We start from the raw sequence: 56,840 nt of genomic DNA on the forward strand, positions 1-56,840 counted from the left end.
ACCATCAATATCGCCGAGGCCTTTCAGAGGCTTGGCATGGCGGGCGCCGGCGGGTGTCCGGCGCTCTCACGTCCATGTTGCTCAATGGAGGATATGGTGATGAGATCAGCTTTCGACTTTTCCCCTCTGTACCGCTCGACGGTCGGGTTCGACCGGCTGTTCGACATGCTCGATCAGTCCGCTCAGATCGAGCCCATGACCAATTGGCCGCCCTACAACATCGAGAAGCTGGGCGAAGACCAGTACGTCATCACGATGGCCATTGCGGGCTTCTCTCCCGATGAGATCGAACTCACGCAGAAAGAAAGCCAGCTTCTCGTGTCGGGCCAGAAGAAGGGTTCCGAGGAGGGCAAGCAATATCTGCACCGCGGCATCGCCACCCGCGCGTTCAAACAGACGTTCAACCTCGCCGATCACGTGAAGGTCACGGGCGCGAGCCTGGAGAACGGCCTCCTGACCGTCGGCCTCAAGCGCGAGGTTCCCGAAGCGCTCAAGCCGCGCCGGATCGAGATCGCGACCGGCACCGGAACGACGCCGCTGGGACGGTATCCGCAGCAGATCGAGCACGGCAAGGCCGCATAGGGCTTGGCCGGAACGACGAAGGGCGCCGGCCGGTGCCGGCGCCGCAACCATCGGCATTGAGTGAAGGAGGAAGATACCATGAATATGCGTGATCTTATTCCCTGGGCTCGCAACCAGCAGATGGCTCCGGGCCGCTACCGCGAGGAGAGCGATCCTTTCACGGCGCTCCATCGCGAGATGAACCGGCTCTTCGACGATGTCATGCGCGGTTTCGACATGGCGCCGCTCGGCGGCACGAACCGGCCTGTCGGCTGGCCGCAGGTGGAGGTCGTGGAGACCGACAAGGAGGTGCGGGTCTCGGCGGAACTGCCGGGCCTCGAAGACAAGGACGTCGAGGTGCTGATGCAGGATGGCGTCCTGACCATCCGCGGCGAGCGCAAGTCCGAGATCGACGACAAGGAGCGCGCCTTCAGCGAGCGTTATTACGGCCGCTTCGAACGCCGCATCCCGATGGCCTGGGACGTTGACGAGGACAAGATCGAGGCGACGTTCAGGAACGGCGTTCTCACCGTGACGCTGCCGAAATCACCTGAGAGCCGTCCGCAGGCGCGGCGCATTGCGATCAACCGCTCCACGGAGGAGACCAAGCACTAATTCCTGACCGGCAGGCACCCGGCCTGTCTGGGCGCCTGCCGGTCCACGCATGCGGCGTTCACGGCGAGGCGTGCATGAACAGGGCCGCCTTGACCAGATTGTCGGGGCCGAGGTCGTCCTTTGCATCGAGTTTCAGGATTTCCGACAGGCGATTGCGGGCGCGGTTGATCCGGCTCTTGATGGTTCCGATATTGGTGCCGCAGATTCGCGCCGCATCCTCATAGGACAAGCCCTCCGCGCCGACGAGCAGAAGGGCCTCGCGCTGGTCGACCGGGAGCTTACTCAAGGCCTTGAGCATGTCGGTGAAGTCGAGCCGTGCGCCCTGATCGGGCATCACCGCCACCTTCTCGGCCCAGGAGCCTTCCGGATCCTCGACCTCGCGCTTCCTCCGGCGGGTTTGGGTCAGAAAATCGTTGCGCAGGATGGTGAAGAGCCATGCCTGCATGCTGGTGCCGGGCTGGAATTTGTCGAGATTGCTCAGGCCCTTGAGCAATGTGCTCTGAACCAGGTCGTCCGCCCTGTCGACGCTCCCGGAAAGGGAAATGGCAAAGGCCCGCAGATGCGGGACGGCATTGAGCATCTGCTGTTTCAAGGAGTGTTCGACTGACAAACTGCACAACTCCTTCGTCGGGAGCACAGGATTCCGAAGCGGACCCTTTTGCGGGATCCATCCGATGTTCCACTCTTTGAAGGACACATGGTGCGGAAAGCCGGGTCCATTTCTCCGCAAGATGCGCCAGGACCCGCCAACAGACCCCAATTGGCCACGGGCTGCATTAACTTATGCGAAGCCTGACGCGATCTTTCATCGCTAAGCAGGGACGTCGATGAACAGATCGTGAGGGTATGGACCCGCTTTTGTGGTGTGTGATTTACATTCGTCAATGAAACGAGCGGCTGTTTCCGCTAACGGTCTTGGACCGATGGAAGCATTCCAGGTCGATAGTTCATCCATTCTGGATGTTTGCTCGCTCGGCTGGTGCACCGGGTTGGAATTCCGAACTTGGCTTCCTTGTCACGTCTGACGCTCCAACCCCGAGCGTGGCCGATCGAGCCACCGAGCATGATGGATATGATGGCACAAACCCGCTGCATGATCGTGGAGGACCAGGCGTTGCTCGGCATATCCCTGGAGGCGTTCCTCGAGGATGCCGGCTTCGCGGTGGCCGGAGTCTTCATGAGCAATGACCAAGCGCTGCAATGGCTCGAAAGCGACGCACCGGACGTTGCCATCCTCGACATCATGATCAAGGACGGAACGTCCCTGGAAATCGCCCGTGCCCTGAAGAGCCGGGGCGTCCCCTTCACGGTCTATTCCGGCCTTCCCCGGAAAGACGATTGCCCGCCGGAGCTGCGGGGCGTTCCCTGGCTGGAAAAGCCGGTCAGCCGGGAAACCCTTTTGAGCGTCCTCGATGAACTAACGAATACCGCTCAGGATGGACACGGGGCGCGTCCGACCCCGCCTTCGCCTCACGAATAGGAATATTCCGGCTTCGGGCAAGCCCGGCATCGGACAAAAAGCGGAACATCCCGCCTTGGCCATCCGTTGTCCCAAAAGTTCCGATTTTTGGAGGACGCCATGGGCGTTTCGTTCAAAACCTTGGCGGCTGCGGGGCTTGTCCTTGCCGGCGCGGTCGCCGTCGAGCCTGCTCCGGCCGAAGCCCAGCCCCGGTGGGGACGCTACCACGGAGACGGCTATGCTCCCCACGGATTGCGCCAACGCTACTATGCCCCGCGCTATTATGGCGGCGGCCGCTACTACGGGGCACGCGGCTATTACGGCTATGGACCCCGCCGGTATTACGGCTACGGCTATCCCTATGGCTATTACCGGCGTCCCAATTACGGCGGCGCCGTTGCGGCCGGGGTCATCGGCGGTCTCGCCCTGGGCGCCGCCGCGAGCGCGGCAGCCAACCCCTATTACGCGCCGGGCTATTATGCCCCTGCGAGATGCGTCGTCGAACGTCGCCGCGTTGTCGGTCCCTACGGTCGGGTGGTCGTGCGCCGGATCCGGACCTGCTATTGAGGCTTCCGTAAAGTCACCGCTGCGAAAGCCCCGCCCGACGCGGGGCTTTTCTCTTCCGTTGAAGCCGGCGCCGAGAAGAGTTAGAGGCAGTTTCTGACTTTTTGGATAGGCCATGACAGTACGCTTCCATCGCGGGGACCTGCCCGCCGGCTACAAGCCCGGCCCGGCGATCGCCATCGACACCGAGACCCTCGGTCTCAATCCGCATCGCGACCGCCTGTGCGTGGTGCAGATCTCGACCGGGGACGGTACGGCGGATGTGGTGCAGATCCTGAAGGACGGGCCCTTGCCGGAGAACCTGATCCGGGTGCTCTCCGACGAGAGCGTGCTCAAGATCTTCCATTATGCCCGCTTCGATCTCGCGGTCATCTTCCACACCTTCGGCATCATGCCGCGCCCGATCTATTGCACCAAGGTCGCCTCGCGGCTCGTGCGCACTTATACCGACCGCCATGGACTCAAGGAGCTGGTGCGCGAGCAGCTCGGGGTGGAGCTGTCGAAGCAGCAGCAATCCTCCGATTGGGGCGCCGACACCCTGACCGCCGCCCAGCTCGATTACGCGGCGTCCGACGTGCTGCACCTCCATGCCCTGAAGGACAAGCTCGACGTTCTGCTGGAGCGGGAGAACAGGCTCGGCATTGCTCATCAATGCTTCAGCTTCCTGCCGACCCGCGCCCAGCTGGACCTTCTCGGGTGGCCGGAGACGGATATTTTCGCCCATTCTTGACGCCGGCTTAAACTTTCCCGCATAAAACCCATATCCGTCATAACATCGCCATGTCTCCCCGGCATGGCGCCATGCCGACAATGTGGCGGAAGGGGTTGACGAAGTGACGGGAATTCAGGGCACCACGATGCGTGATGGCCCGGCCTTGAGGTCGGCTGTACGGTCGCGCGCCTTCAACAAGGCCCGTCGCCATTCCCGGTGGGTCCGCTTCGCCAAGGTGGCGATTCCCTTCGGCTCCCTGCTCGGCATGGCCGCCGTCGGCTTCGTGGCCTATTACAATCCCTTCAAGCAGATCGAGAACCTGAGCTTCGGCTCCATCGGGGTGAGCGGCACGAACGTCACCATGGAAAGCCCGAGGCTGACCGGGTTCAAGAACGACAACCGCCCCTACGAGGTGACGGCCAGTGCCGCCACGCAGGATGTGCGCAAGCCCGATCTCGTGCAGCTCAAGGATCTCAGGGCGCGCATCGTGACCGACGAGCGCGGCAGCGTCGCGAGGCTCCAAGCCGATTCCGGCATCCTCGACACCAAGAAAGAACAGATGAGGCTGCGCGAGAACATCGTGGTCACCACGGATGCCGGCCACGAGGTCAGGCTCCGCACCGCCTTCGTGAAGTTCAAGGCCGGTTCCGTTGTGTCAAATGACCCGGTCACCGTGTCCTTCGGCAGCGGCACCATCGAGGCGGAGGGGCTCGACGTCGCGGATAACGGCAAGGTCATGAGCTTCACGGGCCGCGTCCGCACCGTCATACAGCCCTCGGGCTCCACCCCATCCACCCCTGAAGCTGCCGGCACGGGCTCCACGGCGCCTGCACCCCAACAGACAAGTATTCGTCCATGATGAGTTTCACCCGCGCCGCCCTGGCCCTCGCGCTCCTCTCCCCGACTCCCATCGACGTGGCCTTTGCCCAGGCCGGCAAGGAGCGGGCCGTGGGATTCGGCAATTTCGGCTCGAGCAAGGAGCCCATCAAGATCGACGCCAACAAGCTCGACGTCTTCGACAAGGAAGGCCGCGCGGTCTTTACCGGTGAAGTGGTGGCGGTTCAGGGCGAGAGCACCATGAAGTGCACGATCATGACCGTGTTCTACGAGCAGCGGGACCAGAACGGCGCGCAGGCGGCGGCCGCGCAGGCGACCGACGACAGCGCCATCAAAAAGATCGACTGCAAGGGGCCGGTCACCATCGTGTCGCGCACCCAGGTCGCAACGGGCGAGCATGCCACCTTCGACCGGGGCTCCAACAAGATCATGCTGACCGGCAACGCGACCCTGAGCGACGGTCCGAACGTCACCAAGGGCGAGCGGGTGCTCTACGACATCAATACCGGCGTGGCGAATATCGAGACGACGCCCGGCGGCCGGGTGAGGGCGCTCTTCGTGCCCGGCCAGGGCGGGCCTGCACCGACCGGCGCCGGCGGAGCGCCTGCCGCGGGCGGGGCCAAGCCGAAGCCGCAGCAGAGGCCGGCCACGAACTAGGGCGGGAGGCGCTCTCCCGCTTTTTTCCTTTTTCATGATCGACGATGAGCCCGTGAAACCGCTTTTCAACCGTTCTCAATCCGGTCCTTCCGATGTGAGCCTCCTGGAACCCCGTTCCGTTGGGGCGAACCCGCATGTCTTTCACCGCCCGGACAGCGAGGCCGTATTCGGCGGCCCGGGAATCCTGGCCGTCAAAGGCCTGCAGAAGAGCTATCGCGGCCGCACCGTGGTGCAGGATGCGGGCCTGAACGTGCGCGCGGGCGAGGCGGTCGGCCTGCTCGGCCCCAACGGCGCGGGCAAGACCACCATCTTCTACATGATCACCGGGCTCGTGGCCGCCGATCGCGGCGTCATCAGCCTGGACGGCCATGAAGTGACCGGCCTGCCCATGTATCGCCGCGCCCGCCTGGGCATCGGATATCTCCCGCAGGAGGCCTCGATCTTCCGCGGCCTCAACGTGGAGGACAACATCCGGGCGGTGCTCGAGATCGTCGAGCCGAGCCGCAAGGAGCGCGAGCGCAAGCTCGATGCGCTCCTCGACGAGTTCAACATCACGCGCCTGCGCAAGTCGCCCTCCATCGCCCTCTCGGGCGGCGAGCGGCGGCGCTGCGAGATCGCTCGGGCGCTGGCGGGCGAGCCGACCTTCATGCTCCTCGACGAGCCCTTCGCGGGCATCGATCCCATCGCGGTGGGAGACATCCAGAACCTCGTGCGGCACCTGACCCGGCGCGGCATCGGCGTGCTCATCACGGACCACAATGTCCGCGAAACCCTCGGCCTCATCGACCGCGCCTACATCATCCATTCCGGCCGCGTTCTGACCGAGGGCACCCCCGACGCCATCGTGTCGAACGAAGAGGTGCGCCGCTTGTATCTGGGCGAGGATTTCCGCCTCTGAGGCGGATTCCTCTTTGACGTCAAGGGAACGCAAGCGGTAAAACCGTCAGGCATGCAAGAAGCATGCCTGACGGTTCCTCGGGTGCGTTCATGAACACGATGCAGCGGCTGGAGCTGCGCCAGGGCCAGTCCCTGACCATGACCCCCCAGCTCGTTCAATCCATCAAGCTGCTGCAGCTCTCCCATGCGGAGCTCGCGGCCTTTGTGGAAGCGGAACTCGAGCGCAATCCCCTCCTGCAGGAAGGGGAGGTTCCGGCCGATGCGCCGGTCCCGAGCCTTGCCGATTTCCTGCGCGCCAAGCAGAAGGCTGAAGCCGCCGGGCCCCGGGCGATCCCCGGTCCGCCTCCGTCCCGGACCGATCCGGGCCAAGCGGCGACCGGGCAGGCGGCGGGCGCTGGACACAGCGAGCTCAAGCCCGAGATGGGCGACAGGCTCGCCCAGGCGGTGAGCCTGAGCGAGCATCTGGAAGCGCAGCTCGATCTCGCTACCGCCGATCCGAAGCTGCGCCTGCTCGGCGAGCACCTGATCCATGCACTCGACGAGACGGGATACCTCGTGGAGGATCTGGCCGAGCTGGCGGCCCGGCTCGGGGTCACGCCCGGCGAGGCCGAGAGCGCCCTGAGACTGATCCAGGGCTTCGAACCGTCCGGCGTCGGTGCCCGCAATCTGGCCGAATGCCTCGCCATTCAGCTGCGCGAGCGCGATCGGCTCGATCCGGCCATGCAGGCCCTCCTGTCCCACCTCCACCTCGTCGCCCGACAGGATTTCGCAGCCCTGAGAAAGGTCTGCGGCGTCGATCAGGAGGATCTCGCCGACATGCTGGCCGAAATCCGCCGCCTTGAACCCAAGCCGGGGCTGGCCTTCACGCCCGCTTCCGTCGACGTGCTCGTGCCCGATATCCTGGTGCGCACCGCCCCGGACGGCAGTTTTCACGTCGAACTCAACCCGGACACCTTGCCTCGCATCCTGCTCAACCGCTCCTATTACACCGAGGTCGCCAAGGTGGTGCGCAGGGACGAGGACAGGAGCTTCCTGTCGGACTGCCTGCAGACCGCGAGCTGGCTGACCCGCAGCCTGGACCAGCGGGCCAGGACGATCCTGAAAGTCGCCGCCGAGATCGTCAGCCAGCAGGAGGAGTTCTTCCGGCGGGGTGTGTCGGCCCTGCGCCCCATGACGCTCAGGAGCGTGGCGGAGGCCATCGGCATGCACGAATCCACCGTTTCACGGGTGGCGGCGAACAAGGCGATCGGAACCGAGCGCGGCACTCATCCGATGAAGTTCTTCTTCAGTGCCGCCACCGGGGAGGGTGAGCATTCGGCCAAGGCGGTCAGTTATCGAATCAGGCAGCTGATCGCGGCGGAAAAACCCGACGATGTGCTCTCTGATGAGGCAATTGCCCAGAAGTTGAAATCGGATGGGGTCCAGGTAGCCCGGCGCACGGTCGCTAAATACCGGGAGGCCCTTCGCATCCCCTCTTCGGCGGATCGGCGCCGAAAGTACCGAATCAAGGCCTGACCTGTCGGTTTCCCGACATTTCAAGGCTTGCATTGGGGCCCATTCGGATCATCATCGGCTCCAAGCGCCACATAAAGGATCGCAGCGAAGCGACGGCGCAAGAGGAGGAGAACGCGATGACATTGAGGGTGTCGGGGAAAAATCTCGATATCGGCGAGGCCCTTCGATCTCAAGTCCTGGACCGGGTGGCCGGTGCGCTGTCGAAATATTTCGACGGCGGCTATTCCGGTCATGTGACCGTCACCCGCGATGGCACCGGCTACCGGACCGATTGCGTGCTCCACCTGACCTCGGGCATGACCCTGGAGGCCTCCGGGGCCGCCCAGGACGCCTATGCCAGCTTCGATCAGACGGCCGGCCGGCTCGAGAATCGCCTGCGCCGCTACAAGCAGCGGCTCAAGGGGCGCTCCGGCCCATCGACCGGACGGCCGGGCAACGGCCTCGAAATGGCCTATTCCGTCCTGGAGGCTCCCGGCGACGAGGCGATGGAAGAGGAAGCCTATCATCCGATCGTCGTGGCCGAGACCACGAAGCCCCTTCACAAGCTCTCTGTCAGCGACGCTGTGATGCAGCTCGATCTCACCGGGGCGGCCGCCCTCGTGTTCATCCATGCTAGCACCGGCCGCACGAACGTCGTATACCGCCGCGGCGACGGAGCGATCGGTTGGGTCGATCCGCCGCTCCCACAGCCTTGAGGAGAGCTACCTCTTCTTGGCCCGGTTCTTGCGTGGAACGGTGAGAGGCCTTCCAGGCTTCACATCATAATGCAGCGTGATCATGCCTTTGCTGGATTTTCTAGACCCTCGGGCCGTTCTGCCCGCCTTGCGCGTCAACGGCAAAAAGCAGGCCCTTCAGGAACTGGCCTCCCAGGCGGCCCTCCTCACGGGTCTCACTGACGACGCCATCTACGAAGCTCTCCTGCAGCGCGAGCGTCTCGGCTCGACCGGGATCGGCGAGGGCATCGCCATTCCGCACGGCAAGCTGCCGGGCCTGACCCGCATCTTCGGCCTAGTGGCGCGGCTTGAGAAACCTGTCGATTTCGAGGCTCTCGACGGCCAGCCGGTCGACGTGCTCTTCCTGCTCCTGGCTCCCGAAGGAGCTGGAGCCGACCACCTGAAGGCCCTGGCGCGAGTGGCCCGGGTCCTGCGCGAGCCCGGACTGATCGAACGGGTCAGGGCCACCCGGGACGCCACGGCGCTCTATGCCATCATGACGGAACTGCCGAAGGCCGCTTGAGGTGAGCCGCAAGCGGATTTCTAACCTAACGTAAATCTCTCTTTAACCCGTACGCCGCAATCCTGCCGCAAAGTCCTAAAGAGGGATTCGGGGGAATGTCGTCTCTTGCTCGTTTGAGGCGGCCGTCGGTGCGGGTGCGTGTCGCCACGTTGAGTGGCGTCATGGTGCTCGGCTTCGCGGTCATCGGCGCGGTGTTTCAGGCTGGCCGCCACGAGGTCGATCAGGCGCTCTCGGCGCAGCAGACCTATTCCGCCCTGGCCGAAAAGGCCAATCTGTTCCGGGGCAGGGCCGATGCCCTGAAGGTCACGGCCGGAGAATGGACGGCCAGCCGCCTTGGGCATCACGGCCAGGCTTTCATGGAGCAGCACAAGGCTCTTGCCGGTCAGCTCGACGAGATGAGCGCCGCCGCCGGAGCCGGTCTGATCGAGCCCGAGATCGCGGCCCTGAAGCGGCATTCGACGGCCCTGATCGGCCAGGGCACCGCCCTCAACAAGCTTTATGTGGCGATCGGCATCAAGCCGGACGAGGGGGCCCAGGGACGCCTTCTCAGGGCCGAGGCGAATCTGGAGAAGCTGGTGCGCCCCCTCACGGGCAGCGGCGAGACGATCACCTGGCGCATCTGGGCGGCCATGCTCGGCATGTTCAACCAGGAGGCCCGCGCCCGGATCCTGCTGGAGGAGAGCATCCTGGGGGCCTTCGAGGTGGAGCAGGGGCGGTTCACCCGCGCGCTGGCCCAGTTCTCCGGCGACCCGAAGGACAAGGCGGCGATCGAATCCGCCAGCGTCACGTTCCAGGAGGCCTTCCACGCCTGGAGCGAGCTGGAGCAGCAGGTGTCCGGCCAGGGTGAGAAGCTGATGGGCCAGTTCGACCTGCTCGTCCCGGTTCTCGACCAGCTCCTGACCAAGGTCCGGACCGAGGCGCACAAGACCGAGGAGCAGCTCACCGCCTCGCAGAGCCGCACCTTCACGTTGATTCTCTGGGCGATGGCCGCCACCCTGCTGTTCGGCCTCGTGCTCAATGTCCTCGTCGGCCGCTCGATCTCCCTGCCCCTGACCCGTCTTCAGCAGGCCATGCGGCGGCTGGCGGACGGCGACGCGGCGAGCGAGATTCCGTCCACCGACGCCACCGACGAGATCGGCGCCATGGCCCGCACGGTCCTGGTCTTCCGTGACAATGCCCGCGAACGCGAGCGGCTGACGCAGGAGCGCGAGGGCATGGCGGCCGTCGATGCCGAGCGGGCTCAGCGGATCTCCGATGCGGTCATGGCCTTCGACGCTTCGGTCGAGCAGATCCTCGCGGAGGTCCGGCAGGTCACGGGCGACCTCGCCAGGGCTTCCGGGCAGCTGGAGGGATCGGCCAATCACGTCACCCGGCAGGCCGAGATCGCGGGCGCCGCATCCACCCGCACGGCGCAGAACATGTCGGCCGTGGCGAGCGCGGCCGACGAGCTCGACGCGTCCCTCGCCGAGGTGGCGGCCCAAACCAATGCCTCCGCGCTGGCCTCCGAGCGTGCGGTGGCGGAAGCGCGCGGCGCGTCCGGCAGCATGTCGGTCCTGTCGACGGCGACCTCGCAGATCGGCGAGGTGGCGAACCTCATCCGCTCCATCGCGGCGCAGACCAACCTGCTGGCGCTGAACGCCACCATCGAGGCGGCCCGGGCCGGCGAGGCCGGCAAGGGCTTCGCCGTGGTGGCATCGGAGGTGAAGGACCTCGCCGGCCAGACGGCCCGGGCCACCGAGGAGATCGCCCGGCAGATCGAGGCCGTCCAGGCGGCCTCGCGCGAGACCCTGGTGGCGCTCGGCACCGTGCAGGCCTCCGTCGAGGATCTGGCCGGGGTCGTGTCCACGGTGGCCGGAACCGTCGGCCAGCAGACGGCGGCAGTGTCCGAGATCGCCCGATCCGTGGCCCAGGTGTCCACCGAAGCCCAGGCCGGCACCTCCGCCATCGAGACCACGCAGGGGGTCGCCTCCCAGTCGCTCGAAGCCGCCAGGGGCGTGGCCGACCTGTCGGTCCTGCTGGAGAGCCAGGCCCAGCGCCTCGGCGCCGAGATCGGCCAGTTCCTGCAGAGCGTCAGGGCGGCGTGAGCCTCCGGAGCGGCCGGGATCCTCAGGGCTTCCCGGCCATTTCCCAGACGAGCTGGACATTAGCCGTGTAGCGGATGGTCGCCGGCGGCACGATCGGGACCGATTCGGCGCCCTTGGCCATCGCCATGGACATGCGCATGTCGGGCTGCGGCTCGAAGGGCTGGGCGGAGCCGTCCCGGATCTCCAGCAGGCGGCCCAGCGAAACACCGGCGGCGGTGGCATAGACCTCCGCCTGGCGGCGGGCATCGCGCACGGCGGCTTCGCGGGCCTTGTCTCCGCCTTCTTCCTGCCTGTCGAGGCCGAAGGTGACGGCCTGGAAGGTCATGTCGCCGCTGGCCAGGATCTCGCCGGCGAGGCGCCCGACGCCGTCGAGATCGCGGGTGGTGATCCGCAGCTGATGGTTGGCCGAGAATTTCGGCGTCTTCGCCTCTTTGCCGTCCGGGCCGACCTGCTGCGGCGTCTGGAAGACCTGGAAGTTCGCGGTCCGGATGTCCTCCCGCTTGATGCCGAGCCCCTGGATGCGGGCGAGGACCCGCTCCGTCGCATTGTTGTTGGCGGAGGTGGCCTGCGCGACGGTGTCGGCCTGGGTTGCCACCGTCACGTGGATGCGGGCGAAGTCCGGCTTCAGCTCCGCCTCGCCCGTTCCCATGACGCTGATCGTCGGCTGGCGCGGCGTGGGCGTCTGGGCGAGCGCCGGGGCGGCGAGGCTCAAGGCCGCAAGGGCGGCGACGGCGGCAAGGCGCATGACGGAAAGTCCTTCTTCAATGGAAAAGCCCCGCCCATGGGCGAGGCTTCGAGGGCTGCGGGACAATGCCCGGGCGAACCTGAGCGGCGGATTAACGGCCGGTCTTCACCTTGGTCCAGAGGCGGGTGACGGTGCGCTGCGAGCGCTCGTCATAGGCCGTGTTGGTGAAGAGGCGCTTCATGGTGGCCTCGTCCGGATAGATGCCGGGATTGTCGAGGATCGCCTTGTCGATATGCTGCTTGGCCGCGAGGTTGCCGGACGCGTAGGACACGAAGTTCGAGTTCATGGCGGCGATCTCGGGCTTCATCATGAAATTGATGAATTCGTGCGCCTCGGCCACGTTCTTGGCATCCGCCGGGACCGCGAAGCTGTCGAACCACATCAGGGCGCCCTCGCGCGGGATGACGTAGCCGACCTCGACGCCGTTCTTGGCTTCCGCGGCGCGGTTCTTGGCCTGGATCATGTCGCCCGAATAGCCCACCGCCACGCAGATGTCGCCGTTGGCGAGCGCGTTGATGTATTCGGACGAGTGGAACTTCTGGATGTTGCCGCGGACGCGGAACAGGGCGTCGCCCGCCTTGTTCAGGTCCTCCGTGCGCTTGGAATCCGGATTGAGGCCGAGATAGGCCAGCACGCCGGGGAAGAGGTCCTCGGGGCTGTCGAGCATGTAGATGCCGCAGGCCTTCAGCTTGGAGGCGACCTCCGGCTTCAGCACCAGGTCCCAGGTGTTGAGCGGCATGTCGCCGAGGATCTCCTTCACCTTCTTCACGTTGAGGCCGATGCCGGTGGTGCCCCACATGTAGTTGACGGCATATTGGTTGCCCGGATCGAACACGGCGAGACGCTGCGTCACCTCCGGCCATTGATTGGCGAGGTTCGGCAGCTTCGCCTTGTCGAGCTTCTGGAACACCTTGGCGCCGATCAGCCGCTGCAGGAACGGGCCCGAGGGCACGACGATGTCGTAGCCAGACTTGCCGGCCAGAAGCTTGGTCTCGACGATCTCGTTGTTGTCGTAGGTGTCGTAGACCACCTTGATGCCGGTCTGTTTCGTAAACTCGTCCAGCGCCTTCGGGTCCACGTAATCGGACCAGTTATAGACGTTGACCACGCGCTCCTGGGCGGCGGCGGCGGTGACAAGGCCGAGGCCTAGGGCAACCGAAGCGAGAAGACGGAACATTTAGGGCGGCACTCCTCAAGTTAAGTGTGAACGGGGGCAGGCTAGGAAATTCTCGAGCAAGAAACAATGTCCAAGTTGTTGACAGGCCACATGGATTTTCAGGCCGCCTTTTTGATCGCCTTCGCGAGCCGCTCCAGCCCGGCATCGAGGGTCGAATCCTTCTTGGCGAAGCAGAAGCGCACCACGTTCTTCACCGCGCCCTCGGCATAGAAGGCCGAGACCGGGATCGCCGCGACGCCGTGCTCCATGACGAGGCGGCGGCAGAAGGCGACGTCGTCGGTCTCGCCTAGGGGCGCGATGTCGATGTTGACGAAATAGGTGCCCTGGCTCGGGATCACGTCGAAGCCCAGGGTCCGCAAACCTTCGGTGAAGCGGTCGCGGCTGCGGGCGAAATTCGTCCGCATGCCCTCGAAATAGCTGTCGTCCTTGGCGAGCCCATAGGCCACCGCGGCCTGCAGGTTCGGCGCCGTGGTGAAGGCGAGGAACTGGTGCGATTTCGCCAGCACCTTCATGATGTGCGGCGCGGCGGCCACGAATCCGACCTTCCAGCCCGTGAGGCTGAAGATCTTTCCGGCCGAGCCGATCTTCACAGAGCGGTCGCGCATGCCCTCCAGCCCCAGAACCGGCTGGTGCCTGCGGCCGTCGAAGACCACGTGCTCCCAGACCTCGTCCGAGATCGCGATGGCGTCGAACTTCCGGCAGAATTCCGCAAGCAGGTTCAGATCCTCGTTCGAGAACACGGTCGCGGTCGGGTTGAGCGGGTTGTTGAACACCACGGCCTTGGTCTTGGGCGAGAAGGCCTTCGCCAGCGCCTCTTCGGTCAGGCGGAAATGGGGCGGCTGCAGGGTGACGAATTTCGGCACGCCGCCGGCCAGCCGCACGAGCGGCAGATAGGCGTCGTACATGGGCTCGAACAGCACCACCTCGTCGCCCGGCTCCACGATACCGAGGATCGCGCCTGCGAGCGCCTCCGTCGCGCCGGACGTCACCATGACCTCGGAGTTCGCGTCGAGATCGACGCCCTGCCAATGCTTGTAATGGGCCGCGATGGCCGTGCGCAGCTCAGGGATGCCCATCATCGACGGGTACTGGTTGTAGCCGTTCAGCACCGCATCCGCCGCCGCCCGCCGCACGTCCTCGGGGCCGGGGTCGTCCGGAAAGCCCTGACCGAGATTGATCGCCCCGGTCTCCCGGGCAAGGCTCGACATGACTTCGAAAACGGTGGTGGGCAGGTTGGCGAACAGTCGATTCATGCCGCTCTCTCGTTGGTGGATTTCCCTAGCGTCGAGGTGTTTCGTATCACGGAGCGGGCGAAGATCGAACCGGCATTCTCTACCGACCAGCACCGTGGGGCCCGCAGCTTGCGCTGCGAGCCTTTCGGGTTCGAGGGTGGCGCGTCGGGCAGCCCGGCTCGCTCGTGTGTGTTGATGGAAGAGCCGAACTGCTCGTCACGCACGGTTCTTTTCAGGTGGACCAGCTGGGGAGCCCCCAAGGTCGACCTCCCGCGACCACAGGCGTGCGAGGCCTGCGGCGGGACCGTGCCTGCTCTCACTCTTGCGACGCCTCGCGAGCGCGCCCCTCGTCAGAGCAGATCTAGGGCAACGATATAGCCAAGGTTATCCGCCCTGTCAAGAACAAAATGAGAACATAACGTTGCCCCGATGACTTTCTCCGCCCTCATCCTGAGGAGCAGCGCAGCGGCGTCTCGAAGGATCAGGGCGCCTCCAGTGCTCTCTGGATCCTCCTTCGCGGCGCCACGGCGTGGCGCCTCAGGATGAGGCCGGAGGGTGTTGGCACGGAAAGACGGGGATGGCCGGCCTTGTGCCGGCCATGAGGGGGAGGGTGGCACAAGAACGGCCACCACGTGGAAAATGGCTCTTGCGATCCTGAAGCCACGGCTCGTCGCGCCGTCCATGGCCTACCCCCCGCCAGACGCTTCGAAACTTCCTATTTCAGGAGCCATGAACACGCTTCTCGCCCCCGCCACGCGCCTGTGGCTTCGCCTGCGCCTCAATGAAGTCGGCCCGCTTCTGTCGCTGTCCGCCTGCGGCTTCTTCGCCTGGGCGTTCATCGCGCTCGCCGACGAGGTGCGGGAAGGGGAAACCCATGCCCTCGACAGCCGCCTCCTGCTGGCCCTGCGCGATCCGCAGAACCCGGCCAATCCGCTCGGGCCCTCCTGGCTCGAGGAATCGGCCAGGGACTTCACCGGCCTCGGCGGCTATGCGATCCTGACGCTGATCACCCTGGCGGCGGTCATCTATCTGCTCATGGCCGGCAAACGTGGCGCGGCCCTCCTTGTCCTGGTCGCCATCGTCGGCGGCACGCTCCTGTCCACCGGCCTGAAAATCGGGTTCGAGCGCCCCCGACCGGATCTCGTGCCGCATGCCACGAGGGTTTACACCGCGAGCTTTCCGAGCGGCCATGCCATGATGTCGGCCATCACCTACCTGACCCTCGGCGCCCTGCTGGCCCGCGTGGAGAAGAGCCGGCGCGTCAGCACCTTCATCATGGGCCTGGCGATCATCACGACCCTCCTGGTCGGCGTCAGCCGGGTCTATCTCGGCGTGCACTGGCCGAGCGACGTTCTCGCCGGCTGGGCCGTCGGCGCCGCCTGGGCGTCCCTGTGCTGGTTCGTGGCGCTCCAGCTGCAACGGCGGGGGCAGGTCGAAAAGCCGGGCGAGATCACGCCGCCCTCCGATGCTAAGCCGGAATGACGGACGAGACCGGCAAGCCCCTCCGCAAGCCGCCGCGGCAGGTGACGCCCGCCTACCTGCAGCGGGCGGCGCTCGCCTATCTCGAACGCTATGCTTCCTCGGCCGAGAACCTGCGCCGCGTGCTGCGGCGCAAGGTGGACAAGCGCTGCCGCCTGCGCGGCGAGGATCCGGCCGGGTTCCGGGACATGATCGACGAAGTGGTGGAAAAGAGCATCCGCAGCGGCCTCATCGACGATGCCCGCTATGCGGAAGCCCGGGTCGCCACCCTGCGGCGCCGGGGCGGCTCGGCCCGCGCCATCCAGGCCAAGCTCTCCGCCAAGGGCGTCGACCGCACGGCCATCGCGGCCGCCCTGGAAGGGGAGGACGGGGACGAGGAGCAGGCCGCCCGCGCCTTCGCCCGTCGCCGCAAGCTCGGGCCGTTCCGGCCCGGTGAACGGGCGCCCTACCGCGACAAGGACCTGGCCGCGATGGCGCGGGCTGGCTTCCGCTTCGACGTGGCCCGGGACGTCATCGACCGGGATCCGGACGACGATCCCGACGGCTGACGGCCCGCGTTCGACGGAGGCAAGGCGTGACTTACGATTTCGCGTTGTCCCGCACGAACATGACCGTCGGGTTCCCCTTGTAGGTGGTGCGCCGGAACTCCCGGTAGCCGCATCGTTCCGCCACGCGGATCGAGGCTCCGTTCTCCGGCGCGATGATGCAGGCCGTGCGGACGGGGCCGAAGTGCTTCTCGCCCCACCGGATCGCCGCCTGGGCGGCTTCGGTGGCGTAGCCCTTGCCCTGGCATGCGGGCGCGATTACCCAGCCGATTTCCGGCATGCCGTCGAGGGAGGGATCGATCTCGCGCCTGAAATCGGCGAACCCGACCTCGCCCACGAAACGGCCGGTGTCCTTTTCCGTGATGACCCAGTAGCCGAAGCCGAGCATCGCCCAGTGGCCCACATAGCGCAGCAACCGTCCCCAGACCTCTTCCTGCGTGGAAGGCTTGCCGCCGATGAACCGCGTCACGTCCGGGTCGGTCCAAAGCGTGAAGCAATCGGCGAAATCCTCCGTCCGATGGCCCCGCAGGACGAGGCGCTCGGTTTCGACGATCGGGATGGAAGCGGCAATCGTGGAGATGGCGGTCATTGGCTCGTTCGGTGGGTCTTGTCACGCGCTGTGAGCGGTTCCGCCGGGCACGGTGAACTCCGCCCCCATCGCTGGCAGCACGCGCTTTCAGCGACGATTTCTGCATAACGGCCATGGTCATGCAAGGCCTGCGGGCCTGAAAACCACGGGGCTAAAGCAGTCCCGCCCCCACGTTCACCGCGAGCGCGAGAACCGTGGTGTTGAACAGGAAGGACAGGATCGTGTGGGCGAGCGCCAGGCGCCGCATGCGCTTGGACACGATAACCACGTCGGATGTCTGTGCGGCGGCCCCGAGATTGAACGAGAAATAGAAGAAGTCCCAGTAATCGGGCTTCTCCTTGTGCGGAAAGGCGAGGCCCTGCCGCTCGCCCTTGTCGCCGTAATACTCGTGGGCGTAATGGATGGCGTAGATCGTGTGCACGAAAAACCACGAACAGAGAATGGTGATGCCCGCGATGGCGAGGCGGAAGCCTTGTCCGCCGATCCCGCCGTCGCGGATGCCGGCGAGCTCCACCGCGATGGCGGCAAGGCTCGCGACGGACGCCGCGAGCATCAGGGCGAGCACGACGGCGGCGGCCTCGTCCTCCCGGGCGGCGCGGTTCTGCATCATGGCCGTCGAGGAGCGCGCCGCCATGGCGCCCGTCAGCGCGAGATAGAACACGACACCGAGATCCCAGGCCACGAGCACGCGCGAACTGACGGACCAGGAGGACGGCAGGACCGCGAAGACCAGAATGCCGACGAGAGTCGCTCCGAGGAGCCGTGGGCGCAGGCGGACCTGATTGATAATCGACATCACAAACTCGCAACTCGAAAGAGGCCGGGACTCTGGAGCCTGACGCCATCTGTCCTAGATCACTAGCGCATCGCGCGGAAAAGGTGGACCCGGTTTTCACTGACGTGGCCCTCCGGGTCCACCCCGAACGATGCGCTCGTCCAAGAGTGGAGCATCGGACCCAAAAGCGGATCCGCTTTTGGGTCCGATGCTCTGATCCGATCCGCAAAAGGAGATTACGATGAACCGCAAGGCAAGAGCCGTTTGGCAGGGTACCGGCAAGGATGGCACCGGCCATCTCACGTCGGATTCCGGCGTCCTGTCGTCGACGCCCTATTCCTTCAAGACCCGTTTCGAAAACGAGAAGGGCACGAACCCGGAGGAATTGATCGCCGCCGCCCATGCCGGCTGCTTCACCATGGCCCTTGCCTTCCAGCTCCAGGGTGCAGGCTTCACGCCCACCGAGCTCACCACCGAGGCGGTCGTCTCCCTCGAGCAGGAGGGCAGCGGCTTCGCGATCAGGAAGTCGGCCCTGACGCTCAACGCCAATGTGCCGGGCATCGACCGCGCCAAGTTCGAGGAACTGGCCCGCGCGGCGGAGAAGAACTGCCCGGTCTCCAAGGTGCTCAACGCCGAAATCACCATGGACTTTACCCTGGCTTAAAGCATCGGACCCAAAAGCGGATCCGCTTTTGGGTCCGATGCTTCCTTCTTTGATGAGAGCATCGTTCCGGGCGGACCCGGAGGGCCACGTCAGTGAAAACCGGATCCGCTTTTCCGCGCGATGCTCTAGAAATGCGTCATCCCGGGGCCGCAGAGCGGAACCCGGAATGAGAACGGCGCCTTTTTCTGGTGACGATCCCGGATCGGCTCATGCCGCCCGGGATGACGCCTCCCCGACAACATTCGGTCTTACATCACCGCCTTCTTGTAGCTGTCGATGATGGCCTGCCCGTCCGGGCCGGCCTTCTTCAGCCAGTCCTGCGTCAGCTGCTCGCCGACCTTCTGCAGGCCCGCCTTGAGCGCGGGGCTCGGCGGCTGGATCTTCATGCCCTTCGCGGCCATCTGGTCGACGTACCACTTGGTCTTCTCCTGGGCCGTCTTCCAGCCGCGCTCCTCGGCCGCCTTGGCGGCCTTCAGCACGGCCTCCTGGGTCGGCTTGTCGAGGGCGTCGAAGGCCGCCTTGTTGACGAAGGTCAGGTTCTTCGGGATCCAGGCCTGCGTGTCGTAGAAGTGAGACAGGGATTCCCACACCTTCGAGTCGTAGCCGGTGGCGCCCGAGGTCATGAAGGTGGTGACCACGCCCGTGGCGAGCGCCTGCGGCAGGTCCGCGGCCTGCACTGTTACGGGCTGCGCGCCGACGAGTTCGGCGATGCGGGCGGTGCCGGGATTGTAGGAGCGCCACTTGACGCCCTTCAGGTCCTCGACGGTGTTGATGTCCTTCTTGGCGAAGATCCCCTGCGGCGGCCACGGCACCGCGAACAGCAGCATCAGGCCCTGACTGGCGAACTTCTTCTCGATGGCCGGCTTCTGCACGTCCCAGAGCTTCTTCGCCTGGTCGAACGACGTGGCCAGGAAGGGCACCACGTCGAGGCCGTAGACCGGATCCTCGTTCTCGTGCAGCGACATCAGCACCTCGCCGGCCTGGGCCTGCCCGGTCTGCACGGCGCGCTTGATCTCCGGCGCCTTGAAGAGCGAGGCATTGCCGTGGACCGTGATCTGCAGCTTGCCGCCGGTCGCGTCGCCGACATCCTTGGCGAAGGCGTTCAGGTTCTCGGTATGGAAATTGTCCGCCGGATAGGCGGCGGGCAGGTTCCACTTGGTCTGCGCCACCGCGGGCGCCGCCAGGAGCAGGGCTCCCGCGAGGCTCAGTCCGAAGCGTGTCATGTGTTTCATCGTCGTTCTCCCTCTGGTTCTTATGGAAAGATCTATTCCGGGAAGGCCGTGCGCGGCAGCCACAGCGCAATGTCCGGAAAAGCCGTGATGATGGCAACGGCGGCAACGAGCAGGAAGAAGAACGGCACGGCCGCCCGGGCGATGGTGAAGCTGTCCCGTCCGCTCATGTTCTGCAGCACGAAGAGGTTGAATCCCACCGGCGGCGTGATCTGGGCCATCTCCACGAGGATGATGAGGAACACGCCGAACCAGACGAGGTCGAAGCCCGCCTGCTTCACCATGGGCAGCACGACCACCGTGGTGAGGACGATCATCGAGATGCCGTCGATGAGGCAGCCCAGGAGGATGTACATGACCGTGAGGGCCGCGATCAGCACGTAGGGCGACAGGTGCAGCGACTCGACCCAGGAGGCCAGAGCCACGGGGATGCCCGTATAGGCCATGGCCGCGGTGGTGAAGGCGGCGCCGGCCAGGATCAGCATGATCGTGACCGTCAGGCGTGTCGCGCTCAACAGGCTCTCGACGAAGGTCGTCCATGTCAGGGTGCCGGACCACCAGGCCAGGATGAGCGCGCCCGTCACGCCCCAGGCGGCGCATTCCGTCGCCGTGGCCCAGCCGAAGATCAGCGAGGAGAAGATGGCGGCGATCAGCAGGAGGACGGGCAAAAGCTTCGCCGAGCTCCGGAGCTTGAAGGCGAGACTCGTCCGGGGCTCGGGCGGCGGCGACTTGCCGGGGTTGAGCGCCGACCACAGGACGATGTAGCCCGAATAGAGCGCCATCACGACGAGACCCGGCAGGAAGCCCGCGAGGAAGACCTGGATGACGGACACGTTCGCCGCGATGGCGTAGACCACCATGGGAATGGAGGGCGGGATCAGGAGGCCGAGGGTGCCGGAACCGGCAAGGCTTCCCAGGCTCATCATGTCGTCGTAGCCGCGCTTCTTGAGTTCCGGCAGGGCGATCTTGCCCACGGTGGCGCAGGTCGCGGCCGACGATCCCGACACGGCCGCGAAGACGCCGCAGCCCACCACGTTCACGTGCAGCAGGCGGCCGGGAAGCCAGTTCAGCCAGGGCGCCAGTCCCATGAACATCTGTTCCGACAGGCGCGTGCGGAACAGGATCTCGCCCATCCAGATGAAGAGCGGCAGGGCCGCGAGCGTCCAGGACGCGGAACTCGCCCAGACGGTGGTTGCGAGGACCGGACCGACCGGCACGGTCGTGACCATGAGAATGGCCGCGAATCCGACGAGGATCAGCGCGACGCCGATCCATACGCCGAGCGCCAGGAGACCCAGGAGGAAGCCGAAGAGAACGGCCGCGGTGGCGACGAGGCTGAGATCCGAGACCATGGCCTAGAGCCCGCTCTCGGCTGCGCGATTGACGATCTCCTCGGGCGTGGCGGCCGGCGGCTTCTCGTAGCGCGGCGCTCCTCCCCTCAGCCCATGAACGAGCTCGTCCAGGAAGGCGATGGCGAGAATCGTCAGGCCGAGCGAGTATCCGAGCTGCGGGATCCAGAGCGGCACGGCCAGGACTCCTTGGGACATGTCGTTGAAGCGCCAGCTGTCATAGGTCATCTGCACGGCATGCCAGGCAAAGAACGCGATGATCGCGGATCCGGCGGCCAGGCAGACGATCTCGACCGCGCGCCTCCCGGCGGCGGGGAGGCGGTCGAGGATGAGCCCGATGCGAATCAGCTCCCCGGACCTGAAGGTGTAGGCGAGCCCCAGGAAGGCCATCGCGGCCATGGACCAGGCGGCGAAATCGTCACCGGCCGGGACGTTGACCCCGATCCCCCGTCCCAGGGACAGGCTCATCATCAGGAGGAAGATCGCGAGAAGGAAAACGCCCGCGAGATAGCCGGCGAAACGATAGAGGCCGTCGAGCAAGGTGCGGATCATGCGGTCCGTTTCGGATTCTCGGCGAGAAAGCTTGGCCGAGTTTAGGACCATTCTCCGAACGAGCAAGCGGTTCCTTGCCCAGTCGCTGCTCAGGCGGTGAGCAAAACATGAGAAACTGCCCAACGTCTCGACAGAACCAAACTCCCGCTCCGCCGTTGAGTGATGGAGACGTGACAGTGCGTCACGGATAGTCAGGAGGAATAAATGGCTTCAAAGCATCTCATGATGGCGCTTCTCGGAACGGCTCTTCTGTCGGCCCCGGCTCTCGCCCAGAACCAGCCCGCCGGTTCATCGACCAGCCCGAATGCCGCTTCATCGACCACCACGTCGGGCGGGTCCATGTCCAGCGGCAACTGGATGACTCAGGAGAAGGCCGGCCAGTGGCGCGCCTCGAAGATCGAAGGCCTGAACGTCTACAACAACAACAACGAGAAGATCGGCGACATCAGCGAGCTGCTCGTGGATCAGAGCGGCAAGATCGAAGCCGTTGTGATCGGCGTCGGCGGGTTCCTCGGCATGGGCGAGCATGACGTCGCCGTGCCTTTCGACCAGATCAAGTTCGTCAACGAGCCGCGCTCGAATGCGACCGCGTCGAACACCACGACCGGCACCGCCACCAATGCCCCGGCCACGACGGGTTCGACCGCCGGCTCGACGACCACCACCACGACCACGACGTCCGCCGGCAACAACATGAACCGGTCTGCTCCCGATCATGCCATGCTGGACATGACCAAGGATCAGCTGAAGGCCGCTCCGGAGTTCAAGTACGCCCGCTAATCCGTTTCAAGCGGAGCAGAAAAGGGGCCCGTCGGGCCCCTTTTTTGTGGCGGTTCACGATTTCTGGTGGGCGATGATCCGGTCCTTGATCGCATCGTAGGCGTTCTGCGGAATGATCTTCTTGTCGACGAGCTCGTTCTTGGCCCGATAGGGGCGGCCCTTGATGATCGCATCCGCCCGGGCCGCGCCGATCTGGGGCAGCTTGTCGAGTTCGTCCTTGGACGCGCTGTTGATGTCGATGAGCGCGCTGGTGGACGATGTGGTGCTCGGCATCGGCTTGGCGGCGCCGGTCGAAGGGGCCGCGCCGGTCATCGGCGGCTTCGCGGCCGTGCCCGGGGTGGCGGTGCCCGGAGCGGCGGTTTGCGCGAAAGCCGGCGAGGCGAGCAGGGAGCCGAGAGCGAGAACGGCCCCGAGATGAGATAAGCGCATCGTATCCTCCTTTGACGGCCGGGTTGTTCCCGAAATCCTTCACCCGGCATCATCAGAGGAGAGAATTAGAGCACAGTTAGGCCGGAGCGACCCGTTGTGAACCCTTTCGGACGCGGATCGCAAGGCCGGGTCGGGCCGCCCGCAAGCCTCTTCCCGGCGCCGGGATCCGATGCGACCTCCCGCCTCTGCTCCAGGCCTCGCCAACAGCCGATCCCCGTGCTAGAACAAATCAAGAACAATTCTGCGAAAGACCCATGGACGAGAAGCTTGCCAAGAAGCTGCGCATCCTGGCGGACGCGGCGAAATACGATGCCTCCTGCTCCTCGTCCGGTGCGCCCAGGCGCAAGGCCGACGCGGGAGGCCTGGGCTCGACGGACGGCAACGGCATCTGCCACGCCTACACGCCGGACGGGCGCTGCGTGTCGCTGCTGAAGATCCTGCTCACCAATTACTGCCTGTTCGACTGCGCCTATTGCGTGAACCGGCGCTCGTCCAACGTGAAGCGGGCGAAGTTCTCGGTCGACGAGGTGGTGACGCTCACGGTCGAGTTCTACAAGCGCAACTACATCGAGGGCCTGTTCCTCTCCTCCGGCATCATCCGCTCGCCGGACTACACCATGGAGCAGATGCTGCTCGTGGCCAAGAAGCTGCGCCGCGACCACGGCTTCCGCGGCTACATCCACCTGAAGACCATTCCCGAGGCGAGCCCCTGGCTCATCGAGGAGGCGGGCCTGTGGGCCGACCGGCTGTCGATCAATCTCGAGCTGCCGACGGAAAAGAGCCTGGAGCGGCTGGCGCCGGAGAAGGACGGCGCCTCCATCGAGACCGCCATGGCGCAGATGTTCGAGCGCATCGAGGAGGCGCGCGAGGAGCGCCGCCATTTCTCGCCGGCCGGGCAGACCACGCAGATGATTGTCGGCGCGGACGACACCACGGATGCGGACGTGCTGCGCACCTCCGCCAAGCTCTACGGCCATTACGCCATGAAGCGCGTCTATTACTCCGCCTTCAGCCCGATTCCGGATTCGAGCGCCATCCTGCCCCTGAAATCGCCGCCGCTGATGCGCGAGAGCAGGCTGTACCAGGCCGATTGGCTGCTGCGCTATTACGGCTTCGACGTGGACGAGATCGCGGTCGGGACCGACAAGGGCATGCTCGACCTCGAGGTCGACCCGAAGCTCGCCTGGGCGCTGAAGAACCGCCACCGCTTTCCCGTCGACGTGAACCGGGCCGAGCGCGAGATGCTGCTGCGCGTCCCGGGCCTGGGGGCGCGGGCCGTGGACAAGATCGTGGTGGCGCGAAAGCACACGACGCTGCGCCTGGAGGACGTCGCCCGCCTCACCTCGGGGCTGAAGCGCGCCAAGCCCTTCCTCATCACGGCCGACCACCACCCGAAAGCGAGACTCGATTCCCCCGGCCTGCGCGAGCGGCTGGTCGAGAAGCCGGAACAGTTGAGCCTGTTCGGGTGAGCGCGGCACTCCCGTCATGGCCGGCCCTGTGCCGGCCATCTCGATACGGAAAAGCGCGGCGCTTCAAGGATCGGGATCACCGGCACAAGGCCGGTGACGACGGCGGAAGATGCGCTCCATCAAGGATGACGAGAGCAAACCCATGAACCTCCATCGCATCACTCTTTCAGCCGGCGCCGATCTCGATGGTTTTCGCCAGGCGCTGCGGCGGCTGATCGCCGAGGAACTAGCACCGCAGCATGTGGTCTTCGCCGTCGATGACGCACCGGGTCTGTTCGGCGTGGAGGCGATGGGCGATGCGCCTCCGGTCACGATCCCGAAGGGCGTCGCGCGGCTGATCGAGCATGTGGTCTGCCACAGGGACCCGGAGCGCTATGCGCTGCTCTATCAACTGGTCTGGCGGGTGCTGAACGGCGAGCGGGACCTGCTCGACGTCGCGAGCGACCCGCTCGTTCACCGCATCGACCTGATGGCGCGGTCCGTGCGGCGCGACCTGCACAAGATGCATGCCTTCGTGCGCTTTCGGCGGATGCCGGGCGAAGACCTCGAGCGTTTCGCCGCCTGGTTCGAGCCCGAGCACTTCATCCTGGAGGCGGCGGCTTCCTTCTTCGTCGACCGGTTCCGCTCCATGGACTGGACGATCCTCACGCCCGTCGGCTCGATGCACTGGGATCGCCGCGCCCTGACCTTCGGTCCGCCGGGACAGCGCGACGAGGCTCCCGCCGAGGACAGTTTCGAGGAAGGCTGGCGCGGCTATTACGAAAGCGTGTTCAACCCGGCCCGGGTGAACCCCACCGCCATGCGGGCCGAGATGCCGAAGAAGTACTGGCGCAACATGCCCGAGACGGCGGCGATCCCCGGCTTGATCCAAACCGCCTCCCGGCGCGTTGAACGGATGATCGAACAGGAGGCGACGATGCCCGCCAAACGCACCCCCGAGCGTGCTCTTGAGGCCATGTGGGATCAGGAGCCGAAGAGCCTGGAGGACCTCAACGCCATCATCGCCAAGGCCGGTCCTCTCGTGCTGGGCGCGACCCAGGCGGTGTTCGGCGAGGGCCCGGCCCATGCCGAGATCGTCTTCGTCGGCGAGCAGCCGGGCGACCAGGAGGATCTGCAGGGCCGCCCCTTCGTCGGACCCGCCGGCAAGCTCCTGACCAAGGCCATGAAGGAGGCCGGCATCGACCGCGAGCAGGCCTATCTCACCAATGCGGTGAAGCATTTCAAGTTCGAGCAGCGCGGGCACCGGCGCATCCATTCCAAGCCCACGGCCGGCGAGGTGAAGCATTACCGGCCCTGGCTGATGAAGGAGCTCGAACTGGTGAAGCCCAAGCTTGTGGTGGCGCTCGGAGCGACGGCTCTTCTGGCGCTGACCGGAAAGGCGACGCCGATCACCCGCTCGCGCGGACGGGCCCGGTTCGGGCCTTATGAAGGCTACGTCACCGTGCACCCGTCCTATCTGCTGCGCCTGCCCGACGAGGCGACCAAGCGGGAGGCTTACGAGGCGTTCCTGAACGACCTGCGCCGCGTTCACGATCTCGCGAAGGCCGACCTGGAAACCGGAGAGCTGCCGTTCGCCGCGGAATAGAGCTCGTGGCACGAATACCACGCCCCGGCACATCCGGTGGTTAAGACGTTAATCCTCGTTAACCGCCCCTTAAACCGCCACATTTAGGGTGCTCCAGAGCATGAAAGGCCGGACGATATACCGGCCAGATCGATGCGGGGTTTAAGAGGTGGCGAACGGACGCGACCGGCGCGAGCCGGTCTTCGATGCGACCGCTGGGGAAGCGGGAGAGCTGGACTTTCGCCTCTCGCCCGAGGACCGGGCAGGGGGAACGATGGCGCGCAGGCGGGCTTCTTCAAACGGCAGCGGCGGGCCGCGCCGTCCGGCCAAGCTCAAGAAATCCAAGCGCAAGGGCGGCCGCTCCCTTTTCAGCAAGCTCGTCTATGCCGGTCTGGTGCTCTGCCTCTGGGGCGTCATCGGAATCGGCGGCGTGGTGGCCTATTACGCCTCGCAGCTGCCGCCCATCGACCAGCTCACGGTGCCGAAGCGCCCGCCGAACATCGCCATCATGGCGAGCGACGGCTCGCTCCTGGCCAATCGCGGCGAGACGGGCGGGCGCACGGTCTCGCTGAAAGAGCTCCCGCCCTACCTGCCCAAGGCCTTCGTGGCGATCGAGGACCGGCGCTTCTACGACCATTTCGGCATCGATCCCGTCGGCATCGCCCGCGCGGTCTACCGCAACCTCGCCCATAAGGGAGGCCTGCAGGGCGGCTCGACCCTGACCCAGCAGCTCGCCAAGAACCTCTTCCTGACCCAGGAGCGCACCGCCTCGCGCAAGATCCAGGAGGCGATCCTGGCGCTCTGGCTCGAGCGCAACTACTCGAAGGACCAGATCCTCGAGCTTTATCTCAACCGGGTCTATTTCGGCGCCGGCGCCTACGGCGTCGAGGCCGCCTCCCAGCGCTATTACGGCAAGTCCGCCCGCAACGTCTCGCTCTCGGAAGCGGCCGTGCTGGCAGGGCTCGTTCAGTCGCCCTCCCGCCTCGCCCCCAACCGCAATCCCGAGCGGGCGCAGGCCCGCGCGGAACTCGTGATCGCGGCTATGAACGAGCTCGGCTTCATCACGCCGGGCATGACCAAGACGGCGCTCGGCGCGCCCGCCGAACCCGTGCGCCCGAACGGCGCGGGCTCGGCCAATTACGCGGCCGATTACGTGATGGACGTGCTCGACGATTTCGTCGGCAACGTGGAATCCGACATCGTGGTCTCGACCACCATCGAGCCCACCATGCAGGCGACCGCCGAGCGCGTCCTCGTGGAGGAGCTCAACGCCAAGGGTCAGAAGTTCAACGTGAGCCAGGGCGCCTTCGTGGCCCTGCAGCCTGACGGCGCCGTCCGGGCGCTGGTCGGCGGCCGCAACTACGAGACGAGCCAGTTCAACCGGGCCACGACCGCCCGCCGCCAGCCCGGTTCGTCGTTCAAGCCCTTCGTCTATCTCACGGCCGTGGAGCGGGGCTACACGCCCGACATGGTCCTCGAGGACGGGCCGGTGAATTTCGGCGGCTGGGCCCCCAAGAACTACGACCGCAAGTACCGTGGGCCGATCGCCATGCGCGATGCCCTGGCGCTCTCGCTCAACACCATTGCGGTCAAGCTCAACATGGAGGTCGGGCCGAAGAACGTGGCGCAGACGGCGCAGCGGCTCGGCATCTCTTCGCCGCTCCAGGCCAACGGCTCACTCGCGCTGGGCACCTCGGAGGTCACGCCGCTCGAACTGGTGAGCGCCTACGCGCCCTTCGCCAACGGCGGCATGGGCGTCGTTCCCTACGTGATCGCCCAGGTGAAGACCACGGACGGCAAGCTGATCTACAAGCGCCCGAATTCGGGCGGGCTCGGTCGCGTCATCGATCCGAACGTGGTCGCCATGATGAACGACATGATGCACAACACCTTCGTGGTCGGCACGGCGCGGTCGGCGCAGGTTCCCGGCTGGCTCATGGCCGGCAAGACCGGGACCACCGACGACTACAAGGATGCCTGGTTCGTGGGCTTCACCGGAAGCCTCGTGGCGGGCGTCTGGCTCGGCAACGACGACGGCGCGCTCACCAAGCGGGTCAGCGGCGGCAATCTGCCGAGCGAGGTCTGGCACAACTTCATGAAGGTCGCCCTGAAGGACCAGCAGCCCGTGCCGCTGCCGGGCAGCGAGCGCTTCCGGAGCAACGATGTGCCGGTGGCCGGCGCGGGCCAGGATTCGCGCTATGCCACGGCGGGCGCGGGCGACAATGCCTGGATCGCGCCCCAGCCCGCTCCGCAGCGCCGCGCCAGCCGCGAGAAGAACTTCTTCGAGAAGCTGTTCGGGCTGTGAGGCGATGGAGTCCCCGTCTTCGCGACAGGTCATTCCGGGATGTCCCCGGAATGACGGGAAGCGTCCGAGAACCCTATAAACCATTACCTGCCACGTAATCGCCAACACTCTCTGGCCCCGGCATGCTCCCTTCACCACTCAGGAAGGAGCCTGCCATGACAACCTATGCCATCGGCCATCTGCACGACGTGAATGTCGGTCCCGATATCGTCGAATATCTGCGCCGCATCGACGAGACCCTCGCGCCGTTCGAGGGACGCTTCATCATTCACGGCGGACCCGCCACGGTGGTGGAGGGATCCTGGTCGGGGGACCTGATCGTGATCGCGTTCCCGGACGGGGACAGCGCCCGCGCCTGGTACGATTCCCCCGCCTACCGGCGGATCTTGCCGCTGCGGACCGGGAATTCGCGCGGCGACGTCTTCTTCATCGACGGCGTTTCCGCCGACCATCGGGCCGCCGACGTGATCGCGAAGCTCCCTCTGTCGGATCAGCCCTTGGGCTGATCGCCCCGGGCGCGTCCCGACGCCAGGAACAGGGCGAGCGCCAGCACGCCCGTCGTGGCGATGGTGGCGGGCAGGGGGATCGCCGAGGCGTCGAGGTTGCGTCCCAGCAGGATGCCCACGATGGCCGCGAAGGTCATCTGGCAGATGCCGAGCAGGGACGAGGCCGCGCCGGCGCGGTCCGGAAAGGGCATCAGTGCCGAGGCCATGGATTGCGGCATGGTGAGGCCGACGCCCACGCCGTAGAGCGCCATGGGGGCGCTGATGCTCAAGGACGACGGAACGCCCGCGAGCACCAGGGCCAGCATGATGACGCCGCCGAGCGCGAGGCATGTCACGCCGATCCGGATCGTGCCGTCGAGCCCGAAGCGGCCCACGAGGCGCTGCGCCAGCATGGTGCCGGTCATGAAGCCCGCCACCACGAAGGTGAAGGAGAAGGCGAAGGACAGCTCGTCCAGGCGATAGATCTTCTGCAGCACGAAGGACGAGCCGGAAATGAAGGCGAAGAGCCCGCCATAGGTGAGCATGGACAGGCCCACATAGGTCCGGTAGCCGGCATGGCCGAGCAGAAGCCGGAAGCCGCGCAGGATCGCCGGGAACGAGATCGGCACGTCCGATTTCTTGCGGATGCTCTCCGGCATGCGCCACAGGATGGTCGCGGCGAGCGCGATGCCGAACAGGATCATGACCCCGAAGGTCACGCGCCAACCGGTGAGGCGCTCGATCACGCCGCCGAGAATGGGCGCCGCCGCCGGCACCACGCCCATGATCGTGCCCATGCGCGACAGCTCGCGGCCTGCGCGCGGCCCCTCGTAGAAATCGCGCACGATGGCGCGTCCGAGCACGATGGGGCCGGAGGCGCCGAGCGCCTGCAGGAAGCGGGCGCCGATCAGCGTCTCGATATTGGGCGAGAGCGCGCAGATCAGGCTGGCCATCGTGAAGAGCCCGAGCCCGAAGAGCAGCACGGGCTTGCGCCCGATGCGGTCGGAAATCGGCCCGTAGAAGAACTGCCCGGCCGCAAAGCCGAGCAGGAAGGCCGACAGGGTCAGCTGCGTCTGTCCCGTACTGGCCTTGAGCCCTGCCGCGATCGCCGGGAGCGAAGGCAGGTACATATCCGTCGAAAGAGGCCCAAGCGCGGTGAGAAGCGCCAGAACGACGGTAAGAGCCAGCGTATCGGGTTTGAGCATGATATCGGGGCAGCCATAATGGGGAGGATCGACCTAACCCGGAACGAAGCCGCTGTCACGAAGTCATGCGAAGGGAAAGGATCCGTCGATCAGCCTGTCCGAGCGCATCCAGAGGTAGAGATCCGGATTGGACGAGGCGCAGCCGGGGATCGGGGCAAAACCTCCGAATCCCTTGTTATGACATGGCTTTTTCAAACATTGCCTTTTTGCAAGTGGACTTTGCGAAAAAGTAAAAAGCAATACTATATTGATTCATAAGAGATATTTCGTAATAAACGCAGAGATTGCACCATGCCGTTACCGAACCTGTTCGTTCGGATAGAACCTGCATCGCAACCGTTCACATATGATCCATCGAGAAAAAATTAACCGACAAGTCTTTTGAACAGGGGACTTCCGATGGATAAAATTGCTGATGATCTTATTGTTATCCAGACGGGAGATGTCTTGTCGGACATCACTCGGCCGCTTGAAGCCGACGAAGAGCCCGCGACGGAGAAGGTGACGACTTTCGGACTGGCCGCCGCCGGAAATCCGAGCGTCATCACCGGCGATGCCGGCAACAACGATCTCGGCAGCCATAGCACCACCACTGCGACGACGATTTATGGCGATCTCGGATATGACACGCTGCGAGGCGGCACCGGCAACGACAAGCTCTATGGCGGCGAGGATGACGATCTTCTGATCGGATGGCGCGGCAACGATATCCTGGACGGCGGCGACGGCTACAACGACACCGTTTCCTATGAGACGGAAACGGGTGGCGCGGGCATCGTGATCAATCTCACGACCGACATCTGGACCTATAATGGCCAGACCTATGCGTCCATGACGGGCAAGGACAGCTGGGGAGGGATCGACACCTACGCGAACATCGAGTCGTTCGTCGGCTCCCAGGGCAACGACATCATCAATGCGTCCGATACGCTGGACCAGTTCGTGCTCAACGGCGGCGCAGGGAACGATACCCTGATGGGCGCCGGAAGCAATGAATGGGACAAGGATTACCTCATCGGCGGCGCCGGCGACGACCTTTTGATCGGCGGCATCGCGTATTTCCAGGGCAACGCCGCCGTCCGGGTCGATCTCGCGACGGGCATCGCCACCGGGCAAGGGACCGATACGCTCCAATCCATCACCCATGTCATCGGCAGCAACAGCGGCGACGTTCTCAGGGCCGGCAATGAGGCGGCGACGCTGGACGGCGCCGCAGGCAACGACACGCTGTACGGCAGCGCCGGCAACGATGAGCTGTATGTGGGATCGGGCGTCGACGTGATCTACGGGTCGGCGGGAAGCGATCTCATTTATGCCAACGGGGCGACGACCCTGCGCTACGACCAGATCGTCCTGCTCAATGCCCAGGGGAAGAACATCGCCGGAGCCATCTCGGCAGACCTGGCTCAAGGATACGTTTCCAAATACGACAACGTCCCGAACTCGAGCTTCCCGAAATACGGAGAGGACCGTATTTATTCGTCGGCGGCCGATCTCGTCGGAACTCAGTACAGCGACACCGTCAGGGGCAACGCCCTGAACAATCACCTGTTTGGCCTTGGCGGAAACGACAGCATCAGCGGCTTCGACGGCAACGATATGCTCACGGGCGATTCCGGCAGCGACACGCTCGTCGGCGGCACCGGCGACGACACCCTGGACGGCGGCATCAACAACGATCTTCTCAAGGGCGAGGACGGTCACGATCATCTTCTCGCCGGCAGCGGGAGGGACACGTTGGACGGTGGGAACGGCAACGACACGCTGGATGGCGGCGTCGGTGCCGACAGCATGGTGGGCGGTGCAGGCAACGATGTCTATTATGTGGACAATCTCAGGGATTCCGTCACGGAGCTGGCCAATGGCGGCACCGATACCGTCTACATCTCGGTCAGCGGCTTCGATCATCTCAAGCTCGCCAATATCGAGAACGTGATCCTCGTCGGCGAAGGCAGCATCGATTACAGCAACCGCGCTCCGACCATTCTCGGCGCATCGGGCCCGACCAGGGTGACCGTGGCCGATACGGGAATCGTCAATCCCTTCGCGGGCCTCACGATCGACGACAATGGGTCCTGGGTCACCGTCACGGTGAAGATGAACCAGCTTCCCGGATACGCCCTCGGCACCTTCGGCAATCTGGGGACCGGCGTCTACGACCGGCTTTCCGGCACGTACACGGTGAGCGGCGACATCGCGACCGTGCAGGCTTCTCTACGGGGTCTGCAATTCAGCCCGAACGCTTCGCCCAACGCCACGTCAGCCGGCGCAGCCGGATCGATGACAAGCGATTCCTTCACGATCAGCGTGGTGGACGATCGCGGCATCGCCTCCGTGCCGAACAGCAATATCTCGGTTGATGTGGTGGCGCAGAACCGGGCGCCGATTCTAATCGCGCCGACGGCGGCCTATACGATGTCGGACACCGATAACGTGAACCTGGTGACGCCGTTCGCGAACATCGAGCTTATCGACCCGAATTTGAGCGACGTCGTTACGGCGAGGATCGCCTTGGACTCTCCCGCCAAGGGCGCCTTGATCTCCACTGGCGGAACATACGATGCCGCGACCGGCATCTACACCGTCACTGGATGGGCAGGCGATGTCCGGGCGACCTTACGGGCATTGAAATTCAACCCGACGGACCGGACCGCCGACGGCATCGAGACCACGCAGTTCACGATTACCGTCACCGATGCAGCGGGCGCGTCGAGTGGGCCGATCAGCACCATCAAAGTGAACTCCGTCCACGGCACGGCTCCTGCCAATTCGGCCCCTGTCGTCTCTGGATCGGATACGCTCTCGTATGGCGTCTCCGGTCCCATCGCGGCCTTCACCAAGCTGACGATCTCCGACAGCAGCCCGACCGTCACCGCGACGGTGGCCATGAATGACCGGAACTACGGAACGTTCGTGAATCTCGGCACCGGCGCCTACGATGCGGTGGCCGGGACATACACGGTCAGCGGCACTGCCGCTCAGGTTCAGGCGGCGATCCGGGCTTTGAAGTTCGACGCCCTGAAGACCGCAACGGTGAAGTTCACCATCACGGTGACGGACGGCTCCCTCACCACGACGAACACGAACTTCACCCTCAATCCGACGATGCCGAACCAAGCGCCGACCATTCAGGCGCAGCCCACGACGGTGAGGATCGCGGACAACGAGGAGGACGACCTCGCGACCCCCTTTGCCGGCGTGGTTCTCGACGATCCGGAAGCGACCGCGAACAACTCGTATGTCCAGCTGAGAGTCTATCTCGATGATCCGTCCAAGGGCGTTTTCGTCCCCGGCAAGGGCGGCACCATCATGTCCAACACCGATCCGGTGAACGGTTACTATTACTATACCATCTCGGGAAAGGTGCAGGATGTCCAAGCGGCCTTAAGGGCGCTGGAATACAATCCGAGAACGCGCCAGGGTGCGGAGAACGGCAGCGTCGAGGTCAGCACCTTCACCATCAAGCTCTACGATGCATCCCTTCTCACGGCCACGAACACCAATGTTCGCGTCGAGTCGGTCCACGGCGCGCTCCCGAATGCGGCGCCGATCATCGAAGGCGCTGAAGCCCCTGTGGCCGTGACCATTGCGGATACGGACATCGCGTCTCCCTTCGCAAACGTGACGATCACGGACGACAGCGCGACAGTGACGGTGACCATCACGATGGACACCGCGTCCAAGGGCGAGTTCACCAATTGGGTCATCGGAACCTATAACCGGATTGCGGGCACCTATACGGTCAGCGGCACGATCGCTGAGGTCCAGGCCGCCATTCAGGCGCTCCAGTTCAATCCGGCCGATCGCCCGGACGCGCAGGTCGGGTCTGTCGAGACGACGAACTTCACGATCTCCGTCTGGGACGGAGCCTATGCCACGACGAACGCCAACGTTTCGGTGAGCGCAACGGCGACGAACCGCGCTCCCACCCTGGAGGCGCCGGTTCATGTCGCGACCATCGCCGACGACGAGGAAACCAATCTTGCTGCGCCGTTCTCGGGCGTAACGATCGGGGACACGAACGCGAACGATATCGTCACGGTGACGATCACACTGGACAGTGCCGACAAGGGTGTTCTGGTTCCGGTCAATGGCGGTGTCTACGACGAGGTGACCGGAATCTTCACGATCACCGGTTCGGTGGCGGACGTTCAGGCGGCCGTGCACGCCCTGCTTTACAATCCGGCCCTTCGCTCCGGCGCAGAGAACGGCAGCGTCGAGACCTCGCACTTCACCATCGTGGTGACGGATGCGGGGGGGCTCTCGACCGCTCCGAGCACCACTATCAGTGTCGACTCGGTTCATCGCGAAATCCAGCAAAACCAAGCGCCGGTCATCGGCGGCGTCGATACTCCCGTGGCAGTGACGATCGCCGATACGGACCTCGCGTCGCCCTTCGGCAACGTGACGATCACGGACGACGGCGCGTGGGTGACGGTTACCGTCTCCATGGATCTTGCCTCCAAGGGCGAGTTCACCAATTGGGTCATCGGCAGCTACGACCGGAACGCCGGCACCTATACGGTCAGCGGAACGGCCGCTGAAGTGCAGGCTGCCATCCAAGCGCTCAAGTTCAATCCGGCCGATCGCATCGCGCCCGTCGGTTCAGCGCAGACGACGAACTTCACGATCTCCATCGTCGATGATCAAGAGACAGCCGGTCAGCCGGTCAGCAACATCTCCGTCACGTCTCTTGCCGGGAACATTGCGCCGGCCGCGCCCCTGTTGACGGGCGGGTCGATCAGCGACATGGCGATTGCCGGCAGTCAGGTCGGCACTCTTTCGGCCGCTGATCCGAACGGCGATGCCATCACCTACATCTTCAGCCAGGCCCTGGACGGCTCCAATGGCCTGATCAGTGCGGATGGCCGGTTCGAAATCGTCAACAACCTGGTCGTCGTTCGCGATCCCAAGCTCATCCAGGTCTCGCAGAACACCACCTTCACATACAGCGTGATCGCCGAAGACGGGCATGGCGGCCAGGCCTCCGGCACCATTTCCATCGCAGTAGCCGACATCAACAAGGCTCCGACGGACCCCCAGCTCTCCAAGACTATCGTTCAGGAGAATGTCGCCGAAGGGTATGTCATCGGCTTGGTCTCGGCCACCGACCCGAATGGGACGACGCTGACCTACACCCTGCTGAATGATGCGGGCGGCAGCGTCGAGCTCGTGGGCGATCAGCTGCGGGTCAAGGATGCGACAAAGATCGACTTCGAGCAGAACTCCCAGTTCGCGATCACGATCGCCGTGAGCGACGGATTGGAGACCGTGAACAAGACTTTCACCATCACTGTCGAGGACCAGCGGCGAGAGGATGTGGTCGGCAACGGCGGGGATAACGTGATCCGCGGCGGCGCCGGAAACGACACCCTCAGCGGTGCCGGTGGAAACGACACGCTGCACGGCGGCGAAGGGCGCGATCTGCTCACGGGCGGCACAGGAGCGGACACCTTCGTCTTCGACACGGCCGTGATGAAGACGGCGGCCGATTCGATCCTGGACTTCAGCCTCGCGGATGGAGACCGCATCTGTCTATCGCAGAAGATCTTCAACAGCGTTGGGCTCGGCCAGCTCACCGCCAACGCCTTCGCGCTCGGGACCGAAGCCCGCGATCAGGACGATCGGATCATCTACGACCAGACGACCGGGCGTCTCTTCTATGACGTGGACGGCACTGGAAGCGCGTCGAAAGACATCAAGCCGATCCTGTTCGCCATCATCAACGAGAACGGCGTGAAACCGGCTTTGACGCACGCGAGCTTCTACATCATCTGACGTGGGATGGACCGGCAAGAATTGGGCGGCTCTTCCTTGAAGAGCCGCCCTTCGCGTTCACGGCCGACGTCGTTGCCTTGAGAGGATTCGTCGCTCGTGCAGGCCTTCGGCCGGCATGAGCGACAGGTCTCAAGCCGCGCGCACGGTCGCCAGGAAGTTGTTGACCTGGTTGCGCAGGTGCTCGGCCTGGTTCACGAGAGCCGACGACGATGTCAGTACCTGATGGGCCGCCACTTCCGTCTCCTCGGCCACTTCGGCCACCTTGTTGATGTTGGCGGTCACTTCCCCCGTGCCGGCCGATGCCTGGTTCACCGAGGAGACGATCTCCTGCGTGGCCGCCCCCTGCTGGTCCACCGCCATGGCGATGCTGCTCGATACGTCGCTCATGGCCTGGATGCGCTGGGTGATGCCGTTGATCGCCTCCACGGCCTGGGACGTCGAGGCCTGGATCGCGGCGATCTGGCTCGAGATGTCGGCGGTGGCCCTGGAGGTCTGGTCGGCGGGCGACTTCCCCTCGGTGGCGACCACGGCGAAGCCCCGTCCCGCCTCGCCGGCGCGGGCCGCCTCGATGGTGGCGTTCAGCGCCAGCAGGTTGGTCTGGCCGGCAATGGCCGAGATCATGTCGATCACCGCCCCGACCCGGTCGGCGGCGGCGCTCAGCTGCGAGACGATCTCGGTCGTCAGGGTCGCGGCCTGCACGGCTTCGCGGGACATGACGGCGGATTGCTCGACCTGACGGCTGATCTCGCTTACGGAGGCGCCGAGCTCTTCCGTGGCGCTCGACATGGCCAGCACGTTGGCCGAGGTCTGCTCGGCCGCCGCCGCGACGGCGGTGGACCGCGAGGAGGTCGCCTGAGCGGAACTCGTCAGCTGCTCGGCCGTCGCCTGCATGCGACCGGCGGCTGTCGAGACGGACAGGATGATCTCGCCGATGGCGCCGTCGAAGGTCTCTGCCAGCTCGACCATCATCCGCTTGCGCTCGACTTCGGAGGCCTCGTGGGCCTGAACCGCCTCGAGTTCGAGGGCCTTGTTCCGGACCATACGGTCCTTGAAGACCTGCACGGCCTCGATCATCTGGCCGATGTCGCGGCTGCGGTTGCCGGAGGGGAGCGCGACCGCGAGATCGTCATTCGCCAGACGCCGCATGACCGAAGTCAGGTTGCGCAGGGGCGATACGATGCTGAACCGCGTCATCAGGAGGCTGATCAGAAGCCCGAAGAGGATGCCGATGGCGGCCACGCCGATCTGGAGCCTGATGGCCGCGTTCGCCCCTTCCTCGGAAGCCGAGCGCATCGCGGCGAGCTTCTTGGCCGTATAAGCGCTGTAGGCCTTCACATTGTCGGTCACATTACGCTGTGCGGCCAAACCCTTTTCGACCTCGGCATTCATGAGGGCCCGATCGCTCCCCTTGTCGGAGGCCGCCACCTTGATCATGGAGCGGATGACGTCGAAATAGGCGTCCAGGGCCACGCGCATCTGGTCGAGCAGGGCCTTCTCCTGCGCGTCTGCGACCCCTTCGAGGATCCTGAGCCGCTCGAGCATCTCTTTCGTGCGGCGGTCGGCCTCCTGGCTGAAATCGGACGCCTTGTTCGGCTGCTGCGCGACCTGGTAGGTCATCCGGCTGATGGCGATGATGTCGACCCGCAGGTCCATCGCCTCGCGCGCGGCCTCCTCGCGCAGGCCGACGATCGCCATCGCGTCCCTGAGCTTGGACGTCTCGCGCCAGCCCACCACGGCGATCACGGCCGCGACGAGGCCCATGAGAGAAACGACCGCAATCACCTTCTGCGGAATCGAGAAATTCTTGAGTGCCATTGAAAACCTGCCCCTGCAGACCTGCCTTGGCGTCCGGCTCTGAAATGGCCGGATCGGCGAGTGTCAGGTCTATTGCCCTAACGTAAAATCTGCGGGGCGCCGGTTAAAAAACCGATAAATTGTCCAATGAAAACAAGGTAATTGGAGGTGATGGAACCCGTCCGCTAGCAACGCCCCTCACCCGATCCGGTGCAAGGCGCTGCCGTAGGTCTTGAGCCAGGCTTCCGCCTCGTCGGTGCGCGGGCAGAGCTGGTAGGTGAGCTTCCAGAACCGGTTGGAATGGTTCAGTTCGCGCAGGTGGGCCACCTCGTGGGCGGCGAGGTAATCGAGCACGAAGGGCGGCGCCATGATCAGGCGCCAGGAGAAGTTCAGGGCACCGTTGGCCGAGCAGGAACCCCAGCGGCTCTTGGTGTCGCGCACGGTGATGCGCTTGGCCGGCTGCCCGAGCTGGGCCGTATGCTTCTTGACCGCGATGGCGAAATCCTTCCGGGCCTCGGCCTCGAGGAAGTCCCGCACCCGCCGGGCCACATGGGACGCCTCGCCGGACACGGCGATGATCGGCTCGCCCGCGCCGCCCCTGGTGGCCTGGGTCACGCCCCGGATCGATGACCAATGGACGATCCGGTGCGGCACGCCGCGAAAGGGCACGAGGGCGCCCGGCTCGAAGAGCACCCGCTCCGGCACCTTGGCGAGACGGGTGGCGATCCACTGGCTGTGGCTGTCGGCGAATTTCTGGGCAAGGCCCACATCGGTGCGCTCGGGGATGCTGAGCACGACCTCGCCGGTCGCGTTGGAGACGCGCAGCGTGATTCGCTTGGCCGTGGGACGGCGTTTGAGGGCCACCTTGAAGGTTTGGCCCTCATGGAAAACTTTGAGGTGAGGCGGGTCCGCAGGAACGCGGCGAAACAGGGCGGATTTCATGTCCGCAATCTGCCCCGACAGGTCGATTCTGTCAGCGCAGCCGTTTGCCGCTCCTAAGAACGCATCAAGAACAGAATCAGGCCCTTGACGAGGCTTTCCGGGCTGGTTCTCGGCTGTGATTCTCAATGAATTCAACGATTCGAGGAGCGATCTGAGCCCTGAAACGAGAACCGTTGAAGACGCCATAGTGACCGACCCCGGCCTGCAGATGATACAGTTTCTTGTCGGAGGAGAGGTTGGGGGTCAAGTCCAGGGCGGCCAGGGTCTGGCCCACGCCCGAGATGTCGTCCCGCTCGCCCTCGACCGCCATGATGGCGCAGCGCCGGATGGCCATGAGATCCACCGGCTCGTCCCGGTGCATCATCTCGCCTTTCGGCAGCTCGTGATTGACGAACACCGTCTCGATCGTCTGCAGGTAGAATTCCGCGGTCAGGTCCATGACGGCGAGGTACTCGTCATAGAACTCCCGGTGCTTCTCGGCCGAATCACCGTCGCCGTCCACGAGATGGTTGAACATCTCGTAATGGGCGGTCAGGTGCCGGTCGATGTTCATGGCCATGAAGCCGGAGAGCTGCTGGAAGCCCGGATAGACATCGCGCCAGAAACCCGGATGGGACGGCGGCACCTTGGTGATGCAGTGCTGCCGGAACCACTCGATGCCGCGCTCCTCCGCCAGCCGGTTGACGGCGGTGGGCGAACGGCGGGTGTCGATGGGACCGCCCATCAGGATCATGGAACGCGGGACGGCCGGGTCGTTCTCGGCCTCGAGACGGGCGATGGCCGCGATCACGGGGACCGCCGGCTGGCATACGGCCATGACGCTGAGGTCCGGGCCGAAGGTCCGGAACATGTCCTTGAGGTAATCGATGTAATCGTCGAGATCGAAGGCGCCTTCCGCCAGGGGCACCATGCGGGCATCGATCCAGTCGGTGATCATCACCTGATGGGTCGGCAGGAAGGTCTCCACCGTGCCGCGCAGCAGCGTGGCGTAGTGGCCCGACATGGGGGCGACGATCAGGAGCTTCGGCTGCTCCTTGGCGCCGGCATGGTCGCGCTCGAAGGAGATGACGCGGCAGAAGGGACGATCCCAGACGATGCGCTCGGTGACTGCCACCTCCTCGTTGCCGATCACGGTGGTCGGCAGGTTGAAGGCGGGCTTGCCGTAGCGCCGCGTGGTGCGCTCGAACAATTCGCAGGCCGCCGAGACGGTCCGGCCATAGGGCGTGTTGGTCAAGGGGTTGTCGGGATTGTCGAAAAAATGCTTCGTGAAATCGGACGCGGCACGAGCGGGACTCAAAAGCCAATGCGCCGTATCGTACCAAACATAAGAAAAGTTCATCACTGTCCCCAAAAAAGGCCGGGCGCCTGATTCTCGCATAATGCGGTAGGCTTTATCCTCAACCGTAATTTTAAGATTAAAGTTCCTTCAGATTATTGCAACAGACTATCTGTTCCACAGCGAAAACGAGCTACATACTTTGGTTCCAGGGAAGAGCCTAAGCACATTGTAGGAAAATAGGCCGGAACCGTGTGCTTGGCGAACACAATCACGGCCCTATTCTGTCCGGTGATGTCCAAGATCGACCAGAAAAGCCTGACTCACCATGCCCGGCACCTGCGCCTCGACACGCTCGTCCGCCTGCGCTGGCTCGCCATCGCCGGTCAGGCGGCGGCGGTCGCGGGGGTCCGATTCGGCCTGGGCTTCTCTCTTCCCTTCGCCCTCTGCTTCCTGGTCATCGGTGCCTCGGTCTGGGTCAATCTGCTCCTGCGCATTCAATATCCGGCAAGCCACCGGCTCAGCGACAACATCGCTACGGCGCTCCTCGCCTTCGACATCCTGCAGCTGACGGGACTTCTTTATCTGACGGGCGGTCTGGAGAACCCGTTCGCCATGCTGTTCCTGGCGCCCGTGCTGATCTCGGCCACGGCTCTGACCCCGGAACGGACCCTGGGGCTCGGCCTGCTCGCCATAGGCTGCGCGACGCTCCTGGTGCTCACCCATCGGCCCCTGCCGTGGTTTCCCGGGCAGGACCTCAGCCTTCCCTTCCTCTACGTGACCGGGATCTGGGCGGCGATCGCGCTCGGCACGGCCTTTACGGGCATTTATGCCTGGCGGGTCGCCGAGGAGGCGCGGCAGCTCGCCCAGGCGCTGGCGGCCACCGAGCTGGTGCTCGCCCGTGAGCAGCATCTCTCCCAGCTCGACGGCCTGGCTGCGGCCGCGGCCCATGAGCTCGGCACGCCCCTCGCCACCATCGCCCTGGTGACGAAGGAGCTGAGCCATTCCATGCCCAAGGATGGCCCCGAGGGGGAGGATTTGAAGCTCCTGCAGGAGCAGGTGGAACGCTGCCGCACCATCCTGACCAAGCTCACCTCCATGGGCCAGGAGGAGGAAGCCGAGTTCCTGGAGACCATCTCCCTCAGCCATCTGGTGGAGGAGATCGTCGAGCCGCAGCGCGCCGTGGGCTTCGACGTCAAGGTCGAGGCGCGGGGCGAGGGACCGGAGCCCATGGGGCGGCGCAACCCGGGCGTCGTCTATGGCCTGTCGAACATCCTCGACAACGCCACGGACTTCGCCGAGAGCCGTGTGACCATCGCGGCCTGCTGGTCTCCTCACGAGGTTTTCATCGAGATCAGGGATGACGGCCCCGGTTACGCGCCCGATATTCTGCTCAGGGTGGGCGAGCCCTATGTGACCACCCGCAGCGCCGCAGAGCGGACGGAGGACAGCGAGGAGGGCGGAGGCCTGGGTTTGGGATTGTTCATCGCCAAGACCCTGATCGAGCGGTCGGGCGCAGAACTGACTCTGACGAATGCCGCGCCGCCGGGCTCCGGGGCCATCGCACGGATCGTTTGGCCCCGTCATGCGTTTGAACGAGGTGCGGCAATTTCGCCGCAGGGAGACGCGCCGCCGTCTCTCAAAGGTTAGGGGAAGAATTCCCATATGAGAGAGGAGCCGGAAAGGCTCGCTCATGAAGGGATTTCATCCTCAGATGCAAGGAGAATTTCTGATGGCCGATGCGCCTGCCGCGTTCGAAGATCGCGCCGACAAGAGTCTCTTGATCGTCGACGACGACCGGCCGTTCTCGACCCGTCTCGCCCGCGCCATGGAGGGCCGCGGCTATCAGGTTCGCGTGGCCGAGAGCGTGACCGACGGCCTGGCCGCCATCGAGACCGAACCGCCGGCCTTCGCGGTGATCGACATGCGCCTCGGCGACGGCAACGGGCTCGATGTGATCGAGCGCCTGAAGAGCCGTCGCCCCGATGCCCGCGGGGTCATCCTCACCGGGTACGGCAACATCGCCACTGCGGTGACGGCGGTGAAGATGGGAGCCTTCGATTACTTGGCGAAGCCCGCCGATGCGGACGAGATCCATGCCGCCCTCATGGCCCAACCCGGCGAGCGCGCCCTGCCGCCGGAGAACCCCATGTCGGCCGACCGGGTGCGCTGGGAGCACATCCAGCGCGTCTACGAACTCTGCGGCCGCAACGTCTCGGAAACGGCCCGGCGCCTCAACATGCACCGCCGAACCCTCCAGCGGATCCTCGCCAAGCGCGCCCCGCGCTGATGCTCACTGCCTTGAAGGCCAGGGCGGAGAAGCTGCGGTCCGCAGGTTCGTCCCCGTGATCGTTCCGGTCCGTTTCTGCATCCGGAGCAGGGCAAGCCCGAACAGCGGCAGCAGGATATCCGTGTAGAAGATCACGCCGGCATTGCCGGGCGCGAAGTTGTGCGCCGCGATCATCTGCTGCACGTGACCGGCCGCGGCTCCCCAAAGGAAGCAGGCCGGGCCAATGAGGGCGGCGAGGCGCATCCCGTGACCGCCTTTGAACGCCATGAATCCCACTGCGGAGAACCCGAGGCTGGCGAAGCCGACTTCCTTCTGGAACGGGCTGGTCTGCCACCCGATGAACGCGGCAGCCATCTCGGAGAAGAAGACGTGCATGACGAAGTTATAGAAGAAGCTCACTCCGAGCGAAAAGAACAGGAACCACGACAGCAGGGCCTCGACGATCGTCCCGCGATCCCAGGGACGCGGGCGCCGCAGCAGGGCGATGAGCGATGCCATGAGCCCGACGACGAAGAGCGTCAGCGTGAAATTGCTGAGCAGAAACCTGATCGCCTGTTCCATGATCGTCCCGCAATCCCCGCCGCCTGCGCGTGAAGCGGATTATGGCCGAGCATGATCCGGCGTAAATCCCCGATTGTCATTGCGGGGCCGCAATGACCGCATCGCCGTCCTAAATCCTCAAAGCCGCCCGTCCGCGATCCGGTCCGGATCGGCCAGAGTATGCAGCAGGGAAGCGGCCGAATGGGCAAACCGCAGGGTCACGGCCTTGCGGCGCGCCCCGGCCAGCGGATGATGCGCCGCCTCGCGCATGATGGCCGCACCGAAGCTGTCGGCGACGATCAGGCCGCGATCTTCGGGCAGGATGTCGAAAGGGAGCGTCTCCGGCACGGCGAAATAGAACCGGTCGCAGAAATCCTCGTAATCCGGCCATTTCCGGTCGGCCCGGAAATCCGCCACGCTCGACTTGATCTCGATGATCGTCAGCGCGCCGTCGGGTGCGAGCGCGATGAGATCCGCGCGCCTGCCGTTGGCAAGCGTGAATTCCGGCAAGGTCACATGGCCGAGCTGCGAGAACAGGCGGCGCACGCCGCGCTGAATGCCGGCGGCGACGGACGACTGACGGCCGTCGACGGGCAGGACGATGGGGCGGGACAGAATGGCAGGCGAATCGGACATGGCGCCTAAGGTACGCTCTCGCCGGCAGGCCGCAACGGCTCCATTGTCGCGCTTGCGGCGCGCCTTAATGCAGCATCAGATGGTGCGGCGACAGGTTCTCCAGCATGTCGCGCAGATCGTCCATATGCGGGTTGATCGACAGGGCGATCTGGAAGGCGGCGCGGGCCTCGTTGAGATGGCCGTTGCGCAGGCAGATATTGCCGAAGCCCGCGATGGCGCCGAAATGGCGTGGCTCCAGCTGCAGGGTCCGGGCGATGTCGAGCAGGCTGTCCGCGTCGCGCTTCTCGATGGAGGCCAGGGTCGCCCGCTTGTTCCAGGCTTCCGCCCATTCCGGATGCTTGCCGACCAGATGGTCGAGCAGGGGCCTTGCGGTCTTGAGCGAGCCCGAGCCGATGGCCTCCACGGCGGCCATCAGGGTCTCCTCGGCCAGGCGATCCTCGTGCGATCCCCACAGCGCCCAGATCTGGTCCTCGATGTCTTCGACCGGACGCGTGGGTTCGGGCAGGGCCAGCTCCTTGAAGAGCCCCGTGAGGCGGCGCGGCAGATCCGGGCTCGGTGTTCTGTTCGGAACATCGAGGACAGTTTGGAAGACCGAATCGAGCGGCAGAGGAGACGTCATGGAAAGCCTTACGATCCTCCTTGGAAGGCAGCAGAGCGGGATTCCAAGGGGGGTGACATAGCGTTGAAGCGCGGCGCGGCGAGAGGGCCGACCGGCAAAGTTTGAAGCGACTGGCCGACGTCGTCGCCTTCCGCCTGTCTCGTGGGATCACCGGCTTAAAGCCCGTGCTCTCGATGGCCTGAAACGCCGCGCTTTTCCGCATCGCGATGGCCGGCACAAGGCCGGCCACGACGCGGCGGGGATGTCGTCTTATGTGCCTGTTGCAAGCACAGTTCCGGAGCCCCTTCGTCGACCGCATCCGGCCACCATGTGCCGCAGCGCACTTTTTAACCGCCAGGCTCGTCCCATTCGCCGAAAAATGCTTTAGGTTCCACCTACGTTACGTGAAACCCGTTCGTTGGAGTCGTCCTTGGGAGTTGTCGTGGAGCGCGATCCGCTGCGCCTGGCGTGGAAAACATCTCCTTTTCGCCATCTCGTCGGATTTGGTCTTCTGGCCCTGGCCGGCCTTCTGATCCTCGTGGGATTCCACCTCGTGCACGACGTCGTCGACCGTGCGACCGGGGGAGCGGGCGGCTGGGACGCACCGGCATCCTTCCTGCGGATAGCCATCGCGCCGCCGGCCGGTCTCCGGCCCGATCCCATCGTCCTGTTCCCCGGCATCCTGCTGGGCCCCGAGGCCTTCGCGGTGGCCTCGATCGCCGGCATCCTGCTCGTTCCCCTTCTCCTCGGCCTCATCCTGGTCGGCTTCGAATGGCTGGTGGTCGGTATCGGCCTGAGGATGCTCATGAAAACCCAGTCGGCCGCCCTCGACGTGATTCTCAAGGTGCCGTCCGCTTCCCATGACGAGATCGCCATGGTGACTGCGCTGGCGGGCCGTGGACTGGCGCGGGAAAGCGGCGTCCTGGGCGCGAGCCTGCTCATGCCGGTGAAGCTGGGTGGCATGATCGGGCTTGCCTGCGCCTATGTGTTCGTCATGGACTGGCATTTGGGCGCCACCCTGGCGGTGGTCCTGGCATTGGGCGCCATCGCGAGCGCCCGCCGTTCCCTGCTGCGGTTCGATGCCACCGCCGCCCGGCACCGGGAGGGCGACGAGGCCGAGACCGTGTTCGAGGATCTGGAGCACCGCATCCCGGCGCTGCGCGCCCACGGCACGACCCCCTACGAGCGGAACCGGGTGCGCGAGGCGCTGGCGCTGAGCCATCGGCCGGTGATGCGGTGGGAATACCGCCTGGCGCTGGCCGAGGCGGCCTCCGCGGCCGTGCTCATGGTCGCCCCCCTGTCGATCCTGGCTCTCGGTGCGTGGTTCTCGCAGGAGCGCCCCATCACGGCCGGAACGGTGGCCGCCTGCGTCCTCGCGGCGGCGCTGGCCGCCTACGGGACGCGGGAGGTGGTCCAGTGGCACCGGCTCACCTTGCGGGCGCGGGCGCTGCTCATCGATCTCGGCAAGGGCCTGGGGCCGCTGAAGCTGCGCGCGGCCCTGAAGGGCAAGGCCGTCCTGCCCGACAGCGGCGCACTCGTGGCCAAAGGAGTCTCGGCCTACGATCCCGCCAGCGGCGCGCGGGTGACTTCGGTCAACCTGAACATCGCCTTCCCGTCCCACGTGGCCCTGGTCGGCGACGGGGATGCGGGGCCACGGCTGCTCGCGGCGCTCATGAGCGGCCAGATTCCGCCCTCCTTCGGCCATCTCACCTATGGCGGCGTCGAGCTCTCGGCCGCCGATCCGGTCGAACGCAGCCGGCGCATCGCCTTCACGGGCAACACGGTGCTGATCGAGGGCAGCTTGCGGGACAACCTGCTCTACGGCGCCTCGGGCCCGGAGAGCGAACTCAAGCACCGTCTCTCCGAAGCCATCGGGGTCGCGGGCCTCGACCGCCTGACTCATGCCCGCGGCCTGTCCGGAACCATCGATCCGGGACAGGAGCCGAAACTGGCCGCCGCCATCGTGGAAGCGCGCCGCGCCGTGCAGGCGGCGCTCGCCGCCGATGCGCTCGACCGCTTCGTCGATCCCTTCAGCGCCACGCGCTACAACCGCTATGCGACGATCGGCGAGAACCTGTTGTTCGGAAAGCCCATCGGCGATTCCTTCCAGGAGGACCGCCTGTCGAGCCACCCCTTCGTCCGGGCGATCCTGGAAGCCAACGAGCTGACCAAGCCGCTGGCCCGAATGGGGCTGTCGATCGCCACGAGCATGATCGAGATCTTCTCCGACATCCCGGACGGGTCGCCGCTCTTCGAGCGCTTCTCGTTCTTTTCGGCGGCGGATCGCCCTTATTTCCAGGACCTCGTCGACCGCAGGAACGAGCAGCGGCGCAGCGACCAGACCTCGCGGGACCGGGAGCGCCTGATCGGCCTTGCCCTGCGCTACAACGAGAGCCGGCATCGCTTGGGTCTGCTCGAATCCTCCATGGAAGAGCAGATTCTCGTCGCCCGGGCGGATTTCGCCCGGATGCTGCCGGTGAGCCTGAAATCCTCGATCGAGTTCTACGACGAGGAGCGCTTCTGTGCGGCGGCCAGCATCCAGGACAACCTGCTCTTCGGGCGCATCGCGGCCGATCAGGCCGGCGCCCTCGCGTCCGTGCAGGAGGTGACGCGCCGCGTGCTGACGCAGCGGGGCCTCGACGGCGAGGTCTCGCGCATCGGGCTCGACACGCCGGTGGATCCGCAGGGCGACGACCTCACCTTGAGCGAAGTGGCCGCCGTCGATCTGGTGCGGGGCCTCGTGCGCCGGCCGAGCATCCTGGTGGTGCAGCGCGCGCTCGACGGCCTGTCGGGTCCCGCCGCCGACCGGCTCGTCACCAACCTGCGCCGCGCCTTCGTCGGGCGCGGGCTCATCCTCGTCACCCCGTCGATCTCACCGTCGATGGATCAACCGCCCTTCGACGCGGTTATCCATTTCGAGCGGGGCGAGCCGGTGGTGGATCGCCGCACCAGGCCTCTCGAGGCGCTGAGTGCGTGATATATTTACCTTGACCTGCCGTCCCGCTCGGGGGCAGCTTGTCGATGTGCGCTAGCGCACATAAGCAGGGTTTTCGATTGGTCATGATCCTGAAATGGTAAGGCGTGTTGCATCCTCTGACGCGTTGCGGGTCCGGTTTTGGGGCATACGCGGCTCCACCTGCGCATCCGGCCCCCAATTCGTCGAGTTCGGCTCGCACACGCCGTGCGTCGAGGTTCGATGCGGAGACCGCCTGTTCATCCTCGATGCGGGAACCGGTCTCTCCGCTCTCGGCACCGAAATCGGCGCCGCCGCGCCCGAGAAGATCGACATTCTCCTCAGCCATCTTCATCTCGACCACATCAGCGGCCTTCCCTTCTTCAAGCCTGCGCTTCTCTCAAAGGAGCGGGTGATCCGCACTTATTGCGGCCATCTGGAAGGGGAGAGCGCGATGGAGCCCCTGAACCGCATCTTCGCCCCGCCGCTCTTTCCCGTGCGCCTCGGCCAGCTTCCCGCCCGGTTCGAGCACCACGGCTTCAGAGCGGGCGAGCCCCTCGTCCTCGACGACGGAACACGGATCGACACTCACCTCCTGAACCATCCCGGCGGAGCCACGGGCTTCCGCATCAGCCACCGGGGCCGCAGCATCTGCTACATCAGCGACGTGGAGCACAGCGACCCCTGGCCCGATCCGAGCCTCGCTGATTTCGTGCGCGGCACCGACCTGATGGTCTTCGACGGCATGTTCTCCGACGCCGAATATTCCTATTGCCGCGGCTGGGGCCATTCCACCTGGCAGAAGGGCGTCGAGCTGGCGCAGAGCGCCGGTGTGAAGGCGCTGGCGATCTTCCACCTCTATCCCGGTCACGACGACGCCTTCCTGAAAGCCGCCGAGGCCGAGATGAAGGCCGTCATGCCCACGGCCTTCATGGCCCGCGAGCGCCAGTGCTTCGCTTTCGAGCCGCTGGAAGACGACCTGGACGCGACCTGCCCGGAACCTCCGGCGAAAGCCGAAGAGACACGTCCCGCTTCCCTGAAGGATTTCGCGACCTGAAGCCCGCGCCCGGCGCGGTTTCCCTGAACGGGTCTCCCCTTTCACGAAAAATGTTTTAAGGTGCCGGCCACTTCATCAGGCAGGCCTTTTCATGTCAGCTCCCATCCTTGTCACCGGTGCGGCCGGCTTCATCGGCTTCCACGTGGCGCAGCGGCTTCTGGCCGACGGCCATCAGGTGGTCGGGGTCGACAGCTTCACGCCCTATTACGACGTGAGCCTGAAGGAAGCCCGCTTCGGCAAGCTGACCCCGCACAACACCTTTCTAGGCGAGCGCCTGGATCTCGCGGACGCCGAGGCGACCCGCGACCTGTTTCAGCGCCATCGCTTCGGGCGGGTGATCCATCTCGCGGCCCAGCCGGGCGTACGCTTCGTCGATCCGCACCCCTATGCGGCGTCGAACCTCGTCGGCTTCATGAACATGCTGGAAGCCTGCCGCCACGGCGGTATCGGGCACCTCGTCTATGCCTCGTCGAGCTCGGTCTACGGGGCCAACCGCAAGCTGCCCTTCTCCGAGCACGACAGCGCCGACCATCCGATCAGTCTCTATGCCGCCACGAAGAAGGCCAACGAGATGATGGCGCATTCCTATGCCTATCTCTTCGGGCTGCCCTGCACGGCCCTGCGCTTCTTCACCGTCTACGGCCCCTGGGGCCGGCCCGACATGGCGGTCTACAAGTTCACCCATGCCATCGCCGAGGGCCAGGAGATCCAGGTCGCCCACGCGGGACGGGTCTGGCGCGACTTCACTTACGTGGACGATATCGTGGAGGGGATCGTGCGGCTGGTCGACCGGGTGCCCGCGCCCGATCCGGCCTGGAATTCCGTGAATCCCGATCCGGCCACAGGCCCCGCGCCGCACCGGGTCTACAACATCGGCAACGACAGCCCGGAAGAGGTGAACCGCCTGATCGCGATCATCGAGGATGCGCTCGGCAGGAAAGCGAAGCGCGTGGACGTGCCGCTTCCACCCGGCGACGTGCTGGAGACGCGCGCGGACGTGACGGATCTGCGCCGCGACGTGGGCTTCGCGCCCGCGACGTCGCTGGAGGAAGGTATCAGGCGCTTCGTGGCCTGGTACCGCGACTATCACGGGGCGTAGGATGATTGTCGTCTTCGCCCTCGTTGCCGCGACGTTTCTGTCGACCGTTCTCATCCTTGCTTTGAAACCCCTGCTCATCCGTTATGCGCTGGCGCGGCCGAATGCGCGGTCGAGCCATAAGGCACCGACACCTCAGGGTGGAGGCATCGCGGTTCTGGCTGCGACTCTTTCCGTCGTGGGTTTCTCGTCGCTCTGGCTTGTGTTTCCCGTCACCTATTTCCTGCTCGTCGCAGCTGCAGCCATCGCATTCGCTGTTCTGGGAACGGCTGACGACATCCGGCCGCTGCCGGCATGGATCCGTCTCGTTCTGCAATTCATCGTTGTCGCCGCGGTCATTTTTGAACCAGGGATCCGGATTCTTCCGGAGCCCGTTCCATTAGCTGTCGAACGGATTCTCCTCATCATAGGCGGCGTCTGGTTCGTCAACCTCGTCAACTTCATGGACGGGCTGGACTGGATCTCTGTCGCAGAAATGGTCCCGATCACCGCGTTCATCGCAGGTTTGGGGCTGATCGGCGTCCTGCCCATGTGGATCGCGGTTCTTGCAGCGGCGCTTTGCGGCGCACTGCTCGGCTTCGCGCCCTTCAACAAGCCCGTCGCCCGGCTCTTCCTCGGCGATGTCGGCTCGCTTTCGATCGGCCTCCTCGTCGGCTGGATGCTGCTGCAGCTCGCCGGAACCGGGGCACTCGCGGCGGCGCTCCTGCTGCCGCTCTATTACCTCATGGACGCGACCATCACCCTGCTGCGCCGCCTCGCGCGGCGTGAAAAGGTGTGGGAGGCGCATCGCAGCCATTTCTACCAGAAGGCCACGGACAACGGCTTCTCCGTCCTCCAGGTCAACGCCCATGTTTTCGGCCTCAACCTTGTTTTGGCCGGTCTCGCCGCTATGACCCTTGTCTGGCCCTCGGGCGTGGCGCAGGTCGCGGCGCTTAGCCTCGGCGCCATTCTCGTCGGCCTGGTTCTCAGGCGTTTCTCGCGTCCCCGCGTGTCAGTATCCTTGGAGGTTTCCCGATGAATGCACCCTTGATTGCCCTGACCGGCGCCACGGGTTTCATCGGACGACATCTCCTGAACGAACTGCCCCGGCGCGGCTACCGGGTCCGGGTGCTGCTGCGCCGGCCGTCCGAGGTGCCCGCCGGCGCGTCGAGCGCGGTGATCGGCGACATCGCCTCCCCGCACAACATGGCGGCGGCGTTGCGCGACGTGGACATGGTGATCCACTCGGCGGGGCTCGCCCATGCCATGTCGGGGCGGCCGGAGGACGATTACCGGACCATCAACACCGAGGCGACCGTGAAGCTCGCCCAGGCGGCCGAGCGGGCAGGCGTCAAGCGCTTCGTGTTCCTCTCCTCGATCCGGGCCCAGACCGGCCCGACCGCCGAGGGCGTCCTGACCGAGGAGCGGGAGCCGCGCCCCACCGATCCTTACGGCCGCTCGAAGCTCGAAGCCGAGCGGGGCCTCTCCGCCCTCGGGCTCGACTGGACGGCCCTTCGCCCCGCGCTCGTCTACGGCCCCGGCGTGAAGGGCAACATGGCGGCGCTCCTGCGGCTGGCGCAATCGCCCTGGCCCCTACCGCTGGGCGGCCTGAGCGCCAAACGGTCCCTTCTCGCCCTCGACAATCTCACCGAGGCCGTGGACACGGTCCTGCGCGCGCAGGGCTCCTTAAGGCGCCCCTTCATCGTGGCCGATCCGGAGCCGGTGACGATCCCCGAGATCGTCGCGGCTCTGCGCAGCGGGTTCGGACGTGGGCCCGGGCTCGTCCCGGTGCCGTCGTTCATCCTGCGGGGGGCGGCCGCCCTCACGGGCCGGAACGAGGCCTATGAGCGGCTGGCGGGGGCGCTGATCGCGAGCCCCGAAGCCTTGCGGCAACTTGGGTGGCGGCCGGTCAGCTCGACGCGAGACGCGCTTGCTGAACTGGCACGGCAGGCTGGGGCGCAGGCTTCCGGCGCTTGAACTCCGGGATCGCATCCTCGAACACCTGCTCGGCCAGGGCGCGGTCGCCGTCCGCGATGGAACGCATCAGGACCTGCAGCCACTGATCGACCCGGGCCCGGTCGGCGAAGATGGGTTTCGCCGCCATGACGCCATCGATGCCGATTTCCGTGCGGGGTTCCTCGCGGGCAAAAAGGATCTCGTGCAGCCGCTCGCCGGGACGCGTGCCGGTGACCTGGATCTCGATATCCTCGCCCGGCTCGTATCCGGCGAGCCGGATCATCCGTTCGGCCAGTTCGTAGATCTTCACCGGCTGGCCCATCTTGAGCACGTAGACCGAGGCGCGCTCGTCGCCCTTGGTGCGCTCCGTCAGGGCGCGGCTCTCTTCCGCGTGGGACGCGGAGGTGAGCACGAGATCCGCCGCCTCGCGGGTGGTCATGAAATAGCGCACCATGTCCGGATGGGTGACCGTGAGCGGCCCGCCACGGGCGATCTGCGCCTTGAATTTCGGCACCACGGAACCGACCGAACCCAGCACGTTGCCGAAGCGCACCGCGATGATGCGGGTGGCGCCGTTGCGGCCCATGAACTCGGCGTCCAGCGCCTGTCCGTACATCTCGGCGAAGCGCTTGGTGGCGCCGAGCATGGAGACCGGGTCGATGGCCTTGTCGGTGGAGATCATCACGATGGTGTCGGCCCCGGCCTCCACCGCCGCATCGGCGACGTTCACCGAGCCGAACACGTTGGTCTTGACCCCCTCGGTCCAGTTCTTCTCGAGATAGGGAACATGCTTGAGGGCGGCGGCGTGGAAGACCACCTCGGGCTGGAACCCGTTCATCACCTCGCGCACCCGCTCCCGGTCGCGTACGTCGGCGATGACCCCGTCAACGTTGGTGTCGCTCGAGAGCAGGGTCGGGTTCTCCAGGATGTGGTGCAGGGACGGCTCCGAGCTTTCGAGGATCATGAGGTCGCTCGCCCCGAAAGCGACCACGCGGGTGCAGATCTCGGACCCGATGGAGCCGCCGCCGCCCGTCACGAGCACGCGCTTGCCGCGAATGAAGTTCTCGAGCCGCTTCCGGTCGATCTGCACGGTCGGGCGCAGGAGCAGGTCCTCGATCTCCAGCGGCGCGAGCTCGGCGTCGCGCATGCCTTCGCCCAGGCTCGTGACCCGCACCAGCGGCAGGCCGAGGCGGCGGGCGCGGGCGAGCAGCATGTCCGGGTGCGCTTCCGGCATGAGGGCGCTCGGCGTCGCCAGGAGGCGGCGGATCGGCGTGCCCCGCTCATGAAAGTCCTGAATGACCTGATCGAGATCGGCAAAGGTGCCCAGCACGGGCACGCCGCGCATGGATTGCCCGACATCGTCGGGGCGCCAGGACAGGATGCCCTTGGGCTGCGTCTTCTTGACCGTGCCGGCCTCGATGGCGCGCAGGATCACCTCGATGTCGCTGCCGCGCCCGAGCAGCAGGGTCGGCGTGCTGGCATCGCGCTGCAGGGTGTGGCGCGAGCGGGCATACTTCATGTAGCGGAACGCCAGCCGCGGACCGCCCAGCAGGAACATCTGGATCAGCCAGTAGAGCGCGATCGTGATCTTGCCGAAGAAGAACGTGCCGCGAAGCTGCGGCGAGACGAGAAGGTAATCGACCACCAGCAGGGCGACCGCCAGGATGGTCGCGGCCCGGAAGATGTTGAACAGGTCGGGCAGGGACGCGAAGCGCCATTTGGACTTGTAGAGCTGGGAGAACCAGTAGACCACGCCCGCGAAGGCGATGAAGGGCGGAAGGAAAAGCGGCAGATGGGCGAGCCGGTCGTGAAGGACCGAACCGTCGAAGCGCACGTAGAAGGTCGCGAGGACGGCCACGCCCGTCATCACGAGATCATGCACAACGATGAGCGCTTTCTTGAGACCCTGCCGATTCATAGCCCTGCCGTACCGTAGCGCATCGTGCGGCCCCGATGGGCCGCGTGAGCGAACAATGGACCCCGTTTTCTGCGAAGAACGATGCGCCAGCAACGAGAAGAAGCACCGAATGGATCCCAAAATGTAAAATCACTTCGGGTCCGGCGCTCTGAACCAAGGGGTATCCGTCGGGCTTAGGGCTTTGTCAATGTAAGTCCGTAACAGACGGCCCATGCGCGGAATTCATTGCCGGAGGTCCGGCAGGGGGCTTTCGGCCACCACCAGGAAACCGCCCGCCTGCCTCAGAACCTGCGCCCTGATGCCGAAGGTCGCGGCGAGCCGTTCGCCGGTCAGAACCGTCTCAGGCGGGCCGGAGGCTTCGACTTTGCCCCCGTGGAGCAGCACGATCTCGTCCGCGAAGCGGGCCGCCAGCGTCAGGTCGTGCATGATGGCGACCACGGTGGCACCGGCCCGGGCACGGGCCTTCAGGACATCGAGCACGACGAGCTGATGGCGCGGGTCGAGGGCCGCGACGGGCTCGTCGGCCAGCAGCACCGGCGCCTGCGTGGCGAGAGCGCGGGCGAGCAGCGCCCGGGCCCGCTCGCCGCCGGACAGGGCCGTGGCGGGCCTCCGGCCGAGATCCTGCAGGCCGACGGAGCGGAGCGCCGAGGCGACCGCCTCCCGGCCGGTCTTCGGCAGGCGATCCGGATGTTCCCCATGGGGCAGTCGGCCGAGCGCGACCACGCCCGCGACCGGCAGCGGCCAGGCCACGCCGCCGCCCTGGGGCAAGTAGGCGATGGCGCGCGCCCGCTCGCCGGCAGGCATCCCGAGGAGGGAGCGGTCGTTCAGGACGACCTCGCCCTTCGTGGGCACCGCCAGACCGGCCAGGCTTCGCAGCAGGGTCGTCTTGCCGGCCCCGTTCGGTCCCACGATCACCGTGAAGCGTCCCGGCTGCAGGGACAGGTCGATCCCATCGAGGGCGCGGCGGGTCCCGAGCTCCACCGTCAGGGACCGGGCTTCGAGACGCGTCATGCGGGCGTCTCCACCAGCTCCGCCCTGCGGCGGGCGATCACCCAGAGGAAGAACGGGACGCCGAGCAGGGCCGTCAGCACGCCGATCTTCACCTCGGGGCCGGATGGGATGAGGCGCACGCCGATATCGGCGGCGAGCAGGAGTGCAGCCCCGGCAAGGCCCGCCGGGACGAGGGTGCGGGCCGGATCGTAGCCCACGAAGGGGCGCACGAAATGCGGCACGACCAGGCCGACGAAGCCGATGGAGCCGGCCACGGCCACCGAGGCTCCCGTGCCGATGGCGGCGCCCGCGACGATCAGGCCGCGCAGGAGCGCCACGTCGATCCCGAGGCTTCGCGCCGTCTCCTCGCCGAGGGCCAGCGCCCGCAGGCCCGGTCCCGCCGACAGGATCAGGGCCGAGGCCAGGGCGATGAAGGGTGCGCAGAGCAGCACATGGACGAAGGACCTGTCCTCGAAGGAGCCGAGGAGCCAGAACACGATCTCCGTCACGGCGAAGGGATTGGGCGAGAGGCTGATGGCCAGCGACGTGCCGGCCCCAGCCAGGGAGCCGACCGCGAGACCTGCGAGAACCAGCACCACGATGGTGGCGCCCCGTCCCGCGACCGCCACGACGAGCGCGATGGACAGGAGGGCCCCGGCAATCGCCGCGAAAGGAAGCGCCCAGGACAGGCTGCCCACGAGCCCGAAATAGATCACGAGCACCGCCCCGAAAGCGGCTGCCTGCGGCGCGCCGAACACCGCCGTGTCGGCGAGCGGGTTGCGCAACAGGCCCTGCAGCCCCGCGCCGGAGAGACCGAAGATCCAGCCCGCCGGCAGGGCCAGCAGCGTGCGCGGCAGGCGGATCTCCCGCACCACGATGACGGCCGCTCCCTGGTCCGACACGAGCGCCCGCAGGGCCGTGGACACCGTGATCGGCGCCGGGCCGACGACGAGGGACGCCACACTCAGGCATCCGAGAAGAACGATCAGGCCGGAAAGAAGGGACGACCGGGCGAGGGACATGGTTTGACGGTTTCGTTGCTCCCTTCGATAGAGCACGAAACGCCGGCAGGACAAAGCCGGCCGACCGCTCACGCTCGAGCGACCGTCACACAGCCAGCCGCTTCCGCCATTCCTTCGGCGCGGTGATGCTGCCGAGGTTGAGCCATTCGGCCATCAGGCGAAGCTCGTCTCCGAGAGCGGGGGCGATTGCGTCCGGAACCACGGAGGCCTCCGGGTGAATCGAGTGCACGATGAGGTTGCCGGCGGCCCGGTCGGCCTTGAGGTCAACGCGGGCCACGATCCTCTCGCCGAGCACGAAGGGCAGGCAATAATAGCCGAATTCCCGCTTCTCGGCCGGTGTGTAGATCTCGATCCGGTAGCGGAAATCGAACAGGCGCTCGGTGCGCGTGCGCTCCCAGACGATGGGGTCGAAGGGAGAAACGAGGGCCCGGGCCTCGACACGGCGGGGAAGTTTGGCCTGCGGGTCGAGATAGACCGGTCCGTTCCAGCCCTCGACCGTGACGGGAACGAGATCGCCGGCCTCCACCAGTTCGGGAATGCGGGCCTTCGCGTCCTGCGGCTCCAGGCGGAAATAGTCGCGCAGGCAGCGCTCGGACGCGATGCCGAGCGACTTGATGGAGTGCCGCAGCAAGGCGCGCTGCGCCTCATCAGCCGGCGGCGTCGGGACGTTCAGGATGTCCGGGGGCAGGACCCGCTCCGGCAGATCGTAGATGCGCTCGAAGCCGCGCCGCGTGGCGGTGGTGACTTCTCCGGCCCAGAACAGCCATTCCAGAGCCCGCTTGCCGTCGCTCCAGCCCCACCAGGAGCCCTGGCCCTTATGTCCGCCGGACAGCTCGCCCGCGGCCATGGGACCATGCGCGGCGATCTCGCGGCGCACCTCCTCGATGAAGGCGCGCTTTTCCTGTCCGAATTTGGCGAGCCCGCCATAGATGCCCTCGCCCCGCCGGGCCCGCTCCATGCGCCAGCGGAAGAGAGGCTGCAGGTCGAGGCGTATCAGCGAAGCTTCGTGGCCCCAATATTCGAAGGTCTCGCGCTTCCGGGCGTGCCAAGCAAGCGTCTCGAGGAGATTGCGGTCGTAGGCGCCGATCCGCGAGAAGAGCGGCATGTAATGGGCCCGCACCAGCACGTTGACCGAATCGATCTGCAGCAGGTGCGAGCGCTGAAGCGCGCGGCTCACGTGCCGCCTGGAAGTCGATGCCGGCCGGGCTTCGTGGAGCCCTTGGGCGGCGAGCGCGATGCGACGGGCTTGAGCGAGACTCAGTTTGGTGCGGAATGCCATGAGCGAACAATACCGGAACGTCGCGACAGGGCGCCAGAGCCGTGACCTTTTCGAGGCCCGGAACGAGGCGGAACCTGGGGATCTTTCCCCACCCCGCCTCTCCAAGACCGGCGGAACGCGGGGAGAAGCCGGATAGCCACGGTTTTCCGGGCCAATTCCGACGAGCGGAGGCTTTTCAGCTCTGCAAAAAATCCTCCGCCATAGGCGCGTCACTATTGCAATTCCGCAAGGTCGGCTTGGCGTCCCGGACTCTCGTAACGGCACCATCGCGGATCTATCTTCATCGCAACATTATTGATGGAGACAGCCCCATGAAGCTGACCGGAATTCACCATTTAACGGCCGTGACCGCCAACGCGCCGGGCAACCATGCCTTCTACACGCAGTCCCTGGGCCTGCGCCTCGTCAAGAAGACCGTGAACCAGGACGATGTGAGCGCCTATCATCTGTTCTACGCCGACGGAGAGGCTTCTCCCGGAACGGACATCACCTTCTTCGACTGGCCGGTCGAGCGCGAGCGGCGCGGCACGCACAGCATCTCGCAGACGGCCCTGCGGGTGAACGGCGAGAAGGCGCTGCAATGGTGGAAGGACCGCTTCGGCAGCCTCGACATCCGCCACGAGTCCATCGTGGAGCGTGACGGACGGCTCAGCCTCGACTTCGAGGATTTCGAGGGGCAGCGCCTCAGCCTCGTGGACGACGGCGGGCAGGGTGAGGCGCATCCGTGGGAGCGCAGCTCCGTGCCGGTGGAATACCAGATCCGCGGCCTCGGGCCGATCCGGATCAGCGTGCCGAAGCTCGAGCGCACGGCTCGCGTCCTGACGGAGGCGATGGATATGCGCGCCGTCCGCGAGTACCGGGTCGGCGATACGCCGGTCCACGTGTTCGAGATGGGCGAGGGCGGTCCGGCGGCGGAGCTGCATGTCGCGGTGGAGCCCGGCCTCCCTCCGGCCCGTCCGGGAGCGGGCGGCGTGCACCACGTGGCTTTCCGCACGCCGAACGAGCAGACCTATCAGGAATGCTGGG

At 65.6% G+C, this 56,840-nt stretch carries 50 protein-coding genes (1 of these 50 only partly in view); 29 read left to right on the forward strand and 21 right to left on the reverse strand.

The window, feature by feature from the left end; translation table 11 throughout:
* Window positions 1–99: 99 nt before the first annotated feature.
* Window positions 100–582: an Hsp20 family protein gene (locus H0S73_RS04010; RefSeq protein WP_181050944.1), complete on the forward strand. Its 483-nt coding sequence runs from the start codon at window positions 100–102 to the stop codon at window positions 580–582.
* Window positions 583–660: 78 nt separating this feature from the next.
* The gene (locus H0S73_RS04015; protein ID WP_181050945.1) at window positions 661–1,176 is read left to right on the forward strand and encodes an Hsp20/alpha crystallin family protein; all 516 of its coding nucleotides are present in this window, start codon (window positions 661–663) and stop codon (window positions 1,174–1,176) included.
* 58 nt (window positions 1,177–1,234) lie between these two features.
* Here the strand turns inward: H0S73_RS04015 and H0S73_RS04020 are convergent, their stop codons facing one another.
* Window positions 1,235–1,786: a sigma-70 family RNA polymerase sigma factor gene (locus H0S73_RS04020; protein ID WP_181050946.1), complete on the reverse strand. Its 552-nt coding sequence runs from the start codon at window positions 1,784–1,786 to the stop codon at window positions 1,235–1,237.
* Between the two features lie 465 nt (window positions 1,787–2,251).
* Between H0S73_RS04020 and H0S73_RS04025 the strand changes: the two genes are divergently transcribed.
* The 10 genes from H0S73_RS04025 to H0S73_RS04070 all read left to right on the forward strand — a co-directional run bounded on the left by H0S73_RS04025 (window position 2,252) and on the right by H0S73_RS04070 (window position 11,137).
* Window positions 2,252–2,656, forward strand: coding sequence for a response regulator (locus H0S73_RS04025; protein WP_181050947.1), 405 nt, complete (start codon window positions 2,252–2,254; stop codon window positions 2,654–2,656).
* A 99-nt stretch (window positions 2,657–2,755) separates the two neighbouring features.
* On the forward strand, window positions 2,756–3,202 hold the full coding sequence (locus H0S73_RS04030) for a hypothetical protein (protein ID WP_181050948.1): 447 nt from the start codon (window positions 2,756–2,758) through the stop codon (window positions 3,200–3,202).
* 112 nt (window positions 3,203–3,314) lie between these two features.
* Window positions 3,315–3,929: a ribonuclease D gene (locus tag H0S73_RS04035; RefSeq protein ID WP_181050949.1), complete on the forward strand. Its 615-nt coding sequence runs from the start codon at window positions 3,315–3,317 to the stop codon at window positions 3,927–3,929.
* A 103-nt stretch (window positions 3,930–4,032) separates the two neighbouring features.
* Window positions 4,033–4,770: an LPS export ABC transporter periplasmic protein LptC gene (gene lptC, locus H0S73_RS04040; protein WP_181050950.1), complete on the forward strand. Its 738-nt coding sequence runs from the start codon at window positions 4,033–4,035 to the stop codon at window positions 4,768–4,770.
* Window positions 4,767–5,405, forward strand: a complete 639-nt coding sequence (locus H0S73_RS04045) for an LptA/OstA family protein (RefSeq protein WP_181050951.1) — start codon at window positions 4,767–4,769, stop codon at window positions 5,403–5,405. The genes lptC and H0S73_RS04045 overlap by 4 nt, the downstream gene beginning before the upstream one ends.
* A gap of 34 nt (window positions 5,406–5,439) precedes the next feature.
* Window positions 5,440–6,303 carry an LPS export ABC transporter ATP-binding protein gene (gene lptB / locus H0S73_RS04050; RefSeq protein ID WP_181050952.1) on the forward strand — a complete coding sequence of 288 codons (864 nt, stop codon included), beginning with the start codon at window positions 5,440–5,442 and terminating at the stop codon, window positions 6,301–6,303.
* Window positions 6,304–6,392: 89 nt separating this feature from the next.
* Entirely contained in the window at window positions 6,393–7,817 is a 1,425-nt protein-coding gene (gene rpoN, locus H0S73_RS04055) for an RNA polymerase factor sigma-54 (RefSeq protein ID WP_181050953.1), read from the forward strand.
* A 116-nt stretch (window positions 7,818–7,933) separates the two neighbouring features.
* On the forward strand, window positions 7,934–8,512 hold the full coding sequence (gene hpf / locus H0S73_RS04060; RefSeq protein WP_181050954.1) for a ribosome hibernation-promoting factor, HPF/YfiA family: 579 nt from the start codon (window positions 7,934–7,936) through the stop codon (window positions 8,510–8,512).
* A gap of 82 nt (window positions 8,513–8,594) precedes the next feature.
* A complete protein-coding gene (gene ptsN / locus H0S73_RS04065) occupies window positions 8,595–9,053 on the forward strand; it encodes a PTS IIA-like nitrogen regulatory protein PtsN (RefSeq protein ID WP_114943521.1) in 459 nt (152 codons plus the stop codon).
* 95 nt (window positions 9,054–9,148) lie between these two features.
* Window positions 9,149–11,137 (forward strand): methyl-accepting chemotaxis protein, encoded by a 1,989-nt coding sequence (locus H0S73_RS04070; RefSeq protein WP_181050955.1) that lies wholly within the window; start codon window positions 9,149–9,151, stop codon window positions 11,135–11,137.
* A 22-nt stretch (window positions 11,138–11,159) separates the two neighbouring features.
* Here the strand turns inward: H0S73_RS04070 and H0S73_RS04075 are convergent, their stop codons facing one another.
* From H0S73_RS04075 to H0S73_RS04085, 3 genes are all read right to left on the reverse strand, one after another.
* The gene (locus H0S73_RS04075) at window positions 11,160–11,882 is read right to left on the reverse strand and encodes an SIMPL domain-containing protein (protein ID WP_181050956.1); all 723 of its coding nucleotides are present in this window, start codon (window positions 11,880–11,882) and stop codon (window positions 11,160–11,162) included.
* A gap of 91 nt (window positions 11,883–11,973) precedes the next feature.
* On the reverse strand, window positions 11,974–13,059 hold the full coding sequence (locus H0S73_RS04080; RefSeq protein ID WP_181050957.1) for a polyamine ABC transporter substrate-binding protein: 1,086 nt from the start codon (window positions 13,057–13,059) through the stop codon (window positions 11,974–11,976).
* A 98-nt stretch (window positions 13,060–13,157) separates the two neighbouring features.
* Window positions 13,158–14,312: an aminotransferase gene (locus H0S73_RS04085; protein ID WP_181050958.1), complete on the reverse strand. Its 1,155-nt coding sequence runs from the start codon at window positions 14,310–14,312 to the stop codon at window positions 13,158–13,160.
* 708 nt (window positions 14,313–15,020) lie between these two features.
* On the opposite strand from H0S73_RS04085, the gene H0S73_RS04090 reads away from it, so the two are divergent.
* Both H0S73_RS04090 and H0S73_RS04095 read left to right on the forward strand, forming a co-directional pair.
* Window positions 15,021–15,773 carry a phosphatase PAP2 family protein gene (locus H0S73_RS04090; RefSeq protein WP_181050959.1) on the forward strand — a complete coding sequence of 251 codons (753 nt, stop codon included), beginning with the start codon at window positions 15,021–15,023 and terminating at the stop codon, window positions 15,771–15,773.
* Entirely contained in the window at window positions 15,770–16,318 is a 549-nt protein-coding gene (locus H0S73_RS04095) for a regulatory protein RecX (RefSeq protein ID WP_181050960.1), read from the forward strand. Before H0S73_RS04090 ends, H0S73_RS04095 begins: the two co-directional genes overlap by 4 nt.
* A 31-nt stretch (window positions 16,319–16,349) precedes the next feature.
* Here the strand turns inward: H0S73_RS04095 and H0S73_RS04100 are convergent, their stop codons facing one another.
* A complete protein-coding gene (locus H0S73_RS04100; protein ID WP_181050961.1) occupies window positions 16,350–16,904 on the reverse strand; it encodes a GNAT family N-acetyltransferase in 555 nt (184 codons plus the stop codon).
* Between the two features lie 151 nt (window positions 16,905–17,055).
* Window positions 17,056–17,700, reverse strand: coding sequence for a DUF1345 domain-containing protein (locus H0S73_RS04105; protein ID WP_181050962.1), 645 nt, complete (start codon window positions 17,698–17,700; stop codon window positions 17,056–17,058).
* Window positions 17,701–17,920: 220 nt separating this feature from the next.
* Between H0S73_RS04105 and H0S73_RS04110 the strand changes: the two genes are divergently transcribed.
* Window positions 17,921–18,343 (forward strand): OsmC family protein, encoded by a 423-nt coding sequence (locus H0S73_RS04110; RefSeq protein WP_181050963.1) that lies wholly within the window; start codon window positions 17,921–17,923, stop codon window positions 18,341–18,343.
* A gap of 248 nt (window positions 18,344–18,591) precedes the next feature.
* Here H0S73_RS04110 and H0S73_RS04115 read toward each other — a convergent pair whose 3' ends face one another.
* The 3 genes from H0S73_RS04115 to H0S73_RS04125 are packed head-to-tail and all read right to left on the reverse strand — an operon-like array spanning window position 18,592 to window position 21,473.
* Window positions 18,592–19,575, reverse strand: a complete 984-nt coding sequence (locus H0S73_RS04115; RefSeq protein WP_181050964.1) for a TRAP transporter substrate-binding protein — start codon at window positions 19,573–19,575, stop codon at window positions 18,592–18,594.
* 32 nt (window positions 19,576–19,607) lie between these two features.
* Window positions 19,608–20,924, reverse strand: coding sequence for a TRAP transporter large permease (locus H0S73_RS04120; protein WP_181050965.1), 1,317 nt, complete (start codon window positions 20,922–20,924; stop codon window positions 19,608–19,610).
* 3 nt (window positions 20,925–20,927) lie between these two features.
* Window positions 20,928–21,473, reverse strand: a complete 546-nt coding sequence (locus H0S73_RS04125) for a TRAP transporter small permease (protein WP_181050966.1) — start codon at window positions 21,471–21,473, stop codon at window positions 20,928–20,930.
* Between the two features lie 204 nt (window positions 21,474–21,677).
* Between H0S73_RS04125 and H0S73_RS04130 the strand changes: the two genes are divergently transcribed.
* Complete coding sequence (locus H0S73_RS04130) at window positions 21,678–22,253, forward strand: PRC-barrel domain-containing protein (RefSeq protein WP_181050967.1); 576 nt, start codon at window positions 21,678–21,680, stop codon at window positions 22,251–22,253.
* 54 nt (window positions 22,254–22,307) lie between these two features.
* Here the strand turns inward: H0S73_RS04130 and H0S73_RS04135 are convergent, their stop codons facing one another.
* Window positions 22,308–22,682, reverse strand: coding sequence for a ComEA family DNA-binding protein (locus H0S73_RS04135; RefSeq protein WP_181050968.1), 375 nt, complete (start codon window positions 22,680–22,682; stop codon window positions 22,308–22,310).
* 254 nt (window positions 22,683–22,936) lie between these two features.
* Here H0S73_RS04135 and H0S73_RS04140 point away from each other — a divergent pair, with 254 nt between their 5' ends.
* The 4 genes from H0S73_RS04140 to H0S73_RS04155 all read left to right on the forward strand — a co-directional run bounded on the left by H0S73_RS04140 (window position 22,937) and on the right by H0S73_RS04155 (window position 28,526).
* Window positions 22,937–24,151: a putative DNA modification/repair radical SAM protein gene (locus H0S73_RS04140; RefSeq protein WP_181050969.1), complete on the forward strand. Its 1,215-nt coding sequence runs from the start codon at window positions 22,937–22,939 to the stop codon at window positions 24,149–24,151.
* Between the two features lie 109 nt (window positions 24,152–24,260).
* Window positions 24,261–25,736, forward strand: coding sequence for a UdgX family uracil-DNA binding protein (locus tag H0S73_RS04145; protein ID WP_246388719.1), 1,476 nt, complete (start codon window positions 24,261–24,263; stop codon window positions 25,734–25,736).
* A 148-nt stretch (window positions 25,737–25,884) separates the two neighbouring features.
* Window positions 25,885–28,020, forward strand: a complete 2,136-nt coding sequence (locus H0S73_RS04150; RefSeq protein ID WP_181050970.1) for a PBP1A family penicillin-binding protein — start codon at window positions 25,885–25,887, stop codon at window positions 28,018–28,020.
* A 155-nt stretch (window positions 28,021–28,175) separates the two neighbouring features.
* Window positions 28,176–28,526, forward strand: a complete 351-nt coding sequence (locus H0S73_RS04155; protein ID WP_181050971.1) for a DUF1330 domain-containing protein — start codon at window positions 28,176–28,178, stop codon at window positions 28,524–28,526.
* On the opposite strand, the gene H0S73_RS04160 is transcribed toward H0S73_RS04155, so the two are convergent.
* Window positions 28,511–29,710 (reverse strand): multidrug effflux MFS transporter, encoded by a 1,200-nt coding sequence (locus H0S73_RS04160; RefSeq protein ID WP_181050972.1) that lies wholly within the window; start codon window positions 29,708–29,710, stop codon window positions 28,511–28,513. The genes H0S73_RS04155 and H0S73_RS04160 overlap by 16 nt on opposite strands.
* A gap of 447 nt (window positions 29,711–30,157) precedes the next feature.
* Between H0S73_RS04160 and H0S73_RS04165 the strand changes: the two genes are divergently transcribed.
* Window positions 30,158–35,488: a calcium-binding protein gene (locus H0S73_RS04165; protein ID WP_181050973.1), complete on the forward strand. Its 5,331-nt coding sequence runs from the start codon at window positions 30,158–30,160 to the stop codon at window positions 35,486–35,488.
* Window positions 35,489–35,617: 129 nt separating this feature from the next.
* Here the strand turns inward: H0S73_RS04165 and H0S73_RS04170 are convergent, their stop codons facing one another.
* The 3 genes from H0S73_RS04170 to H0S73_RS04180 all read right to left on the reverse strand — a co-directional run bounded on the left by H0S73_RS04170 (window position 35,618) and on the right by H0S73_RS04180 (window position 39,563).
* A complete protein-coding gene (locus tag H0S73_RS04170; protein ID WP_181050974.1) occupies window positions 35,618–37,303 on the reverse strand; it encodes a methyl-accepting chemotaxis protein in 1,686 nt (561 codons plus the stop codon).
* A gap of 177 nt (window positions 37,304–37,480) precedes the next feature.
* Entirely contained in the window at window positions 37,481–38,224 is a 744-nt protein-coding gene (locus H0S73_RS04175; RefSeq protein WP_181050975.1) for a M48 family metallopeptidase, read from the reverse strand.
* A gap of 76 nt (window positions 38,225–38,300) precedes the next feature.
* Window positions 38,301–39,563 carry a polyhydroxyalkanoate depolymerase gene (locus tag H0S73_RS04180; protein ID WP_181050976.1) on the reverse strand — a complete coding sequence of 421 codons (1,263 nt, stop codon included), beginning with the start codon at window positions 39,561–39,563 and terminating at the stop codon, window positions 38,301–38,303.
* 231 nt (window positions 39,564–39,794) lie between these two features.
* Between H0S73_RS04180 and H0S73_RS04185 the strand changes: the two genes are divergently transcribed.
* Both H0S73_RS04185 and H0S73_RS04190 read left to right on the forward strand, forming a co-directional pair.
* Entirely contained in the window at window positions 39,795–41,150 is a 1,356-nt protein-coding gene (locus tag H0S73_RS04185) for an ActS/PrrB/RegB family redox-sensitive histidine kinase (protein WP_181054234.1), read from the forward strand.
* An 82-nt stretch (window positions 41,151–41,232) separates the two neighbouring features.
* Entirely contained in the window at window positions 41,233–41,790 is a 558-nt protein-coding gene (locus H0S73_RS04190; protein WP_181050977.1) for an ActR/PrrA/RegA family redox response regulator transcription factor, read from the forward strand.
* Window positions 41,791–41,793: 3 nt separating this feature from the next.
* Here H0S73_RS04190 and H0S73_RS04195 read toward each other — a convergent pair whose 3' ends face one another.
* From H0S73_RS04195 to H0S73_RS04205, 3 genes are all read right to left on the reverse strand, one after another.
* Window positions 41,794–42,351, reverse strand: coding sequence for a DUF6790 family protein (locus H0S73_RS04195; RefSeq protein WP_181050978.1), 558 nt, complete (start codon window positions 42,349–42,351; stop codon window positions 41,794–41,796).
* Between the two features lie 117 nt (window positions 42,352–42,468).
* On the reverse strand, window positions 42,469–42,966 hold the full coding sequence (locus tag H0S73_RS04200; protein WP_181050979.1) for an MmcB family DNA repair protein: 498 nt from the start codon (window positions 42,964–42,966) through the stop codon (window positions 42,469–42,471).
* Window positions 42,967–43,030: 64 nt separating this feature from the next.
* Window positions 43,031–43,585 (reverse strand): tetratricopeptide repeat protein, encoded by a 555-nt coding sequence (locus H0S73_RS04205; protein ID WP_181050980.1) that lies wholly within the window; start codon window positions 43,583–43,585, stop codon window positions 43,031–43,033.
* A 409-nt stretch (window positions 43,586–43,994) separates the two neighbouring features.
* Here H0S73_RS04205 and H0S73_RS04210 point away from each other — a divergent pair, with 409 nt between their 5' ends.
* The 5 genes from H0S73_RS04210 (at window position 43,995) to H0S73_RS04230 (ending at window position 50,626) form a co-directional block, all read left to right on the forward strand.
* Window positions 43,995–46,541 carry an ABC transporter ATP-binding protein/permease gene (locus tag H0S73_RS04210; protein WP_181050981.1) on the forward strand — a complete coding sequence of 849 codons (2,547 nt, stop codon included), beginning with the start codon at window positions 43,995–43,997 and terminating at the stop codon, window positions 46,539–46,541.
* Window positions 46,542–46,635: 94 nt separating this feature from the next.
* Window positions 46,636–47,574 carry an MBL fold metallo-hydrolase gene (locus tag H0S73_RS04215; protein WP_181050982.1) on the forward strand — a complete coding sequence of 313 codons (939 nt, stop codon included), beginning with the start codon at window positions 46,636–46,638 and terminating at the stop codon, window positions 47,572–47,574.
* A 91-nt stretch (window positions 47,575–47,665) separates the two neighbouring features.
* Entirely contained in the window at window positions 47,666–48,673 is a 1,008-nt protein-coding gene (locus H0S73_RS04220; RefSeq protein ID WP_181050983.1) for an NAD-dependent epimerase, read from the forward strand.
* A gap of 1 nt (window position 48,674) precedes the next feature.
* A complete protein-coding gene (locus tag H0S73_RS04225; RefSeq protein WP_181050984.1) occupies window positions 48,675–49,688 on the forward strand; it encodes an MraY family glycosyltransferase in 1,014 nt (337 codons plus the stop codon).
* Entirely contained in the window at window positions 49,685–50,626 is a 942-nt protein-coding gene (locus tag H0S73_RS04230) for an NAD-dependent epimerase/dehydratase family protein (RefSeq protein WP_181050985.1), read from the forward strand. The genes H0S73_RS04225 and H0S73_RS04230 overlap by 4 nt, the downstream gene beginning before the upstream one ends.
* On the opposite strand, the gene H0S73_RS04235 is transcribed toward H0S73_RS04230, so the two are convergent.
* The 4 genes from H0S73_RS04235 to H0S73_RS04250 all read right to left on the reverse strand — a co-directional run bounded on the left by H0S73_RS04235 (window position 50,559) and on the right by H0S73_RS04250 (window position 55,814).
* Window positions 50,559–52,523, reverse strand: a complete 1,965-nt coding sequence (locus tag H0S73_RS04235; RefSeq protein ID WP_181050986.1) for a nucleoside-diphosphate sugar epimerase/dehydratase — start codon at window positions 52,521–52,523, stop codon at window positions 50,559–50,561. The two genes, H0S73_RS04230 and H0S73_RS04235, sit on opposite strands and share 68 nt — an antisense overlap.
* A 222-nt stretch (window positions 52,524–52,745) precedes the next feature.
* A complete protein-coding gene (locus H0S73_RS04240; protein WP_181050987.1) occupies window positions 52,746–53,534 on the reverse strand; it encodes an ABC transporter ATP-binding protein in 789 nt (262 codons plus the stop codon).
* Complete coding sequence (locus tag H0S73_RS04245; RefSeq protein WP_181050988.1) at window positions 53,531–54,535, reverse strand: FecCD family ABC transporter permease; 1,005 nt, start codon at window positions 54,533–54,535, stop codon at window positions 53,531–53,533. The genes H0S73_RS04240 and H0S73_RS04245 overlap by 4 nt, the downstream gene beginning before the upstream one ends.
* 85 nt (window positions 54,536–54,620) lie before the next feature.
* Window positions 54,621–55,814, reverse strand: a complete 1,194-nt coding sequence (locus tag H0S73_RS04250) for a winged helix-turn-helix domain-containing protein (RefSeq protein ID WP_181050989.1) — start codon at window positions 55,812–55,814, stop codon at window positions 54,621–54,623.
* Window positions 55,815–56,125: 311 nt separating this feature from the next.
* On the opposite strand from H0S73_RS04250, the gene H0S73_RS04255 reads away from it, so the two are divergent.
* Window positions 56,126–56,840 carry the 5' portion of a ring-cleaving dioxygenase gene (locus tag H0S73_RS04255; RefSeq protein WP_181050990.1) on the forward strand. Its footprint extends 224 nt past the window's final position, so 715 of the gene's 939 nt are visible here — the first part of the coding sequence; its start codon is at window positions 56,126–56,128; its stop codon lies beyond the right edge, outside the window.

It is taken from the genome of Microvirga mediterraneensis, from assembly GCF_013520865.1.
Classification (GTDB): domain Bacteria; phylum Pseudomonadota; class Alphaproteobacteria; order Rhizobiales; family Beijerinckiaceae; genus Microvirga; species Microvirga mediterraneensis.

Bases quoted from the DNA above. Each gene is read 5' to 3' on its own strand.
- H0S73_RS04010 (WP_181050944.1), top strand. From the start codon at position 100: ATGAGATCAGCTTTCGACTTTTCCCCTCTGTACCGCTCGACGGTCGGG.
- H0S73_RS04015 (WP_181050945.1), top strand. From the start codon at position 661: ATGAATATGCGTGATCTTATTCCCTGGGCTCGCAACCAGCAGATGGCT.
- H0S73_RS04025 (WP_181050947.1), top strand. From the start codon at position 2,252: ATGGCACAAACCCGCTGCATGATCGTGGAGGACCAGGCGTTGCTCGGC.
- H0S73_RS04030 (WP_181050948.1), top strand. From the start codon at position 2,756: ATGGGCGTTTCGTTCAAAACCTTGGCGGCTGCGGGGCTTGTCCTTGCC.
- H0S73_RS04035 (WP_181050949.1), top strand. From the start codon at position 3,315: ATGACAGTACGCTTCCATCGCGGGGACCTGCCCGCCGGCTACAAGCCC.
- H0S73_RS04045 (WP_181050951.1), top strand. From the start codon at position 4,767: ATGATGAGTTTCACCCGCGCCGCCCTGGCCCTCGCGCTCCTCTCCCCG.
- lptB (WP_181050952.1), top strand. From the start codon at position 5,440: ATGATCGACGATGAGCCCGTGAAACCGCTTTTCAACCGTTCTCAATCC.
- rpoN (WP_181050953.1), top strand. From the start codon at position 6,393: ATGAACACGATGCAGCGGCTGGAGCTGCGCCAGGGCCAGTCCCTGACC.
- hpf (WP_181050954.1), top strand. From the start codon at position 7,934: ATGACATTGAGGGTGTCGGGGAAAAATCTCGATATCGGCGAGGCCCTT.
- ptsN (WP_114943521.1), top strand. From the start codon at position 8,595: ATGCCTTTGCTGGATTTTCTAGACCCTCGGGCCGTTCTGCCCGCCTTG.
- H0S73_RS04070 (WP_181050955.1), top strand. From the start codon at position 9,149: ATGTCGTCTCTTGCTCGTTTGAGGCGGCCGTCGGTGCGGGTGCGTGTC.
- H0S73_RS04075 (WP_181050956.1), bottom strand. From the start codon at position 11,882: ATGCGCCTTGCCGCCGTCGCCGCCCTTGCGGCCTTGAGCCTCGCCGCC.
- H0S73_RS04080 (WP_181050957.1), bottom strand. From the start codon at position 13,059: ATGTTCCGTCTTCTCGCTTCGGTTGCCCTAGGCCTCGGCCTTGTCACC.
- H0S73_RS04085 (WP_181050958.1), bottom strand. From the start codon at position 14,312: ATGAATCGACTGTTCGCCAACCTGCCCACCACCGTTTTCGAAGTCATG.
- H0S73_RS04090 (WP_181050959.1), top strand. From the start codon at position 15,021: ATGAACACGCTTCTCGCCCCCGCCACGCGCCTGTGGCTTCGCCTGCGC.
- H0S73_RS04095 (WP_181050960.1), top strand. From the start codon at position 15,770: ATGACGGACGAGACCGGCAAGCCCCTCCGCAAGCCGCCGCGGCAGGTG.
- H0S73_RS04100 (WP_181050961.1), bottom strand. From the start codon at position 16,904: ATGACCGCCATCTCCACGATTGCCGCTTCCATCCCGATCGTCGAAACC.
- H0S73_RS04105 (WP_181050962.1), bottom strand. From the start codon at position 17,700: ATGTCGATTATCAATCAGGTCCGCCTGCGCCCACGGCTCCTCGGAGCG.
- H0S73_RS04110 (WP_181050963.1), top strand. From the start codon at position 17,921: ATGAACCGCAAGGCAAGAGCCGTTTGGCAGGGTACCGGCAAGGATGGC.
- H0S73_RS04115 (WP_181050964.1), bottom strand. From the start codon at position 19,575: ATGAAACACATGACACGCTTCGGACTGAGCCTCGCGGGAGCCCTGCTC.
- H0S73_RS04120 (WP_181050965.1), bottom strand. From the start codon at position 20,924: ATGGTCTCGGATCTCAGCCTCGTCGCCACCGCGGCCGTTCTCTTCGGC.
- H0S73_RS04125 (WP_181050966.1), bottom strand. From the start codon at position 21,473: ATGATCCGCACCTTGCTCGACGGCCTCTATCGTTTCGCCGGCTATCTC.
- H0S73_RS04130 (WP_181050967.1), top strand. From the start codon at position 21,678: ATGGCTTCAAAGCATCTCATGATGGCGCTTCTCGGAACGGCTCTTCTG.
- H0S73_RS04135 (WP_181050968.1), bottom strand. From the start codon at position 22,682: ATGCGCTTATCTCATCTCGGGGCCGTTCTCGCTCTCGGCTCCCTGCTC.
- H0S73_RS04140 (WP_181050969.1), top strand. From the start codon at position 22,937: ATGGACGAGAAGCTTGCCAAGAAGCTGCGCATCCTGGCGGACGCGGCG.
- H0S73_RS04145 (WP_246388719.1), top strand. From the start codon at position 24,261: ATGCGCTCCATCAAGGATGACGAGAGCAAACCCATGAACCTCCATCGC.
- H0S73_RS04155 (WP_181050971.1), top strand. From the start codon at position 28,176: ATGACAACCTATGCCATCGGCCATCTGCACGACGTGAATGTCGGTCCC.
- H0S73_RS04160 (WP_181050972.1), bottom strand. From the start codon at position 29,710: ATGCTCAAACCCGATACGCTGGCTCTTACCGTCGTTCTGGCGCTTCTC.
- H0S73_RS04170 (WP_181050974.1), bottom strand. From the start codon at position 37,303: ATGGCACTCAAGAATTTCTCGATTCCGCAGAAGGTGATTGCGGTCGTT.
- H0S73_RS04175 (WP_181050975.1), bottom strand. From the start codon at position 38,224: ATGAAATCCGCCCTGTTTCGCCGCGTTCCTGCGGACCCGCCTCACCTC.
- H0S73_RS04180 (WP_181050976.1), bottom strand. From the start codon at position 39,563: ATGAACTTTTCTTATGTTTGGTACGATACGGCGCATTGGCTTTTGAGT.
- H0S73_RS04185 (WP_181054234.1), top strand. From the start codon at position 39,795: ATGTCCAAGATCGACCAGAAAAGCCTGACTCACCATGCCCGGCACCTG.
- H0S73_RS04190 (WP_181050977.1), top strand. From the start codon at position 41,233: ATGGCCGATGCGCCTGCCGCGTTCGAAGATCGCGCCGACAAGAGTCTC.
- H0S73_RS04195 (WP_181050978.1), bottom strand. From the start codon at position 42,351: ATGGAACAGGCGATCAGGTTTCTGCTCAGCAATTTCACGCTGACGCTC.
- H0S73_RS04200 (WP_181050979.1), bottom strand. From the start codon at position 42,966: ATGTCCGATTCGCCTGCCATTCTGTCCCGCCCCATCGTCCTGCCCGTC.
- H0S73_RS04205 (WP_181050980.1), bottom strand. From the start codon at position 43,585: ATGACGTCTCCTCTGCCGCTCGATTCGGTCTTCCAAACTGTCCTCGAT.
- H0S73_RS04215 (WP_181050982.1), top strand. From the start codon at position 46,636: ATGGTAAGGCGTGTTGCATCCTCTGACGCGTTGCGGGTCCGGTTTTGG.
- H0S73_RS04220 (WP_181050983.1), top strand. From the start codon at position 47,666: ATGTCAGCTCCCATCCTTGTCACCGGTGCGGCCGGCTTCATCGGCTTC.
- H0S73_RS04225 (WP_181050984.1), top strand. From the start codon at position 48,675: ATGATTGTCGTCTTCGCCCTCGTTGCCGCGACGTTTCTGTCGACCGTT.
- H0S73_RS04230 (WP_181050985.1), top strand. From the start codon at position 49,685: ATGAATGCACCCTTGATTGCCCTGACCGGCGCCACGGGTTTCATCGGA.
- H0S73_RS04235 (WP_181050986.1), bottom strand. From the start codon at position 52,523: ATGAATCGGCAGGGTCTCAAGAAAGCGCTCATCGTTGTGCATGATCTC.
- H0S73_RS04240 (WP_181050987.1), bottom strand. From the start codon at position 53,534: ATGACGCGTCTCGAAGCCCGGTCCCTGACGGTGGAGCTCGGGACCCGC.
- H0S73_RS04245 (WP_181050988.1), bottom strand. From the start codon at position 54,535: ATGTCCCTCGCCCGGTCGTCCCTTCTTTCCGGCCTGATCGTTCTTCTC.
- H0S73_RS04250 (WP_181050989.1), bottom strand. From the start codon at position 55,814: ATGGCATTCCGCACCAAACTGAGTCTCGCTCAAGCCCGTCGCATCGCG.